Origin of the sequence: Bifidobacterium aerophilum, from assembly GCF_010667685.1 — a bacterium.
Taxonomy (GTDB): domain Bacteria; phylum Actinomycetota; class Actinomycetes; order Actinomycetales; family Bifidobacteriaceae; genus Bifidobacterium; species Bifidobacterium aerophilum.
In genome coordinates this window covers 1-50,014 of record NZ_WHZW01000014.1, presented here as the reverse complement: position 1 = coordinate 50,014, position 50,014 = coordinate 1, and the positions used below count along the sequence as shown (strand labels likewise).

The window sequence follows — 50,014 nt, the reverse complement described above, 5'->3', positions numbered from 1 at the left end:
CCGCGACGCCCACATGGGCGTCGAAACGAACGGCGGGACACCCGCACCCGATAAGGAAGGACAAACGACAGTGGCATGGAAAGGCAACCGATCACGCCGAATCAGAAAGTCCGTGACATTCAGCGAGAGCGAGTGGCGGTGGGTCGATGATTCGCGCAAGGTCGAGAACCGTATGCGCGTCGAGGCCGGGTTGCCGGCGATCGGCTGGATGGCGTGGGCGCGGCGGCGCATCATGACCGCGCAGGCCGTTGAGGTGCATGTGCCGGCGAACATCAATGCGGTATCGGCTCAGCTGGCTCGCATCGGCAACAATGTCAACCAGATCGCGCACGCGGTCAACATCAGGCAGAGGGCAAACCATGACGATCTCATGCAGGTGCAGCAGCAGCTCGAACGGATCGAGGGCATCGTGGCCGGCATGGCGCGCAACGCGACCGACGAGTCGGAGGGACTGCCGTGGCGTATGTGAAGGTCGGACAGATCAAGGTCACGCTGGACAAGGCCGTCGCCTACATCACGAACCCCGGCAAGACGATGGACTACCGGCTTGTATCCACGAACACCGGCAACGAGGTAAACGACTCGAAGGGCATCGCCGACACGTTCATCCGCAATATCGAACACACCAAAGGAGGCGCGAAAAGGAACGGCGCGGTGCTTGCACACCACATCATCCAATCGTTCTCGCCCGACGACGAACTGACGCCCGAGGAAGCGCACAGTCTCGGCGTGAGGTTCGTGCGCGAGCTGACCGGCGGCTGCCATGACTACGTGATCGCCACGCACGTCGACAAAGGACATCTGCACAACCACATCCTTGTATGCCCGACGAACAACCTGACGCACCGCAACATGCGCGTGCAACGAAACACGCTCGCGTATTGGCGCGGGATCAGCGACCAACTGTGCCGGGAAAACGGATTGAACGTCATCGACCAGCGCCGAGCACGACCCGCACCGCAACTGAACGAACTGTACCTGACCGCCAAGGGCGTCAGCCGCAAGGACAATCTCCGCGCGATCATCGACCAAGCGTGTGCGAAGGCGAAGACGTTCGACCGTTTCATCGAGAAGATGAACGACTATGGGATCGAGGTCACGGTACGTGGCCGGCATCTCGCGTTCACCGAGATCGAGACCGGACGCAAGACGCGAGACGACAAGCTGGGTGTGAACTACAACGAACTGTCGATCATGAGCAAGCTCGACCGGCACACGCTTAACGTTGTCTCGTTCAACCAGGCGATGATCGCGGAACGTGGCGGCGGCAAGATCAAGGTCTGGCTGCCGAACACACAACGACAACTGCTGCTGACTATCCCCGTCGACCGTCTCGTACGCGACGGCAAGACATGGCGAGCCTACCTGCCAGACGACGCCAGACAGGTACTCACCGACCCGAACGGCGCATATGCGAAGACCGTTCCGTGCGACGACCTCTATCAATGGTTCTCACGTCCGGGAATTCGCATCGCCGACTACGTGCAGCGCCACATCGACCCCACGGCACACCGCAACCTGCACGGACGTCTGAAAGAAGAAGCGATCGCATGCGATCGGCTCGCGGAAAGCCTGGACGAGCTGCACGCGCTCGGCCAGGTGCTCGACGCCGGCACGACACGCATGGACATGATCGATGACCTCACCGTGAAAGTCGAACAAGGAGCGGCAAGGATGCAATCGCTCATCGTCGCCATCGCCGACGCCACCGGCCGCAACGACATCGTGGCCGTCAACCAACTCGAAACCCAACTCGATGAAGAACGCGCAGCCACAGACCGCAATGCGAGGGACGTGCTCGCGCTGCAACGCATCCTCGAACGCGACCAGCAGAAGAACGCTGACAAACAACAACGCCAACGTCAGGAAAACGTCCGTCCAAAACCGCGAAAAAACGCGGGAAGGTGAAACCGAGGCCGCCTATTCGGCCGGCCTCTTTCACCTTAACAGGAAGGAGAGCCTATGGCGGCGGAAGAACAGGCGCAGGACTACGCGATACGAGTGTTCGAAGGTGGTGCGCGCATCAGCGTCGAAGCCGGCAAATTCTTGGGGTCGAAACTGTTCCAACTGTTCGGACTCGGTATCAAGGCGGCCTCGAACGTCGTACATGACATCAGGCACAGCGGACAAGTCAGCGCCAAAACGTTGCAGAAGGACACCACGTCGCTCAAGGTCAAGGAAATCGGCGTCGAACAGAAGAACAGCATCGTCCGCGAACTCAAGAAGCAAGGCATCGCATTCCATATCGAGCGAGATAAAGCCACAGGTAAAATCTACCTGCACTTCTCCGGCAACGACGCGGACGAAGTCCGCCACGCCGTCGACAAGATCGTCGCCCGACTCAACCAGGAAACCGAACGACGCGAGCAGCAGTCCAAGACTGAGCCGACGCAGCCGGAACAAGCGGAACGTGGTCACGAGCCGACGTCGCAAACCCAAGAGATACCTGCCACACAGCAGCGAGAACAGCCGGCGACCGAGGAAATGCCGACCGTCGAACAATGGGACCGGGATTCGCCCGACAATCCCGGCTTCGATTTCACGACTGTCGACATCGATCCCGATGCCGCGATCATCTCCGCAGCTTTGGCGGAACGCGGCATCCGGTTCCGACAGGAACGAATTGACGAGCATGCGCAACGGTTCACCTACCCGGTAAGTCAAGCCACCAAAGTGGCGCAGATGATCGAAGACCTCATCGACCGCACTCCGAACCTCGATTGGAGCCGCGTCAATACGCCCAACGAAGCCGATCGACGGATACGGGAAAGCCGTGAGCCAGACCGCGACGACGGCGTCGACAAGACGGAACCGACACGTCGCAAAACCAAGGCCGAGACCATACAGAACATCAAGCAACGTGCACAGCAGCGCGTCGAACAGTCCAAAGGCGCACCGAAGCAAACGCATTCGCGCACCCGATGAACCCGAGCAAAGGAACAATCATGGCACAGGCACCAGTCCCAACACAGGACAACGCGCAATGGATCAAAACCAATCTCATCGACAAAGACCCGACGCAAAGCGCCGCCGTCGAACAACTCGCAGGTCAATGGGTCAACCACGGCATGCCCCGCGACGGCAAACTACGCGACGCGACGACAGCCATCGTCAACCAAGCGGTAACCGCACATGCACAGGCATGGCCGGCCGACGCACAATCCTTCACTCAACAGGAGATCAGCCGTGCCGTGGACCTCGTAATCGACGACATCGCCGAACAAGCGCAATTCCTCCAGACTGAACAATCCCTCAACATGGAGCAACAGCCACAGTCCGCAGCCCAAGAAGTTCCGTCGCAACGTCCGGCAGCCGAAACGCAGCCGGACGCATCACAGCCGCAGACGGCCGGAGAGCATGCAACCGAACCGGTAGCGCAAGCCAATCCTAAGAAGGAACGGTGGCCACGTGTCAACTTCCCCAACGGCTTCGTCCACCCGTTCCAACGAACCGGCAAAGACGGGCGCATATGGGAGATGATGCGCGTATCCATCCCCAACGGCGTCACGCTCAACGGCATCGACATCGGCGGCTGGCAAATGGACCGTTTCATGGACCGATACGCCAAAGAAGACAAACTCAACGGCCGTCCCGTCACCGTCAGCTTCAAACCGAACACACCCATCGAACTCTGGCGCGGCGCAGGCGAGACACGTCAAACCATGAGCATCGAAAACCCGTGGGAACTATGCAAGGCGGTCAAAACGCAACGTGAGGCATACGCCGCAGCAAAGGCCGCAGAACGCGAACAACATCAGCCGCAACAACGGATGTCGGAATTACGGGAACGATCTCACGAAGAGTCCGTTCCCGAGCCGGAAACCGACGGCGATCGAGACCATCCCGAACCGGCACAAACCCCAACCGGTATTTCGGCCATCCCGGATCACAGCGATTTCAACGACGGCGTTCCCCGAACATTCGGCGGATACCGGTTCGAGCCTCTGACCGGGGACCCGGTCACCATGCATGACCCATACGCGGTGAAACGGGGAGAAAGCAAGATGGGCGTGCTTGACGGCATCAAACAACGCGCGGAACAGCGTACGGCCGTCCAACCCGCAGCATCCGTGCCGACGCAGGTTCGCGGTAAGACGCGATGACATGGCATGACGGCCCGCGCTCTTCTCGAATGGAGGATGCGGGCCGCCGGCCGTTTGCAACATTCACAAAGGAGTAAAGGACATGGTGCGAAGAAGCCGCAAGACATCCGTGTTGACCGCCGGGGCCGAACAGCTCGCGTTCGACCTGTTCGGCGAGTCCGAAGTGCTCGACACGCAGGGCAACACGGTCGCGCAAACTGTGGTAAACGTTTTCCCAAGTGCTGCGGAGCAGCAAAAGCAAACGAACCAATCCGATGATGGAAGGACCGATCATGGACAAGAAGACATTCACGTCGCTGGACGAACTGGACGTGCCGCGACTGCCGTACAAGGTGATCGTGGAGAGCGGGGTCCACGGGGTGCAGCGCATGCGGCTGATCTGGCTCAAGGAACACTATCCGCAGCAGACACGCGAGATGATGGTGAACAACGAGCTGGAGCAGCATCTCAAGGACACGGAACGCCGGTTCCGGGAGACGAAGGCGCGGATCATGGACGAGCTGATGGAACAGCGGCACCTGCTGACCCGTTCGGACGTCATGGAAGCGCACCCGGAGATCACGGACCAGGATCGATACTTCGGGATGAAACAGTGCGAGGCCGACGCGGAGAGGATGGCCATCGAGCAAGTCGTGGAGAGCTTCTAGCAGCACTCGACCTGCAACGCGCCCGCTCGCCGCGCGAACGGGCCACTGCGAACATTCGCGCCATCCGAACCCTGGCCGAACTACGCGACAGCGGCATGACTCCGGACGAAGCCCAGATCGAGGCACTGCGCGGCTTCTCGGGCTGGGGCGGATGCGCGGACGTGTTCTCGGCGAAACCGCAATGGAGCGACCTCAACGACGAACTGTCCGACCTGCTGACCGAGGACGAGTATGCGATGGCTCGCGGCAGCACGCTTACCGCGTTCTACACGCCCGCACCGGTGGTCGATGCGATGTGGAACAAACTGCGATCGCATCTCGGCGACACGAACGAAACCGTCAACGTGCTGGAGCCGGGCTGCGGTACCGGCAACTCCCTTTCGGTGCCGCCAGACCGCAAACGGCGGCGACGACATCCCCAAACGACTGGCCGCAGCCGAAGCGAAACTCGCCTCGGCCAGCAGCCTGCTCGGCAAACCGTTCGACCGCGAAACGGAATACCAGGCAAAGAAAGCGGAACTCGCCAAACTCATAGCCGACGAGAAACGAAAGGACAGGACCAAGGAGCCATCCGTCGACGGGCAGCGAACGGAAACCGCCGGATCACAGTCGGAAGCCGTCACGACGGAACCGGCGCAAGCGCAGGTGCCGGAACCCGCCGTGGCGGCGCTGACGGTCGGCGACGCCGAGACAATGTCCGAACTGCGTCCCTTCGACCTCGACCTATTCCCGCGCGGCACGGTCGAAGCGTGGTGGAGCAACAGCCGAATAGACCATAACCGGATACCGGAAGGCTACCGCCGGTACTCGGTGCGAGTCGGCGCAACGGACGGTGCCAATGCCACGATCGAACGCAGCGTGTGGGCCGGGTACGCCGGCGACATCCTCACGCGCCAAGACCTCGACCCGCTGCTCAACGGCAACGGCGGCCTTCTTGAGATCACCGCGCGACATGAAAGCGCCCGAGAACCACTATACGTCCCCTACGTCCGTGCAGCCGCAACAGACAACGAACCAGAAAGAGCACCCATCATGCAAAGCAACGACCACCGATCCGAAAACATGAACGTCACCGCCACGACGCCACCGACCGAGGCTGTGTCCGCCGACACCCAGCAGGAACAGTCGGCCAACAAGTTCGACTACCAGCTGCTGTCGCGGCTTCAAGCCGACTGCGAGTATTACATCGAGCATCCGCACGACAAGCATCTGTGGGCGGGCGGCGTGCAGGAGCAGATCGACAAGATGCGCGAACTCTACGACAAGGTTCCGGCCAAACCCGAATGGCTCAGCAGCAAGGACATCGACCGCTACGAGCAGCGCATGACCGCAGCGTCCCTCGCCGCCAGGACCGAAGACGTTTCCCGCTCGCCGGCCGCGGACGAGTACGCCGACGATCCCGAAGTACAGGCCGAACAACAGCGCAAGACCGTGCTGACGCAGGCCATGCTCGGCACGAACGGCGTTGACGAGCCGACGCCGCAGGCCATCGACCTGCTGCACCGCATCGTCAACGAGGTCGGCGAACACGGCGCATGGCAGAACACCGCACTGGGAGAATACCGCATCATTCCCTCGGACGAGGCGCGACAGACACTGATGGACGAAGGCATGAGCGAACATCGCATCGCCGAGGCCGCATACTACGGCGGATGGAACCAGCAGCGCGACCAGTATGTGAGGTTCAACCAAGACGGCGATCTCGTCGGCTTGGACCAGGCGCAGGCAGACCGGCTCGTATGGGCGAACCGTGGCGAAATCCTCGCCCACGCGAAAGAGGACGGTATGCTGTCCGGCCAGACCGTAAGCGAAATCGACCACACTTTTAACCAGACGGACAAGCCGGAAGCCCGGACCCGTACCGGGGTGCTCGACGCGATCAAGCAGCGGGCCGACGAACGCGCCAACGCGCACACCGCGACGGATGCCCGCAACCGGGGCATCGGCCATTCGCGCTGATCGGAGGAACATGACATCACAGGACACCGAGATACGGCTGATCGGCCGTCTCACACACGACGCGAGCTTCCGCACGGTCGATGACGACAGCCGCATCGCCTATCTCGACCTCCAGGTGGAGCTGCCGCCCGAGGACACGATGATCGTGCACGCGCAGGCACGCGGACCCATCGCGGACTACCTGCATGCGCATGACTGCCGGCAAGGCGATCACATGATCGTATTCGGCATGCTGAAAACCACGCGGAAAGGCGACGAATACGTGGCCGTCCGCGTCGCGGCGGCCGATACCTCCAAAGACTGGCGTCCGTCATGAAACTCAGCGACCCGAACCTGATAACAGGCATGAACGTCAGCGCGGCCACCGATCCGGCACGACGCCAGACCGTCCTAGACGCGGACTGCCTCGACGCCATCGTGTTCGACCCGTACACGCCGCACGGCCGCATCATCGCGGCCATGTGCGGCGGTACGGGCATGATGGCCGCCTCTCGCGGCGATCTCATGCTGCTGATCCCCATCAAGGAGCCAGCAGAAGACACGACTCCGGACGTTCGCGATGCAGAGCATCGACTGGGCGAGGAACGCCTGCTCAGGGAGAAAACCCCTACACAACCCGAGCCGGAGGCAATAGACCCGGCGCAATCCCAGCAGCCGCCAACCATCCCGCCCCGACGAGGACGCCGACGCAGGCCGATGTCACGAACCGAAGTGATAGACGGCATACGCTCACGCGCACGGCAACGAATCGAAACGCAACTCCAGCAGACGGATGTCGGCGAAGCGGCCGCGCTTGCCGCCACGCAGGAGAGACGGACACGAGACGCCGCCTTCAGCCGGGGCGGCGGAAAGGAATCATGAATGCTTGAAATCAAGGAACATGCCCGTACCATCATCCTCACCCTATTGGGGTTGGCGGTACTGTTCATGGTCGGAGACAAGATATCCTGGCAGATACGCACCGACCTTGCGGCCGGCATGTCCTGGATGGACGTATCCGACCGGTTCTGGCTTGACCTGACCGCCGACCCGCTGCACGTCAGCCTGCACAAAGCCGACATGCTCGCCGGCCTTGGCACCGTCGGACTGGGCCTGTTCGCGTGGATGTACCGCGTATCCACGCGACTCAACACACGACCCGGCGAAGAGCACGGTTCGGCGCGATGGGGGACCCACAGGGACATCGCGGGCTTCGAGGATCCGATACGCTCGCACAACATCTTCTTCACCATGACCGAACGCATCAGCATCAACACGCGCAAGACGCTGCGCAACCTCAACGTCCTGCTGTTCGGCTCGTCCGGCTCGGGCAAGACTCGTTACTACGTCAAACCCAACATTTTGAACGCCGACATGAACTTCGCATGCACCGACCCGAAAGGGGAACTCGACCGCGACACCGCAGCGCTCATGGAGCAACGTGGATACAAGGTGAACCGGCTCGACCTGATCCACCTCAAACGCTCTGACGGCTTCAACCCCATGCGCTACCTCGATCCGGACGAACCCGAACCGTCGATCCTGCGCCTGACAGAAAACATCATCGCCAACACCACCGGCGACAAGAAGGATTCGGACGGCTTCTGGGAACGCGCCGAAAAGGCGCTGCTCACCGCGCTCATCACCTGGGTGTACTACACCGAGGAAGGGCAGAGTACGGACGAACGAGGCCGCATCGTCGACAACAGGTGCCTCAACAAGGTCACCGACATGGTGGGGCAGATGAACGCCAGCGAGCAGAACGAGGACAAGGAATTCATCGTCGACGCGTACTTCGCCGAAGCGGCCATCGAGGCGGAGAACTGCCGGCAGCATCCCGAGGAATACGACGAGGACACGTGCCGCATGCTCGACGGTCTGCGTTTCGCATGCACCCAGTACCGCACGTTCCTGCAAGGTGCCGGCGAGACGAAGAAGAGCATCATCATCTCGCTGGGCGTGCGTCTCGCGCCCATGCAGGTCGGCAACCTGCGCGACATCCTCGACCACGACGACTTCGATCTCGAACGGCTCGATGAAGGCAGACGTATCGTCTACCTCGAACTGTCCGACACGGAAAGCACGTTCAGCTTCCTCGCGGCCGTGTTCTACCAGTCCCTGTTCGAGACCCTGGTGCGCAAGGCCGACCGTGCCGGCGGACAGCTCCAGCGAGACGTGCATTGCATGCTCGATGAGTTCGCGAACATCGGCAAAATCCCTAATTTCGTGAGATTGATCGCCACGTTCCGCTCCCGAAGGATCAGCGCCAGCATCATCCTTCAGACCCTCAGCCAGGGCAAGAGCCTGTACAAGGACGACTGGGAGACGATCATGGGCAACTGCGATTCGCAGCTCTTTTTGGGAGGCAACGAGCAGTCCACCACCGAATACGTGTCCAAGCGCATCGGCAATGCCACCATCGACGTCGTGGAGACCAGCGAAAGCAAGGGCAGTTCGGGATCGTGGACGAAAAGCGTGCGCAAGAACGAGCGCGCCCTGCTGACCCCGGACGAACTTGGCCAGCTCGACGGCGACAAATGCGTGCTCATGATCCGAGGCGTGCGCCCTTTCCTCAGCCGCAAGATCAACCCGAACGCCAAGTTGCCCGGCAAGAACGGATGAAATAATTGGTCGGCCGAGTCTAAATAACCCGTGTACGGAGTCTGTTAATTAGACTCGGCCGACCAATTTACAGCATGCTGCCGTCGTTGCCCGGATCGGTCTTCGGTGTCGACTGCTGAGGCGTGCTCGGCTTCGACTGTTGGGGCACGGACTGCTGCTGAGGCGCGGTCTGCTGCTGAGGAACGCTCGGAGTGGATGGCGTACTATGCGAGGGCGTATAGCTCGGCGTCCATGACGGCGTGCTCGGCTGGGACTGCGCGGCTTTCTCCTGTTCCTTCTGTTCCTGCTCGGCCCGCCGCTTTTCCTCGGCCTCCTTGTCGGCCTTCGTCTTCGCGGCGATGCTGTCGTTGACCGTCTTGGACGCCTTGGCGATCGCCGCCGCGTCACGGGCGTCGATGGCCTTCCGCAGCGTCGTGCGAACGGAATCGTCGGATACCTTGCCCTTGGACGATTCCAGTAGTTTCCGGGCCGTGGCGATGATCTTGTCGAGTTTTGACGCCTCCACGTCGTCCATAGCTTTGCCGAGAGAACTTGTCATGCGCCGGTATTCCTTGGCCGCTTTCCGGTTGATCCGTTCGTTTGCCGTGGCTTTCTCGGCCGAGTCCGTGGGACAAGCCTCAATCGCGGTCTCCGAATCGGATGCTTCGACCAATGCGGACAGATCATCCAGCAGCGTCGTATCGGCCAACGAGTCGGCTTTCGTCGCATCAGTCAAGGAAACCGCGTCATCGAGCATCGCACGGTATTCCTTCCGCGCCGCCTTGGCCGCGTCGGCGGCGGCCGAGCAGCGAGACACGGCCTGTGCAGTCACGGTCTGCCGTCTGGCTGATTCCCTTGCCTGCTGCAAATGCCAGACCACCACGCCGCCGGCGACCAATAAGACGACAAGCAGCATGGCACCTGCCGTCATCGCGAGCATCCTCGCATTCACGCGGGGAACGGAAGACGCGGCATCGTCCTCATCGGCGTCGTCGTGATCGGTCATGTTTCCTTCAGAAAGCGAATGCTCGTTATCGAACCGATCGAATGATGCGATGGTGGCCGTCAGGTCCGTGTCGACGTCGTTCGCATGCCGGTCCGGTTCCGCATCGTCCGAAGCCGGTCCGCCGGACATCGGCCGCACGCCGTCGTCGTCGGACTGGTCCTTCACGTCGATCAACGGCGGATGGGCACGATACAGCAGACCGCGACGCTTGGTCGCCGACGGTTCCGGCGGAGGAGCAGCCTGTTTCGGATCGGCGGCCATGAGCCGCGCCCATTCAGACAGTTCCGGCCACGCATGCGGATGATCGGCGATCTGGTCGAGCATGGCCCAGTGCTCGGTGTCGACCGCAAACTCGTACAGTTCCTGCTCATCGAGAGCGGGATTCAGTCGCAACGTCATCGTTTCACTCCCGACGGCATGCTCACCGTGCCGGAATAGGCAACGATCGAATCGGCCATCCAACCGTCATCACGGGACATGAACCCGACAGCCCACGTCGCATCATCGGTCAGTACAAGGCAAGACGCAGTATCGGAGCCGGCATTGGCAAGCCAAGCGCTCTTGACCGAAGAGGAACGCGACCCCGGTTCCACGTCCAAGCCGTCGGCGTCGGGCGAGAACAATGCTCCCAGTAGCCCCCGGTCGCCGGACACATACGCCTTCACCGCTTCCACGGCCGTCGTGCCGCACAGGTCATCAGGCAATGCAGCAGCATCGCCTGCGGCTTTGCCGCCGCCTACGATCGTATTGGAACGGTCGGCCGGACGCGTTTCAGTCGTGGCGTTCGTCTTCTCCTGCACGGCATCGTGCGGCTCGAACCGTTGCGACGACCATATGGTCGACGCGACGAGCAATCCGCCGACGAGCGCGACACCGATCGCGGTCATCACAATGGTTCGCTTCGATATGTTCACGATATGTTCCTCCCCTTGATATGGCGTCGTTAATGGACGAACGAGATGCCGCCGGCCGCCGCGTCAAGTTGCGCCTTAGTGAACGTGCGTACGCTGATTACGCCGAGACCAACCGCATTCGACTCGCTGATCAGCATGCCGCCGTCCTTGTCGATCCGTTCGACCACGGCGACGTGCCCATATGTGCCGTCCGCGTACAACACGCCGGGCTGGAACACGATCACGTCGCCGACCCGTGCGTTCGAGTCCACCTCGAACCCTGCGGCGTCCGCATCGGTCTTCCAGTCCTTCGCGTTGCCCCAGCCGCCGATCGGACGGCCGATCTGAGCGCGGCGCGAAGCCGCCCACCACGTGCACTGTCCGTACGGGTAGCGGGTGTCCGATTCGGTGCCGGTCGCAGCCATGTCCGCGACCAGATCGTCCTTCATGACGAGCTTTGGATCGAGACTGCCGACCGTCGTGCCGACCGACGACGAACATTCGCCGCTGGATGTGGAGGTCGGCCGCCAGATGACGGACATGCCGCCGGGAGCGGAATCGTAGACCGCGACCTCCTGACCGGTCTGATCGCCGGTCCGAGGACCGTCGATGCCGCCGTCCTCGTCATGACGTGCGCCGACGTATTTGCCATCGCCGGCATAGAATTCCATATGCGCGTCGCTCCAGATGATGTCGCCCGCCTGCAACGCGCCGGGCGAATAATCCAGCTTCTCGAAACCAAGATCAGGCAGTGCCGCAGCGGCGCTTGTCGTGTTCCATGCACTGTCCGGCACCGCATAGCCGGCGGCCTTGAGCGCATAGTAGACCAGTGACGAGCAGTCATAGTCCGGGCCGTCGCGATGCGTCTGACTGTATCCATGCGAATCATCGTCCGCGATCGACTTCGCCCACGCCAGATACGCCGCCGTCTGTCCGCTGGTGCAGGCGGCCGACGATGACGAACCGCCGATGAACAGGGACAGTATCGCGGCGATGACGCTCACCGTAATCAGGATCGCACCGAGCAGCGGTGCCGACAACGCCGCCGTGGCCGATGCCACAGCGGACCCAACCGCACCGGCCACGGCCCGCACGGCAGTCCTTGCGGCGGCGGATACCACGGAAGCGGCACGGTTGACAGCCCGACCGGCAGCACGTCCGGCCCGCCCTGCCGAGCGTCGTGCTGCTCGCGTTACGTGACGTGTTCCGCGGTATCCCGCCTTGACGCCCCTGACGGTGGCTTTTCCTGCCGTGCGAACGGTTCGTCCGCCGCCTCTACGAGCGAGATCGGACGTTCTGCCTTGCGCCCAACGTTCGATCGCATCCTCGTCGTACCCGTCGGCCGCATACTGTGCGGACGTATGATTCACCAGGCCGGCGGCCTTGCGCCCGCCGTATCCGCCGGCACGAGCCAGACCGCGCCGCACCATGCCCTTGCGCCCGTTGCGCACATCCTCGGCGGCGATGGACTCAACGCCATCGACCGTATCCGAGACGTTCACATGTCTGTGATTCGCGTCGATTCGTGCTTTCTCGCGTTCCCTGCGCAATTTGCGACGCTTGCGACGACGATGACCCGCCGCCACCGACGAAACGGCCGACGAGACCCTGTTCGGCACCAAAGGGGAGTCCCCGGTCTGCCGAGCCGGCTCGTCCGTGTCCGAACCTGGCCGAACTCCGTCGGACGTATCTGCCGATAATGCAGGTCGGGCCATGTCCGCAACCGACGACAGAGGACGGGCGATCGTCGGGGGAACCGTCGTATCCGACACGGCCGGCGGACGATGAACCGCATGCGAGGTATCGGCCGGCGACCGCCGACCACTGTCTCGCAGCCTGGCGGAAGCGCCCAGTTGTTCGCTGGCGGTGACGTGGTAGGAGGTCGCGTTGTGCAGCACGTTCACCGTTTCGACCGGTTTCGCCCTACGCATTCGACTCTCCGAACTTCGTGGTGAACAGACGGTACAATTCGCTCGACTCGGGGATGCGACCGTTGAACGGGATGTACGCGCCGCCCGACTTGACCATGCCCTGTCCCGGTTCCACGCCGGTGAAATACTCGCGCTGCTCGCCGGACAGGTTCAGCAGATCGCACAACGTGTCCGCGTCGGTGGGCTGCTGGTTCATCAACAGGAGGAAGTCGGAGTTGGCGAGCATCAGACGTGCGTCGTTGTTCAGCAGCAGTTCCTCGATGTTCTGGGTGATGCCGGTGATCGACAGACCCCATTTGCGGGCGCGCTTGTACATGCGCAGGAAGTATTCGGCCGCGAACCGGTTGGAGAACAGCATGTGGAATTCGTCGACCCACAGCCAGGTGCGCCGGCCGGACGCGCGGTTGCACACGACCCGGTTCCATATCTGATCCAGGACGACCATCATGCCGAACGTCTTCAGTTCAGCGCCCAGTTCCATCACGTCGTAGACGACGAAACGGTTGTCGACATCCGCGTTCGTTGGATGGCTGAACGCGTTCAGCGAACCGGTCGCATAGATCTCCAACGCCTGAGCCGCTTGCTTGGCCGCATCCTCCGGCATCCCGGCCAGCTCCTGCTGCAAGTCCAGCAGCGTGGGCATGCGGTCGCTTCTGTGGTCGCGCAGGCGCTGGTACAGGTTCATCAGGCACCGATCCACGAGGGCGCGCGTCACCGTGTCCATGCCGCTGCCGCCGCCGATCAGCGCGTCGAGCATGTTGAGCATGCCCGAGCATTTGGATCGGATCGGATCGCCTTCCTCGTCGTCCTCGAACGCGATGTCCATCGCGTTGATGTGCTGGCCGCTCGCCTCGCCGATCAGCAAGCGTTCGCCGCCCAACGCGCGGCATAGCGCGGCAAACTCGCGTTCCGGGTCGATCACGATCAGATCGTCCTGCGGGCGTGTGAGCAAGGTCTGCAATATCTCGTTCTTCGCCGCCTGCGACTTGCCCGAACCGGACGTGCCGAGGTTGAAGCCGTTGCCGTTGATGTTGCGCGTGCGGTCCACGACCACGGCGTTGCCGCTTCGCGCGTTCACGCCGTGGAACACGCCACCCGGCTGGAACAGCTCCTGCGTGGTGAACGGGATCAGGATCGCCGCGCCGGAAGTGGTCAGGGTACGGCTCATCGGCAGCGTGTTCACGCCCAGCGGCAAGGCCGCGTTCAAACCGTCGACCTGCATGTACGTCATCGTCTCCGCGACGCACGACTGGGCGTCCACCACGGCGACGACGTCCTGCACGAGCTGGTCCAGACGTTCCTGCGACGGCGAGGACACGTCCACCACGATGATCGAGTCGATCAGCCGTTCGCCGTTGTGCTTCAGATCATCGCGCAGGTCGGCGGCCTCGTCCATGCTTTCGGCCAGATCATGAGGCAGGTAGTCCTCCGGCTGATGACGCTTCACGTTCTTGGCGCGTTCGTCGGCCGCCTGCATCTCCATCTCCGCGATCTTCGTGTTCACCAGCTTCAAACCCTCGGCCTTGTTGCGCGGACGAAGATGCACGCTCACGGTGATGTCGGCCTTGATGTCCGTCAGTCCGGCGAGCAGCTGATCCGACAGATAATCCGGGAAATCGCATATCCACAGCGTACGATGCCACACGCTCGCGTCGCCCGCGTCCAAACGAAGCTGACGTCGGTCGTGCACGTCGATCGCATGCGGCGTGATGTAGTCCTTCGTGTCCATGCCGCGTGACGCGTCGAACGCGTCATCATCGAACGAGAACCGCGTGCCGCGTCGCAGCATCGAATGCAACACGCGCAGCCGCTCCCTGCGGCCGAGCTTTCTTGCTTCGCATCCGTTGACCGAACGCAGCTGGCTCGTCGCCGCCAGCGTGGCGCGGTTGAGCAGCATGCACGCATGCTGTCGGTCCGTGTCCTCCAACGTGAACGTCAGGTATTTGTCGGTCATGCTGCATGTCGTGCCGCCGCTCATCAGTTCGCGCACGTTGCGGTTGAAATCGACGCGCAGAGGATCGAACCCGTCGCCTCGTTCGTGCATGGTGATGCTGCGTGTCACCTCGGCCGGATCGAGCGTGCGCGTAACCACGGTGATCTCAAGGCTCATGCCGTCCGACAGGCTGTTGAGGAAACGGCCCCACCGGTTCACGATGTCCATCTGCTGTTCCTGCGTGGCGATCGCATAGTTGATGTCGCCCAGACTCATGGTCGCCGAATACCGGTTGCCGCCCAAGTACGCGATGCCGTTGGGCAGCATCGCGTCATAGGCGATCAGGTCCTTCGCCGTACGCGGCGCACGGGCCTCGGTCTGCCGTTTCTTTCCGTTGCGGGGGCGATCCGGCTTCGCGACATCCGCGATCCCGCTCTTCTTGGTCCTGTTACGCATGTCTTGCCGTCTTTCTCCTAGCCGTGCGTTCGTGTTCGTTCATGGACGGTTTGCCGATCTTCGTCTTGGTCGGCCGACCGTCGCGCAGGTACACCGACTGTCCCATCGCGTGCCGCAGCACATACATCGCGTATCGTTCCGGTTTCAGGCCCTTCGGCCGCCACCATCCCCATGCGGCGAACGGCACGCACACCATAAACAGCAGGTAGGTGCCGAGATCGGGTTGTTTGAGCAGCCAGAAAAACACGAACGCCTCGCCGCCACCGAACGCGAGCATCAATGCGGCGGCGAGCATCTGCCGCCAGCTGAGGTTGAGCATGACCTTCGCCTCGACGTTCGATACTTCCTTGTAGACGCGCATCTGCAACGCCACGATTAATCCTCCTTGCCTAGTCGCCGGTGACGGCGCGCGTCACACGCTGAGAGATGCTGATGACGAACAGCAGCATGATGCCCGCCATCATGAGGCTGCCGAAATTGCCCATCGTCCACGACACCAGATCGTCGCTGGCGTCCGGTACGTGAACCGCGCTCGTGACGACCGTCTGGTACAGGGCGAGGCAGATGAACAGGGTCACGCCGTTGATGCACGCCCGCGCATAGCTCTTGAAATAGCCGACGCCGATCGATCGTGTTTCCTCGTTCACCAGCAGGGCGATCGGAAGCGACTGGAACGCGGTCAGCGCGTAAATCTCGATGAACCGGACGTACAGCACGACCGTGGCGATCACGCTCGCGATCTGTCCGATGACCCACGGAATCAGCAGGATCACCATCAGGGCGATCTGTCCCATCATGCCGGCGTCCTTGACCTGGTCCCGCATCGCGTCGCCGAGACCGGTTCCCGCACTCCCCCCGGTGAAGCTCAGTCTTCCGCTCACGCCGCGGATCAGGAACGAGGTGATGCCGTTGAACGCACGGATGAACAGGTCGGCGTTCTGGGCGGCCACCATCACCAGACAGATTTTGAACATCGTGCCGGCGATGATCTTCACGCCCAGTTCCCGATCGGACTCGATCTTGGTCGAATTGCGTGCCAGCTCCATGACGAACACGACCGACAGGAGCACGCTCGTCAGTGGTTTGACCGCCGCCGAGTGAATGCCCACGGCTAGCGAATACAATGCCGGATTCCACGTATCCGGGGCCTGACTGAGCATGCTGGCGGCGGTGGCCGTCACTCCGCCGCCGCCAAGCGTGTTCAGCATGTTGACAACGAAGTCATCCATGCGAGTGTCCAGACGATCACAACGAGATCGATCCGAACAAGGTGACCGCCGCGATGACCAGGCCGCCGCCGACGATCTGCCACATGCCGGACTTCATGTCGGGTCCGTTCTGGTCCTTCAGCGCGCCGCCGAACGTGATCGCACCCCACACCAGCCACAGGCCACCGCCGATCTGTCCGAACTTCACGAACAACTGCAACACCTGGTTCAACAAATCCATGTCGAACTCCTTGTCTCTATCCGAAACCGATAAGGAACCGGCCCCGCACGGAACGGGGCATGATTCCAGCGTCGGGCAGAAACCCTTGGTTTTGGACGGACACTTTCGCGCATATGAAAGCCCCCGGCATCATGCCGGGGGCTTGAACGGACGGGCACGGTCGCGGGTCAGGATTCCCGCGGTTCGGCCAGTCCAGGAGACAGCAGCGGATGCACCTCGCCACGGATACGGGACACGTCGAAATGCTTCAGGTCGTAGTCGCGTTGCAGGTCAAGCCAATACTCGGGCGTCGTGCCCAACACGTACGCCAATCGGATCGCCATCGGCAACGTGATACGCCGCTTCCCCTGGATGATCTCGCCGATCCCGTACGGCGGCACGTTCATCGCCTGGGCCAGACGATACTTCGTGATGTGGTTCGGGGTCAGGAACCTGGTCTGCAACACCTCTCCCGGCGTTCCCGGCTTGTAATCGTCGGTGCTTCTCACAGATGCCTCCTTTCCGGCATATCCCAAGCCAATATGATAACGCGCGTCATTAAATAATGACGCGCGTTATGAACGTCGGACGATATTCACATTACCGTCCAGCCGGCAACGCCGGTCAGTCGGACACCTCGACCCAACGGTCCGCATGCTGGGCGTAACGCTTGCGCAGCAGCACGCAACCCGTACCCGAGATCACAAGGATCGCCGCAAGGGAAGCGACAGTGGCCGCATCCGAACCGGTGGAGGCAAGACCCGTGGAAACGTTGGAGAGCTTCGCCTGAGCGTCCTTTGCCGCCTGCTGCGCCTTCTGCTCGGCAACGGTGGCATCCTTCGACGCCTGTTCGGCCTCGGCCTTCTTCTTGGCCTCTTCCTCTGCCTTCTTCGCGGCGTCGGCCTCCGCCTGCTTGGCCGCAGCCAGTTCCCTGTCGGCCGTACGCTTGTCGGCCAGCTTGACCTCATACTCCGACTTGGCGGACTCATACGCCAGACGCGCGTCATCCACCGCCTTGTCGGCCGTCGCAAGCGCCGACTGCGCGGTCTCAAGATCGGCCTGGGCCTTGTCTAGCGCGGCTTGGGCGTTCTCGTAGCGATCGATGGTCGCGTTCGCCGTCTTCAGATCGGCCTCCGCGACCGTCTTAGCGTCCCTTGCGGCGTCTGCCTGCTCTTCGGCCTGCTTGATGGCCTTGTCGGCGGCATCGACGCGGGACTGAGCCTCGGCAACCCTCGCGGCGGCATCGGACCCGGCCTTCACCGCCGTTTCCTTCTCCGCTTCAGCGGCCAGCTTCGCGGCCTTCGCGGTTTCAAGAGCCTTGTCCGCCGACGCGCGATCGGCGGTAGCCTGATCGATGCGCGACTGCGCGGCCTTCGCGGCATCCTGCGCCGTCCGCTTGTCCGTCTCGGCCTGTTTGACGGCCTGTTCGGCGGCGGCGACGCGACCGTTCGCGGCATTCAATGCGGCTTCCGCATTGTCGGCCTTCTCAGAGGCGGCATCGAACGCGTCCTCGACGGCCTTGGATGCGTCCTTCGCGGACTGGTACGCTTCGTTCTTCGCCTTCTGATCGGCGCGGGCCTTCTCCAGCGCCTTCGCAAGGTCCTTGTTCGCGGCCACGGCGTCGTCGTACGCCTTCTGCGCGGCCTCGACGGCCTTGCGCTTCTCATCTGCGGTACGGGCAGCGGCGGCGGCCGTCTCGGCGGCCTTGGCTGCCTGTTCCTTGAGCGAGGCGAGATTCTTCGACGCAGTGTCTACCGCGTTGGAAGCCTTGGATGCGGCGGCCAGCGCGTCCTGATACGCCTGTCCGGCCGATTCGAGACCGGTCTTGTACGCGGCGATGTCCGCGCGCATCTCTTCCGTGGTCATGACGCGACCGTCGTCCTCGACCGCGAAGCCGTCATCGCCGATATGCGACCAGATCGTGCCGGCGAATTCCTGCGCGTACGCGTCCTTCAACGTGGTGCCGCCATAGTCGATCGACGCGTTCTCGCTGACGCCGAAGCCGGTGATCTCCGCGTCCTTATCCATAAGATTGAGGTAGTGACCCGCCTTCTCGTAGAGGTCCGGGTCCACCAGCCACACCTGATACGGCGACAGGTCCTTCAGATACGGACGATCCTTGACCGCCTCATCCCACACGGTCTTTTCCTCCGTGTACCAGCCGACATACGGATCGCTCGCGCCCCATGCGAGGTTTTCACTCACCCCGTAGCCCTTGTGCTGTTCGGAATGCGCGAGGAACTGCTCGGCATACCCGGTATTGACCTGAGCCATCGCCATGAGCGTGTCCGACACCGACAATTCCGGCAGGCCGGCCTCTCTGCGCAGGCGATTGCCTTCCTCGATGTAGTCCAATGCCTTGAGCATGTTGTCCAGCGTGGTGGCGTCACCGTCCTTGCCGACATGCACGTATTCGAGATACCGGCTCACCGTCGGATCAGTCAACGCGCGGTACGCGAGGCTGTCCTTGCCGGCACGGTCCGCGAAATACGCGAGAGACCCCTGAGACAGCTTCTCCGCGGCCTCGTCCGCAGCCGTCTTCGCGGCATCGGCCTTCGCCTGAAGATCGGCCGCCGTCTGCTGCTTGTCGGACAGATCGGCGTCACCGTCCTTGACCGCCTTGTCTGCCGCATCCTGAGCGGCTTTCGCGTCGTCGGCGGTCTTGTCGGCCGCCGTCTGCGCGTCCTTCGCGGCCTGGAGCGCAGCCGCCAGAGCGTCCAGATCGAAGCCGCCGGACTCAAGGTCGGCGACCACCTTGTCGGCGGCGTCCTTCGCGCTCTTCGCGTCCGACTCCGCCTTCGTCGCGTCGGCCAGCTTCGCTTCGGTGTCCGACTTGGCCTGATCGGCGGTCGCCTTGTCGGCTGCGGCCGTCTTCGCATCGGCTTCCGCCTTGCTCTTATCCTGTTGTGCCGCGGCCTTGTCGTCATCGGCCTTCGCCACGGCCTTGTCAGCCTTGCGCTTGTCGGCTTCGGCCTGCGCTTTCGCTGCCGCGGCGGACTCTACCTTGCCGGCGGCGTCATCGGCGTCTTTATCGGCGGCATCGATCTTCGACTGAGCAGTCTTGGCCGCTGCGTCCGCGGCGTCCTTATCCCGCTGTGCAGCTGTCTTATCCTGTTGGGCTGCGGCCTTGTCTGCCTCGGCCTGCTGCTGCGCCTTCGCCGCGGCGTCAAGCTGCTGAGCCGCCTCATTGATGCGGTCCTGAGCGTCCTGCGCCGCCTGTTGGGCCTGTTCGATCTTGGCCGGCGCATCCGCCACATCCTGCGCCGCCTGGTCGCGGGCCGCCGTGGCGTCCGAAACCTGCTTGGCGGCCTGCTGCTGCGCTTCGACGGCCTGCTGCTTCGCCTTGTCCGCCTCGTCCAGCTTCTTTTGCGCGTCGTCCAATGCGGCAGACGCGGCATCGGCCTTCGCCTGCGCCTCCGTCGTGCCGGTTGGCGTAGCGGCGATCGTCTTCTTGGCGGCCTGCAATGCCTTCTGGGCCTGTGAGATGGCCGTCGTGGCCTGTTCGTCAGGCGTGATCGCGGTTTCGTCGGCCATCGCCGCCTGCGGCGCGAGCAGGGTGGCCCCCGCAACCGTCGCGGCGATGACGGCGACGCTCTTCTTCGAGTTCTTGTTCATGATGATTCTCCCTCCCCGGCAAGAACCGGAACATGGCGATTTGTGGTCCGACGGCATTGCCGGATTCACACCCCCATAATACCGACAACGGGGTAAATGGGGTGGGTTCCGACGTCGTCCGATCCCAATAATAATGTTCCCCATTAATAATGTCAATTATTATTAATGGGGAACATGCTTTCGGTGTGTCGTGGAGGTTTTCAGCGATGGGAGTGGAACGACCGGGCCGGAAGCCCCCGCGATTTCCTCCTCCGTGATACGGTCACACCGAGCGAGCCGACCCCGAACGCCGACAGCGCGCTCATGGCCGTGACCTGCTTGGGATGAGAGTCGCCCTCGGCCTGGTCGGGATAGGGAACCTCGCCGGGCATCGCCGCTCGATGGCCGGTGACCAGAAGGCGCTGCGTGTTGAGCATGATCGGCGTGCATGTCACCAGCGTGACCAGGTCACGGCCCTCCTGGATGGCGAGCGTTTTCGTGTCGTCCGGGTCGACGACCTTGATGTCGTCGACCTCATACGCCAGGGTCTCGCCGTCGCCCAGCTCGATGTAGAACGGGTCTCCCCGTTTCAGTTCGTCCAGGCGGGTGAACAGTTCCTTGTCGGCCAGGCCACGATGGCCCGTGATGACCGCGTGCGACGACGAGCCGCCGACCGGCATGCTCGTGCCGTGCAGGTGTCCCAATCCGTTCGACAGCGCATACTCGCCGGCGCCGTGACGGATCGGCAGCTCCAGTCCGATGCGGGGAATCGACAGGGTGCCCATGATCCCGTCACCCCAATCCAGTGTTTTCTGGTACGCGGAATCGTCGGCGAAATCGAAGTCGCCGGCCCCGGTCCCGTCCGTCGCCAGAGGTGCGCCGATCACCTGCGGCGCGGAGGCGAGATCGGCGTTGTACGCTTGGGCCGCCTTCACCATGCCTTTCAGCCTGTCGGTTTCGGCAGAGGCCGTGGCCTGGGCGGCAAAGGCCTCCGCACGCGCTTCATTCGCGTTCGCGGCCTGGCTGACGGCGACCCACCCGAATACGCCGAACGCGAGCAGCGCGGACAGGACGGCGACCACGGTCAACGCCTGGGAGACGCGCCGCGCGCGTGCCATCAGCCTGCGTCCTTGCGTGCGCTGGCTTCGGGGCATGCGCGGGTCGCGGCCGGCCATCAGGTCAGCCCAATTCATGTCGTCGTACCGGATCATCGTCCCGTCATCCCTTTCGTTCGTTCGGCATACCGGTCGAGGCTCAGCTTCGGCGCTTACGCCGGAGCATCAGGGAGGCGAGGCAAACGAGCAGTCCCGCGATGCCGCCGCCGAGCGACAGCATGAGACCCGAGCCGCCGGTGGACGGCATGGTCGTGGAGACCGGCGTCCAGATCGCGTACAGGGTCATGCCATCGGCGGGGATCGTGACGTCGGCGGTCGGCGCGTATGCGGTTCCGGTTCCGTCAGGCTTCGTGTTCCATTGTTTGAAGATGTACGAGTCGCGCGTGAACCCGTTCTGCCGGACCTGTACCGTTTTGCCGATCTGATCGGTCTGGTCCGCGACAGTACCGGAGGTAGCGCCGTTGCCGTCGTAACGGATGGTCGCGTTCAACGTCTTCCACTGCGCGTACAGCGTGGTGTTCGACGAGAACGCGTGCTTGTCGCCCGGCTTGTAGCTTGTGCCGGTGCCGTCGGCCTTCGTGTTCCAGCCTTGGAATTCGTGGCTGTTCCAGGTGAATCCGTTCTGGCTGATGGCGATGGGCACGTTGCGGCCGGTTGTCTGGCTGGCGGTCGTGCCCGAGGTCGCGCCGTTGCCGTCGTAGCGGATGGTGATCGGGTCGGCCGTCCATTGAGCGTACAATGCGAGGCTCGTTCGTTTGGCGTCCTTCATATCGTCGAGGGTTGCGGCCTTGCCCATGTTGACGACGTCTCCCGGCTGATACCAGGTGCCGGACCCGTTGGCCTTCGTGTTCCAGCCCGTGAACGTGTATCCCGTTCTCGCGTATGGGGATTTGCGCATGGTGTACAGCCAGTCGGCTTCCAGGTCGTTGTTCTGCATGTGCGGGCCGTCGGTGCCCACGCTGCCGGATGTCGCGCCGTTGCCGTCGAAGCGGATCAGGGGGATGTAGATCGCGCCGATGAACTTGGAGACGAGGGCACGGCAGTCGACGGAATTGACGTTGCCGCCGCTGTTCGTGCAGGTGATCGGGTTGTATACTGGGCCGGCGAACGAGGACCCCGGGGCGATGTTCTTGCCTGCGGCCGCGGTGGGCGTCTTGATCGTCAGTTTCGTCCAGCTCCACCCGTTGTTCGAAGAGTAGGTTTCACCCCGATTGAAGTTCGAAGGAATGTGCCATCCGACGAACTCGTAGTCGGCGTTTCCGCTGAACTTGTCATGGTTCTCGCCCCATTTGCCGGAGCTGCTGGGCCATCGGCTCCACATGCTGACGTTCTGCACCTGGGTGGCTGTGGGTGCCGTGACGGTGTGAGCCTTGGTCGAATCGTAGTTGTTTCCCCCGCCTTCGATGTTGGAGTTATTAATGTTGCCGCTACTGGTCACGTTCCCCGGTACGGAGAAGTAATAGTAGGCCTGTGCGTGCACGGTCATGGATGCCGCGGCCTGGGCCGCCGGCACTCCGGCCATCAGGCAGATGGCAGCGGCGCCCAAGGCGGCTAGCGCCGAGGTGAGTCGCTTGCCCGAATGCGTTTTCATGTGCTTTTCCTTTCCAAAAAACGAAGAGCGTGGCGGCGGCTTGGGGCCGGCCGCCACGCTCTCGAACGGTGTTCAGATCAGGTCAGGCGGTGATCTGCGGCAGGTTGGTGCCGGGCATGTCGATGTGGCGCATCTTGACGGCGGTGATGCCGGCGGCGGTGGCGATCATCATGACGGCCATGCCTCCGATGAGGATGATCGCCATGCTCATGCCGCCGGTCTGCGGCAGCTGGCTCATGTTGTCCACGTTCTTGACGACCGCGACGGGCGTGGTTCCCTTGCCGTTCGCATCCGTGACCTTGGCGGTCAGGCCGGCCTGGTCGACGCCGGTGATCGAGGTCTTGCCCTCGTCGTCGATGGTCACGCGGAACGACGGCTTGACGAACGTGAAGTAGCCGTCCGGAACCTGGGTTTCGGTGATGAGGTAGGTTCCCGCACCGAGGCTGTCGTAGGAGATGACGCCCTGGTTGTCGGTCGTGCGTTCCTGGGCTTCGGCCTGGGTGTCCACGTAGGTCCACTGCTTGGTGGTCGCGTTCCAGTTGAGCCACTTGCCCAGCGTCTCGTTCTTGATGATGAACTTCGCGCCCGCGACGACGATCTGGTTCGTGTCGGTGGAGGCGGCGCTGATCTTCTTCAGGTCGACGTCGTAGGTCGGGACGGTCACCTTGTCCTCGCCCGGGGTCGGCGGGTCGACGGTGGGGGGAACGGTGTCCGGCAGCCAGTTGATGGTGACCTTGACGGTGTTGGATGCCGCGTTGGCCTTGGACGCGTCGGTGACCTTGGCCTTGTAGGTGACGGTCACCTGCTGGTTCTCGTAGTTGTCGATCAGTGCCGCGGTGGAGGTGGTCGTGAAACCGGCTCCGGTGGCGGACGCGCCGATGGTGCCGAACTGCTTGGTCACGTCGGTGCCCTTGTTCTTGCCTTCGGTGATCGACGCGGCGAACGTGCCGGCCACGTACTGCATGCCGTCCATCGAATCGTCGAGGGTGATGGTGTCCGCGGACAGCTTGTTCGGCAGGGTGATCTTGATGCGGAACTCTCGGGTTTCGCCGTTGGTGGCGGCGGCGCTTTCCTTCCAGGTGCCGTCGACGCTCTTGATCTCCTTCTCGGGGGTGGCGACCTGGCCCTTGATGTAGGTGGTGCCGAGCGTGTTGCCGGTCTTCATGCTGGTCTTGCCGCTGATCGTGGTCGACACGAGGATCGGCAGGCCGGCGGAGTCGGTGATGAGGTAGTAGCCTTCCGGCAGTGCGACGGTCAGATTGGCGCCGTTCGTGGTCAGGCCGGACTTGACCGGGGTCTTGCCGGCGATGTTGTCCTGGAGGTTCGCGGCGATCTTGCGGGAGACGACGCTGCCGGTGGTCTGGCGCAGCATCTGGGAGGCCGCGTCCTGCCCGGCGGTCGTGTCGACCTTGACGCCCGCGTTGTCGAGGGCGGTCTTGATCCAGGTGTTCGTGGCCGTGTCGACGCTCTTCGCGCTCACGCTCTTGACGGTGTTGCCGTCGAGAACCACGTCCGGATAGGTGGCGAGCTTGTAGATGTTGAACGTGTGGCCGGCCAGGGTGGTGCCCGCGCCGGCGTTGATGGTCAGGTTGCCGTCGGCCGCCATCGCGGTCGGGGCGAGGGACAGTCCGGTCAGCAGCGTTGCCGCCGCGAGCGAGAGCGCGGCTGCGCGCTTCATGTTCTGGCCTTCGTGGTTCTTCCTCATTGTGTGTTCCTTTCGGTGGGATTCGGCCGACACCCGCGTGCCGGCCGTTTTGGTCCCCGTGCGGAAGCGCGGGGAAATCTGTGTGTGCCGTGTCCTTATTCGGCCGGCGTGTGCTGATGGTCGTGCTGCTGCGCGTCGAGCATCTGCTGCTGGAGGATCGTCTGCTGTACGGCCGTCGTGTATTGGCGTTGAGCGATGTCCATCGCCTCGGCGTGGCGGGTGGCTGCGCGGTCGGCGAACACGAGCTGTTCGATCCGTTCGGCGAGCTGCATGAGGCGCGTCTTTTCGAGGATCGATACCGTGAGCGTGTTGCGGCCGCCGGCATGGTTGACGAACGTGAGCCGTGCGCTGAGCGCGTTCACGAGATTTGCCACGGCGAATGCGAGCAGTATGAGGCCGAGCAGAAGGTTGTCCGGCAGGCAGCCGAAGCCGACGCCGGTCAATACGAGGCCGATCAGGAACGGTCCCATGTTGAATCGCGTGTCGGTGTCGACGCTGGAGATGTTCGCGACGGGTATCGTTTTGGCCTGCTCTCCCAGCGGGATCAGGCCGAGCAGCGTGTTGGGGCTGACGTACCTCACGCGCGTGGATGATGCGTCGATCTTGGTCTTGAGCCAGAACATGACCGGGCTGGGGCTGAACGAGTCGGTCACGACGCCGGTCTCCCCCGGCGCTGCCGTGAATCCGTTTGCATCGCCCATAGGCTCTCCTTTCCTGGTTGGAATCCTTGACTTTTCAAGCATCCGTCCGTGCAAACGGTTTTTGGACGGACATTTTTTGCAGGGTTCCCGCGGGGTGGCGCGTCCGGGGAGGGAGAGAGACGCATCATCCCGCGGGAAGCGTTGTCATGCGCGGGACGCGCGGCGCGGTTCCCCGTGTCGGGGACGGCGACGGTTCGATCGCATGTGTGAGGCTGCCGTCAGCAGCAGTGCAAGGCCGGTCGCGAGCAATGTGCCGCCCATGATCACCGGCAGGCGGAAGGCGGAGCCGGTGGATGGCAGATTGTCGAGCTGTGCGCCGTCCGCGCCGGCGCCGCCGGCCTTGGCGGCGTCGAGTTTCGCGTGGACGGTGTACGCGCGTTTGTTCAATCCGTCGGCGCTGGTGACGGTGATCCTTGCGGTCGCCTTGTCTCGGCTTGTGGTCACGCTCATGCCGGACTGCTTGTCGAACTGCGGGACGACGGTCCAATGGTCGAGGTTGCCGACCGTGACCGTGTACTCCGTCTCCTGCGGCTTGAAACCTTCGACCGGCTCGTTGTTGACCAGGATGCCGGACAGCATGGCCGTCGTTGTCGTTTCGGTGATGTAGGTGACCGTGTACGTGTGCTGGGCGAACGTGGCACCGTCCGGCGCGAGCACGCTGAGCGTGTACCGGTAGTTCATCGGCGAGATTTTCTCGGTGGACACGCTCACGGTCTGGCCGGCGTATGATGCGTACGCGAACGAACCGCCCTCTTCGATGCGGTATGAATCGCCGTTCTCGGTGTGGTAAGCGCCCTTGGCGTCGGTCCACCCGTGGCTGACGAGATTCGTTTCGGCGCGGTTCTGGGTCTGCGTCATCCCGTCGCTGTCGGCCGGTTTGCCGGGCTGGAAGGCCTCGTCGGCGGTGGGCGTGTCATGGTCGCGCACGACCGTGACCTGGTAGACGCGCGACTGGTCTCCGGCGACGCTGATCCAGCGCTGCGTGGTCGACCAGCCCGACTGGATCACGTCGGCCGCCTTCACGTTCACCCCGTCGGGCGCTTCGGGCAGCACGTACACGCCCTTCGCGTCGGCCGGGACGTGCAGCGTGTAGGAGAGCACGTCGGGGTTCCAGCCCTCGATCAGCGTGCCTTTGCCCGTGGTCCCGTCGTAGTTCACGTAGATGCCCTTGAGACGCGCGGCCGTGTTCGACGGCTGCGACTGAGGTTTGGCGAACGCGACGCGAACCGTGTACGTGACGCCGTTCAGCGTGATCTTCAGCACGCGGGTCGACCCGTCGAGGCTCGGCGCGATGGGTTTGCCTTCGGTCACCTTGTCCGTGTCGGATGCGGACGCGTAGCCGAGCGAATAGCTGCCGGTGGCCGAGTCTGCCGGCAGGGTGAGTGTGTAATCGGTCTTCGACGGGTCGAATCCTTCGACCGGATGCGATGTGGTCGATCCGTCGGCGTTACGTTGCAGCACGTTCAGCGCGCTGACCCTGCCCTCGGTGCGCGTCGATGTGAAGTCCACGCTCCACCGCTGCTCGATGCCGTCCACGCTGATCGTGCCGGACAGGTGACCGGTCAGGCTGTGGATCACGGTGGCTTCGCCGACCGTGGTCTTCACGTCCTTGTCCCAATCGATCTTCATGTCCTGCCCGTTCAATGACATCACGTCGACGGTGGGCTTGTCCGACCGGTCGAGGGAACCGGTGAGGTTCGCATGCCATGTGCCGTCGTCGGCGCGCCGGAACTCGATCTGCCGGCCGTCGAATACGGCTTCGGCGCTTTTCCCCCGTTCGTAGCTCACCGGCATGGACACTCGGGTCCGTTCGTACTCGTTCGCGTACGCGATGCTGCCGGAATAGGCGATCACGCCGAGCCGGGACTGTGTGGCGTTCGTGCCGGAACGGTCGGCCTTCAATGTGTATTCGCGGTCCTTCTGGCCTTCCATGCCGGCTATGACGGTAAGCGAATCGGGCGCGTCGCCCTTCGTGTCCGCGGGCATGCTTCCCGTCCACACGCCGTCCATTTCCGTCAGTCGCAACGGTTCCCCGCCGTCGCGCGTGACGGTGCGTGTCTGCAACGCGGGACGCAGCGCGTCCAGGGTGATCGAATACGCGTGGTCCCCGGCGTCGTCCGAGAATGTGCCTTCCATGCTCGCCGTGGCGGTCAGGGTGCCGTTGTCGTTCGACACCTTCCATTTGACCGGCAGCGGCGACGTGGACGAACCATCGTCAAGGCTCACCTCGGTCAGGCTCGGGGCTAGGCCCTTGTCCCAGTCGACGCGCCATGACGTCTCCCACCGCTGTTTCGCTTCGTTCCAGGTGAATCCGTGGCCGTCGGCGTTCGCGGCATGGCCGTCGTCGTACGAGTATGCGACCGTCAGCACGGTCGGCTTGTCGTCCTGGTCACGTTGGCCGACGAACGTCATGGTGCCCTCTCGGTGGATCACGCCGAGCGTGTCCGTCGCGGTCGCGTACTCCGCCGACTGTTTCGCGTCATATTTGAGCGAATACTGGTCGGGCACCCCGTCCGGGTCGACGATCACGTCGAACAGGTCATCCGTCTTCGGCAGGTCCTTCTTCGCGTCGACGCCAACACGGCCCACCCAACCCGAATCGGTCTCGCCCAACGATACCTTCCGGCCCGCCACCGTCAGCACGCGCACCGTGGCATCCGTGCGCGCGTCCGTGCCGGTATCCGACTGAATGCGGGCCACGCCCTTTTCCGAACCGCCGTCCGCGACGGCGATCATCGCGGGCTGCACGCCGGCTAGGGCAGCCGTCGCCGCCGTCATCGCGGCGATCTTCCTCCAGGAATCCTTCAACTGTACATCCTCGCTTTCCTTTCGCATGGGCCGTCCACGCGAACACACACCCCACTGTGCGGCGGCAACGCCTGTTTTTGGACGGACACTTGCGCGACAGACGGAAACGTTGGAACACCAACCGACACGCCGGGCGCAACGGACAATAAAAACGGGATGTCGCACACCCGGAAAACCAGGTGCGCGACATCCCGCATTCACGAAAACACGAAATCCTGAATTATTGAAATCACGACTCCACGAAAGCAATGAATCCCGAAACAAGGAACTCCGCCCCCTGTTTTCATGAAATCAGGAAACCGCGAAAACAGGAAACAGGGCGTCCCAAGTCAAACCGCGTGTTCCGTGAGCCACAGCTCCAATGCTTCGGCCAGGCATTCCTCCTTGCGCCGTCCCTCGTCGGCCACCCGCATGTAGAAGCGGCGACGCAGATCGGCCGGCACGCGCAGCGACACCATCACCTTGTCCGAACCGGGTGAGGAAGGCGCGGGGGCTTTCACTCCCACGGCGCGTTTGGCCGGAGCGAACGCGGCATCATCCAGATTGCGCATCACTCGCCCCTTCCGTCCAGCACGCGCAGCAGCTCGTCAAGCACGTCCGCATACTCGTAGCATTTGACCGGCATATGACCCATCGCCTTCGCGAGCGGCTGACGCTTGCGCACCACCGCGTCGAAGCACGGCGTGCCCTGACGGTCCAAGGCGGCGACCGTATCGCGGTAGGCCGTGGTGTTCGTCTCGGCGCGCGTCAGCAGCACCGCCGCCGGCTTGCCGGCCGGCACGTCCGCCAACGTCGCCCACGCCTGCTGCAAGTCCAACGGGCTGGGACTGGCCGGCACGATCACGAAGTCCGCGCACTCGATGGCCGTGCGCAGCAGCGGCCCCTGCGGCGGCGCATCCACCACGCACACGTCCGACACGCCCGCATCCTGATTGCGACGCACCCGCTTGAGCGTGCTGGCGTTCGCCGCCTCCACCGTAACGCCGATCGTCTCGCCGTTCTCGTCGGCCAGATCGGCCCACAGGCTCGCGCTGCCCTGCGGGTCCGCATCCAAAACCGTCACCGGCCGCTCGCAGCGCCGCGCGTACGCGGCCGCCAGAAACACCGCGCTCGTCGTCTTCGCCACGCCGCCCTTCGCGTTCGCCAATGTGATAATCATCGTCAACTCCTTGAATACTTGATTGATTGTTTTCCCGATTGCTTGAAATAAAGAAACATTGAAATCACACATCCGAGATCAGGCACACGGCGCAGATCGCGAGACCGACCAGACAGAAGGCCAGCAGCGCGAGTCCGTCCGCCCTGTCCGCCTTCCTTTTCTCTTCCGTCGTTCTGGGCATGTCCGCGCATTCGCTCGTGTGCCAGGTACCGTTGCCGTCCGAATCGCACTCGGGACGGTCCGGGTCGTCGTCGGCCATACGGTAGTGGACAAGCCGGCCGAGCGTGTCCACGTACGTGCCGTTGCCGTCTCCGTTCTCTTCTAGATTCGTGCCCTCGCCGTAGCCGTGGCCGTCTTCGTCGCGGACGTGCCGACGTATGACGTACCGGTAGCGGGAACGCGACGGCAAGTGTACGGACACGTAGGCCGCCGTCGGCAAGGACAAGGGCAGTTCCGGCGTAGCCGACGGCAGCGCCAACGTCGCCGAGAGCATCAATCCGATCATGATGCACACTCCTTGAATTCTGTATTGAATGGAATCGTTAAATCTGGAAATCTGGAAATCATGAAATCCGGGAATCCATATATCCGTAGGTGAATCCGGCCGTGCAAGAGGAACACGGCCGGGAGTCCGCCGGTGTCGCAGGCGAAAGCGGAGACGGACTCAGAACAGCGGTTGCTGGGCAGGGGAGGTCGCGATCTTGGGTCGGCGGCGGGCGAGTCCGACGCGATGCTTGGGAGTCGCGGCCGCGTGGCGGCGTTCCTTGCGTCGTTCGCTTTCCTCTTCGCGTGCCGTGTCGAACGCCTCGGGGTGCAGTTCCAGCCATGCGATCAGGCGGCGGATGCGTTCCGAGTCGCTGCCGGCCGTCTTGTCGCGGCAGGCCACGCCGTCGCGTTCCGCGATCCGGGCCATCGCGCCGCGCATGCTCTTCGACATGCCGCCCGACAACCCCGTACGGCTGTGCAACACGATCGCCTTCGCCAGGCATTCCAAGCGGAACGGGCACTGTTCGCAGATACGAGCGCCGGCACGCAGCAGGTCGCGCCGTTCGGCCGCGTCCACGTCCTCGTCATCGAAACCCCACATGCGGTCGGCCCACGGTTCCGGGAACCGTTCGCACAGCGGCGTCTCGTCGTCGTATATGCTCATGATCCCACCTCCCGCACTTCTCGTGTCCAGTTGCCCGCGAAGCACGAGCCGCCGTGCGCTGCGGCGTAGGCCGCCAGATCACGCCGGTTGCGTTCCGAGCGTGCCGGGTCGACCGTGCGCGGTCGATGGTCGGGCGGCACCGGCGTAGGCCGGGACTGGGGAGCGGCGGGCGACTGCGATCGGACGTCCGCCGACTGGCCGTCGCGGGAACAGCGGCGGCCGGCGCTGCGATCGTCCACGGCCATGTCGTTGCGCAGCGAGTCGAACGCCCTGGCGAACCTGCGGCCGGAGTCCACATGCTTAGCGTGCCAGTCGTGCAAGGTCGCGTACGCCAGCACGTCCAGCATCAGCGACTCGGGCGACGGCACGCCATCGCCGGACAGACGACGCGCCAGAGCGGCCACCGCCTGACGATCGGCGGCGTTTGCCGGCCTGGTGGTCAGTCCCTCGTGACGACGCAGCGACTCCAGCGAGGCCAGCACGCGGCCGGCCACGGCGTCCGCATCCACGATGGCGGCATCGAGGGCATCGGCATCGTCGAACGATTCGACCCATTCGACAGGACCGTCGGCACCGGCATCGAACCCGGGATCGGCATACGAGCCGTCGGGATCGATCGGCGTCTCGCCCGGTTGCGGAATTCCATCCTCGATCGGGGTCGCCCCGCTTGCGGGGAGATGCCCCGTAGGGGCAGAGGGGTTATGTATGTTACTTGTATTATTGGGTGACATTTTGTCCGGTTTTTTGGACAAAATGTCCGAAACCCCCGAGTTATCCACATCATTTGAGGTCGGGCACGGGGTGACATTTTGTCCGGAACGCACGTCTTCACGGGGTGACATTTTGTCCGGAAGCGGTTCCGATCCATTCGGGCCGGCCTCGTCCGACGTCTCGTCAACGGCGGCGCGACGGGCTGCGGCCTTCCTCGCGTGACGCACGCAGGACACGATGCCGCGTTCGGACGTCTCCTCGACGTCCTCCGCCTCGATGCCGGAGTCCTTCAGGATCACGTTCCACACGACGCTGCGCCGGTCCGCCCGCACCTGCTTGCCGGTCTTGGGATTGAACGCGCTGAACCCCTGCTGGCCGAGTTCGAGGTATCCCTTGTCGACCAGCTCCTTGATCGCGCGCTGCACGGTGCGCTCGTCGATGCCGCAATCGGCCGCTATCGTGGCGATCGACGGCCACGATGCGGTGCCGTCATCGAAATGCGCGCGGAAAGCAAGATAGGCAAGCACGGTCTTCGTGGAGTTGCGCACGTCGTGGACGTGCTTCTGCACCCATACCATCGTGTAGGTGGTCATGCGATCACCGTCCCTTCTTGAAGAACGCGGCGTTCCTCTTCGGCGCGGGGCCGATGAAGTACTCCTGCTCCACGATCCCGGCCGGCGTATGCTCGCGCATCACGACACGCCCGTCATGATCGGCATCGGCGGCCATGCCCAGCAGCACCTTCCGGGACTCCGGGTCAAGGCCCTCCACCGACCTGGCCCATTCCACCGTCTCGCGGCTCATAGGTCACCTCCGATCACGTCTGAAACAACACTCGATGAAAATGATTCATCGGTTCCGCGATGTTTTGGACGGACATTCACGCCCAGCCGTCGCGGCACATCGATGAAACCGAACAGGTAATCCACGGACACGTCCAAAACGGCCGCGACCTGTCGGACGTCACGCGCCTTCCACGCGACACGGAAGGCGAACCGGGAATTGATCCCGTCCTTGTCGATTCCGATCATCTCGCCGAGCTGGCGGTGCGTGGTCCCTTCCTCGGACAACAGCTGGTCGATCCGCGCGTTCATCAACGCGAACTCACGCCGGAAATCATCACGCGGCCTGACCATCATCGCCTCCAAACCCATCGAGGAAACCGAACGAACTGATTTTCGGTTGATCGCCGTCGGTTTTTGGACGGACGTTCTCATCAAGCCGGGACGGCACGTCAGACAAGCCCAGCAGATAATCGACCGACACGTCCAGAAGCATCGCGCAGCGTTTGACGTCGCGTACCTTCCATGCCGTGCGGTACGTGAACCGGGATGTGACCTCGCTTGCGTGAAGGCCGATCATCGCGGCGAACCCGCCATGACTCGTGCCTTCCTCCTTCAGCAGCTGGTCGAGCCGTTGGTTGAACAGGGAGAACTCCCTACGGAAATCGTCACGCGGGTCGACCATCATCGCCTCCGGTTCCCACGGTCGCCGAGAACGTGTCCCAGCAGTTTCTTTCGTTCGCCGGCTACACGGGACTGGGGGATGCCCAGCATCGCGCTCACGTACAAATCCTGGCTGCCGTCCGCCGGCGCGGAGAGCAGCAGTCGACGCGCGTCGGCGTCCAACCGAAGATCACGCATCATGACATCCCCTCCAGCGGGTACGACCGATGATGACTCATGCCGTCACCTCCCGGCTTTCGGCGGCGAGCTGGTCGAGCGCGTCCATCGTGCTGTGCCAGCGGCGACGACTGAGCCTCAATCGACGTTCCTCATCGCTCATATGGCTAAGACACCACCGGTCGATACACCGTTCAACGCGCTTATACCCGATCACCCGCGGTTCCAGGCCGGCATCCCGGAAAATATCGACAGGACGGTCGCCGTCGAGATACCGGCGCATGCATTCCGTCTGAAACGCGAACGTGTAGTAGATGCGCGTCGGTGAGACATGCTCGACCGCGGGCAAGGCAGCGAGCCGTTCCATCTCCTCCACGGAGAACTCGCTGTTCCTACATCCCTTCTTCGACATGGGACCCCTCCTTTCCGCAGGAAGCGTGCAGCTTCGCGAGCAGGCGTTCCTCGGCCACATCGCGCAGCGTGGATACTCGGCACAACGACCACACGCACAGCACGAACCCGCACGCCAACAGACCGAGCATCAGGATGGACAACACCGCCAACACCATCTCCATGCTCATCGCGCACCTCCAGCCAGCTGCGGCATGCAGCCGCGAGCGGACAATGCGGCGAGATCGGCGGCCGCGTCACGTTCCCGATCGGCCCAACGATCCACGATCGACGCGGCCAGCAGCGTCAACGCGGACACCAGCGCGCCCCACACGCCCAGCGCCAGATCGAACCAGCCGATCGTCAGCAGCAGCACGAATGCCATGACGAAAGACGCCAAAGCGACCACGGCCGCAGCGATCCCGATGCGCCGGTAATGATCCCGACGCGAAACCCAATACTCCACCTCGCCCATCAGCGCACCTCCATGTGCAAGCCATTCGACGGGTGCATCATCATGCACCGATCCCGCCGAGACGAAACGTGAACAAAACGTGACGAAAATGTCCGTCCAAAACGCGAGAACTGCTGCGTAGCCTTGAGACAGGACGCAGGAATCACGCAGAAAAGCCTGTTAAAGTCAACCATGTGTGATGACACTCCTACACAATGCATGAGCCGCAAACCCCGGTGATCCTGGACAGAACAGCAGGGCGAACGACTCGGGAAACGTTGTCGCACAGCCGGTATCCGACGGCAATCGGATACCGGCATTTTCTTGTATTGAGAGGCAAACAGAGATGTCCGAATCAGCTAGACCGACCACCCCCTCCCGAACCGGCATCACGGAAAGACTCAAGAATCTCATCCGCCGACCGACAGTCGACTGCGGAACAACGCACGAACGGATCGGCATCCGACCGGTGGCAAACGAGATCGAGGCACAAGAAGTCTGGCTGCTGCTCGCCGAACAGATCGCGCATCCAGCAAACCGCCCCCGTCCACAAGTCATCAGGTATGACGACGGCACGCTCAGGCCGACGCTTATAGGGGCGTGGTCCAAAAACGGCCTCATAGGCGCAGCCTTCGTCGAGCCAGACGAAATAGCAGCCCAGGACTTCGCGAGGTTCGGAGACCACGATGCCGCACAGATTATCCGCAGTCACGTAGCCATCCTTGAGGGGATCGCGGTCATTCCCGAGCGTAGGCGCGAAGGCGTCGGACTGAAGATCAAGCTGTTCTGCGACGCTTGGGCGGCACAGCACCACGCTAAGGTCATCCTCGGCATCCCCACCAATATGGCGGCGAGACGCCTCAACGAGAAAGCCGGCCACACGGTCCTTGAGGCGAACGTCGGACTCGTCATGCAGATCACGGACAAGTACAACACGCCCATCTCGCATCCCGTCGCGATGTGCCGAACCCAGGACGACGGCTTCTCCGCATGGGCTTGGCGCATACTCAGCAAGACGACAGGGGCGGCCATTCACATCGGAGAGTACGGGCCGATTCCCGTAAAAGGTGGTGCCGACGAGCAATCTGGACAGGTCCGCTGGCTGGACAGCACCGGAGCCACTGGCCTCGATGTTCTGCGGGGCATCATCTGCCGATTGATTCACTCCCTCGTGTGAATCAATCATGGTCACATACGGTTCGTTGACGGAATCTGAATGGCCGGCGGCGTCGATCGCCGCGAACGCCTCGGACAGAAGACCGAACACGCCGCAGAACACGTAATCCGCGCTGGCATCCAGCACATCCGCCGTCAACCCCTTCGGCTTGTTGTCGCCGGTCAAGGGGGCGCCGACGTAACGGTACGCACGCCAAGGACCCTCGAAACCGGCACCGCCGGCAGGACGAACCGCGCAACCCACATACCAGCCATCCATCGGCGGGATCGGCTCACCGGAACGCCACGAGCAATCCACCAGCGGCTGAACATCAGCGATACGCATCAGACCAACACCTCCTCGCGGGCATCAAGACCCAGAACGAAATCAGACGACAAGCCATAACGGTCATGAAGAAACAGCAAGTCTTTCTGCTGCCACGCCGTCTCGCCATTGATCTTTTTCCAGATCGATGACGGCGACTGGCCCATGATGCTCGCAAACTCGCGATAAGAAAGACCCTGGTTCATCAACCATTCCTTCATCCGAATACTTCCTTTCGCGTCTGTTTCTTTCTTCATAACTAATACCATAATGTTTCTTTTGACGAAATGCAAATCGTGTCGCTATACTGTTCATTAGTTATTAAGAAAGCGCCGAATTCAAGGAGAAAGCAATGACGGCCACAATGTCTATGCCTGAGACCAAGAACATGGACCAAGAGGTCAGCTATGCCGAGTCTGTAATTTCTAGGAATGTGAAGTTGCTGCTGGCAGCGCAGGGTAAGTCTCAAAGCTCTTTGGCTACTGCTATGGGTATTCGTGGTGCCACTATGACCAATAAAATCAAGGGGCGTATTGCGTGGTCAGTGGCAGATTTGGTGAGGGCAGCAGACTTCCTTGGGACTTCTGCCAATGCTCTGATGGATGACACGATGCTTAAACAGCTTCAGGGAATGGGTAACAAAAAAGCCTCGGAAAATTCCGAGGCTTCAAATAAGCTCCTGCGGCTGGGCTTGAACCAGCGACCGTCCGATTAACAGTCGGATGCTCTGCCAACTGAGCTACGCAGGAATGTTCATTTATGTGAGCACACGCAAGATGCGCACGAGTTAAAGATTTTATCCGTTACCGCGATCGACGCAAATCGTACGACATATCGGCGTGTCGGAGAAACGTCCGATAGGGCTCACATGCTGATCTTGGTCAGCGGCATGGCCGAGTCGATCGCGAAATCGGGGGCGGACGGCGCCACGCCGGCCTCGACCAGGTTCACGCCGAGCATGGCGACCATCGCGCCGTTGTCGGTGCACAGCTTGATCTGCGGGATGCGCACCTCGACGCCGCAACGTTCGCCGTATTCGAGCAGTTTGGCGCGCAATTGCGAGTTCGCGGAGAATCCGCCGCCCACGATCAGCGACTTCGACCCGTACTGTTCGCAACCGCGCATGGCCTTTTTCGCGAGCACGCTCGCCACCGAGTCCGCAAGCGACGCGCACACGTCGTCCACGGGGATCTCGCGCCCGGCCGCCTGCTGTTCCTCGATCCAACGGGCCACGGCGGTCTTGACGCCCGAGAAGCTGAAATCGTACGGGTGCGCCGCGCCGGCCTTGCCCTGCGTGAGTCCCTGCGGCACGCGAATGGCCTTCGGATCGCCGTGCTGCGCGTGTCGATCGATATGCGGGCCGCCAGGATACGGGAAGCCGAGCAGTCGCGCCACCTTGTCGAAGCACTCCCCCGCCGCGTCGTCAAGCGTGGTGCCGACCACGTCGATGTGCCGCGCCACGTCCTCGACGTGCAGCAGCGACGTGTGACCGCCCGAGACGATGAGCGCGAGCGTGTCCGGCGGAAACGCGCCGAACTGCAGCTGGGTGACGGCGATGTGCCCGATCACATGGTTGATGCCGTAGATCGGCTTGCCGGCCGCCCATGCGAGCGCCTTCGCGCCGGAGACGCCGACCGCGAGGCACCCGGCAAGGCCGGGGCCGGCGGATACGGCGATCGCGTCCACGTCCGACAGTTCCAGCCCGGCGTCGGCGAGCGCCTGCGAGACGCACGGCACGAACGCCTCGGCATGCGCTCGCGATGCGATTTCGGGGATGACGCCGCCGTATCGCGCGTGTTCGTTCATGGACGAGGCGACGACGTTGGAGCGCAGGGTGCGGCCCTGCACGATGGCCGCGGCGGTTTCGTCGCAGGTCGATTCGATGCCCAGTACGATCGGTTCGCTCATTTCGTCTCCTCGTGGTTCCCGTGTTCCGTATGTTCGGCGCCATAATGGCTCGTATGCGCGCCGTCCGCGCTTTGGAAGCCGACGACGTGCGGCTCCAGATCCAGCGCCATGACGTGTGCGTCGATGCCTTCCGGCTGGTAGTACCGCTTGCGCAGGCCGATGTTCTCGAAGCCGAACCGGCGGTACAGCGCGATGGCCGGCTCGTTGACGACGCCGACTTCCAGCAGGATGCGTCGTGCGCCCTGTTCTCGCGCACATTCGATCAGCCATGCCATCATTGCGGCCGCGATGCCTTGCCGCTGATGGGCCTTGCCGACGCCGACGTCCATGATCTCCGCGTCGTCGCCGTCGTACCAGAAGCCGGCGAATCCGCGCACGTCGGCCGGTCGTACCGTATCGCCATTCCGTTTGTCCGCGACGTCGAACACGTATGTGCGGGCCGGTGCGTCAAGCTCCTGCCTGACCGACGCTTCGCTCCACGCGTGGCTGCCGAACAGTTCGATTTCGAGCGCACGAATGGCGGCAACGGCCGTCCCGCGATCGATCTCATCCAAGGAAATCAGCATCAGGCGGCCCTCTTCGCGCCTTCATGGCCGAGCACGTGCTTGAGAGGCGCGGGGATCTCCGCGTCCGGCCGGCGCAGGTACAGCGGTTCGACGGGCACTTCCCGGTCACCGCGCAGTCCGCGTGTCAACGCGCACGACGCGAACAACGCCACGCCGGATTTGCCGGCGTCCAGCACGGACCCGTCGACCACATGTCCGAGCGTATCGCCGAATCCCTTCCATGAGTCCGCGTATTTGGCGGCACCGTGACCGGCGATGTCCACGACGTATCGCACGCCGTCATACGCGGAACGTGCGGCAAGTTCCGCATTCACGCGTTCCACGATCCGTTCGGGATAGTCGATGTCCATGCCGATCCAGCGGTTGGCGTCGGCCTCGGCGTCGGGCATATTGGTCGTGCCGTGGATGAGCGTGAAGTACAGCTGCTTGCGACGCGCATCGTTTACGCACAGAGTGACATGCCGATCGATTTCGGCGTATTCCGCCTGTGCGGCCGCGTCGTCGCGATCCCGTGACATGTCGTTCGATACCAGCCTTGGCACGTCCGCCAGAAAGTCGACGCCGGCGAACGCATCACGGTCACTCATGACGGCGGCCAGCATCTCGTGCTGCGGTTCGAGCACGTTCTGCCCGATGAGTCTCGCGCCGGTCGCGAACGCGATGGCCTTGGCGGCGACGATGCCGGCACGCAGTCCGGTGAACGGCGCGGGACCGAGTCCGACGACGATCGTCTCGATGTCGGACGACGTGAATCCGGCCTCGCCGACCGCGCGGGCGATGTTGGCCTGCAGGCGTTCGACGTGGGTGCGCGAGTCGGTTTCGACGATCGGCTCGCGTCCCACGATGCCCACGGTCGAACCGTACGACGTGTCGATCACCAGCGTGCAACCCATGCGTGTCTCTCCTTGAACTTGACCGATCCCGAACGATGCGTCCGAAAAACCTGTAGCGAGTCTACAACAAGGAGTCCCGCGCGTCTTCCTTCACTCGATGGTCCACGAATCCCATCGCGCGCCGACCGGCGCCAGCGTGACCACGCGCGTGCCGTCGCTGGTCAGTTCGCCGATAGCGCCGTCGGCCCCGGTCGTTCCTCCGTCGGACGGCACCGGACGGTCGATGTGGATCTCCAACCGTTCCGGCGCGAGCGCCGCGGCCATCTGCTCACCCCACTCCATGAGGATCACCGTGTTTTCTCCCGGGTCCTCAAGCTCCTCGTCGAGGCCGAGCGATTCCAGTTCGTCGAGCAGCCGGCCGATCGCGTCCTGTCCGGGCGCATAGTCGTTGCCGCCGAGCCGATATGCGTCGACGTGCACGAGATGCGCGGGCGAACCGTCGGCGAACCGTCCGTCGAGTTCGCGGGCGATGGTGAACGTCGGGGAGACGATCGGCTCGCCGATGCCCAGACCACGGCCGAACCCTTGCGCGAACGTGGTCTTGCCGGCGCCGAGCGGACCGGACAGCAGCAGCACGTCGCCGCCGCGCACGGAGCCTGCGATTCGCTCCCCCAAAGAGCGCATGTCCTCGTCGGTCGGCACGCTGATGGTGATAGCGTCGCTCATGATTCCCTTCCCTTCCTGCTGATCGCGATGATGCACCGTTCAAGCGCATACACGGGGTCGCCGCCGTTCGTCTTGCTTTGTTCGTCGGCCCATGCGAGGAGCCGGATGCATCGGCTCATGCCGTCGGACGTCCATCCGGACAGCTGGCGTTGCGCGTTTTTGAGCACCCATGGGTTCATTTTGGCCTCGGCCTGCGAGATCACGCCCGAACGCACGGCGGAGGCCTTGGCCATGGAGCGCAGTTTCATGGCGAGCGCGCCGATGAGCGCGATCGGATCGGTGCCCTGTTCGACGGCGGAACGCATGCGCACGATCGCCTCGGCGGTTCGCCCGGCGACGGCCGTGTCGGCGACTTCGAAGCCGGTGACCTGCGGATTGCCGGTCAGATACTGGTTGACACGCTCGATGCCGATCGGATCGTCGTCGAAATCGAAGCACAGCTGGTCGCACATGGCCGCCAGTTCGCCGGTTTTGTCGCCGAGCACGGCGACGAGCTGCTGCGCCGCGGCGGGGTCGACGCGGCGATGGTGCCGTTCGAACCGGCCGATCGTGAAGTTGAGTTTGGCGTCCGCTTTCTTGAGATCGGCCACGGATTCCTTGCGGGCGCCCGCCCGTTCGAGCTGGTCGACGACGCGTTTGCCTTTCATGCCGCCCTCATGCTGGCAGATGACGATGCTGGCGGTGTTCGGCTCGTCGCAGGCTTGCCGGCAGTAGGCGACCATCGCGTCGGCGAGTTTGTCGTCGGCGTTCTGCAGGTTGGTCACGGTGACGATCGCGACGTCGGCGAGCAGCGACGGGCTGACGGCTTCGTCGAATTCGTACCGGTCGGTCTGTGTGGCGTCGAGTTCGATCTCCTCCGCGTCGGGCCGCTTCCGGCGCGCCTGGTCACGCAGGTCGCGCACCGTTTGCCCGTTCAGGTACGGGTCTCCGCCGAACACGATGGTGAACGGCGCGTTCTTCGATGTCCGTGCAGCCATGCCTTCACGCTCCTTCGTTGTCTAGGCCAACATAGCAAAGCCGCACAACAGACATGACGATCGCCCCGGAACACGCGGTTTCGGGGCGATCGTCATGCAAGTGATGATGAAGGATGCTCGCGATCAGGCCATAGGCGTCTCCTGGCCGCGCGAGATGCGCAGGGTGGCGAACTGGTACGGGCCGAAGTGGAGCCGTGCGCCGTCGGCGGCATGCGTCGCGCCCGTCAGGGCGACCGGCAGGTCGGCGGCGGGAGCGCCCTGTTCCAGTACGTCGGTTTCGCGGACCGTGGCGTTTGCCCCCAGCACGTCGCTCACATGCAGCACGGCGTCGGCATGGCCGCCAGCGGATTCGTAGACGCGTGCGACGAGGTCGCCGGAACCGTCGTCGGCCGGCTTGATCCAGTCGATCACGGCCATACCGTCGGTCACGTCAAGGGAGACGAGCGGCGCGATCGCTGGCACGTCGTGCAGGGTCGGCGCGTTGATGGCGCACGCGGCGTCGACGGTGCGTTCGATCGTCGCGTCCGGAATGACGGACCAATCGTATTCGTGACGGCCGATGTCGGTGCGCGGGTCGGGGAAGGTGGGCGCGGACAGCAGCGACAGGCGGAACATCGTGCCGTTCGCCGTGCCCTGAGACGCGTCGCCGATGATCGGAGCGGCGTCGGATCCGTAGATCGACCCGTTGACGACGGCCGCCGCGTATCCGGCCTCGCGCAGGATGGCGAAACGGTTCGTGCTGCTTTCGAACTTGGCTTCGTCGGACGCGCTGTTCTTGACGATCGGACGTTCGACCAGACCGTACTGGCAGTCGTATACGGCGCGGTCGGCGACGACGGACAGCGGTACGTCGACCTTGAGGAAGCGTTCGCGGGCCTTCCAGTCGACATCGGTGTGGAAGTCGAGCTGCTTGGCGCCGGAACGCAACGTGATCGTCGTCGTAATCGTCGTGTCGCCTTCGACGGTGCGCACGGTGACGGTCGCGGCGTCCGCCCCGTCGACGCAGGCGTCGACGATTTCGCCGTGCATGCCGTTCGCCATGAGCAGAGATTCGCGTTCGATCTCCCAGGCGTCCCATACGGCCGGCTCGTCCTTCATCAGTTCGTAGCAGCCGAGACGGGCACCGGCGGGCACGAGTTCACGGCCGTTCGCCTCGTCGACCAGCGACGAGACGGTGCCGTCAGGTTCGACGACGACGCTGACGAGTCCGTTGGCGAGTTCCGCGCCGCCGTCGGCACGCCTGTTCAGCGTGGCCGGCGCGTCGGCGACGGGCTGCGCGGCACGCACCTGCCATGAGCCGCCGTCGGCACGGTACTGGCTGATGCGCGCGGCCGGCAGCACATCGGCGTCCGGGTCGCTTGCACGCAGCACGGCGCAGATGTCCTCGGCGATCTCGCCCAGACGCTTGAGGTCGCGGCGGTAGTTGTCGCGCGCCTCGCGGTGCACCCATGCGATCGCGGAACCGGGCAGGATGTCGTGGAACTGGTCGAGCAGCAGCGTCTTCCAGATGCGGTCCATCTCCTCGCGCGGATACTCATAGTCCGGGTCGGCGAGGATCGCGGCGGCACCGAGATATTCGACCGTACGCAGGAGGGACTCCTCCATGCGGCATCCGCGCTTCATGTCCTGCTGGGCGGTGAGCGTGCCGCGATGCAGTTCGAGGTACAGTTCGCCCTTGTATGCGGGCATTTCCGGACCGGCGTTCTCCTCGAGCTGCGCGTGCGCCTTGTCGAAGAACTCGTTGGGGCCTTCGACGGTCACGCGCGAGACGCCTTCAAGGTTCTCGTAGCGATGCAGGTGCTCCATCATGTCGCGCGTGGGGCCGCCGCCGCCGTCGCCGAATCCGAAGAGCAGCAGCGAGCGGTCGGCGAGATCCTTGTCCTGGAAGTTCTTCTCGGCGTAGTCAAGCTCCTGGACCTTGCACCATGCGGCATAGGTGTCCGCGGGCGGGAAGTGCGTGAAGATGCGCGATCCGTCGATGCCCTCCCACATGAACGAGTGGTGCGGGAACTTCGTGGTGTCGTTCCACGAGATCTTCTGCGTGAGGAACCATTCATAGCCTGCGCGACGGGCGATCTGCGGCCATGCCCCCGTGTAGCCGAAGCTGTCCGGCAGCCAGATGCCGCGGGGTTCGACGCCCAGATGCTCCTTGAAGTAGCGGCGGCCGAACGTGATCTGGCGGATCAGCGACTCGCCGGTCGGCAGCATGCCGTCCGCTTCGACCCACATGCCGCCGACCGGGATGAACCGGCCTTCGGCGATGCGCTGCTTCATGCGCGCGAAGATGTCCGGGTGCTCGGCCTCGAGCCACTCGTACTGCTGGGCGGAGCTCATCGCGTACTTGAAATCGGGGTCGGCGTCCATGAGGGCGAGCACGTTGGATACGGTGCGGGCCACCTTGCGATGGGTCTCGCGCACCGGCCACAGCCATGCGGAGTCGATGTGCGCGTGACCGACGGCGCTCACGTTCATGGCGGACGCGTTCGCCGGCTTGGCGAGCACGCCGGCGAGACGCTCGCGCGCGGCGACGACGGAATCGGGATGCTGCTCGTCGAACGTGTTGATCGAACGCTGCAGGGCCTTGGCGAGCTGCCAGTAGCGCGGCGAGGACTTGTCGGCGAATTCCATGAGCTGGGAGACGACGTCGAGGTCGACGAAGTAGTCCTCGTAGCGCTGGTCGAATTCGGTCAGGTCGGCGGAACGGAACACGTACGGCTCGTCGGGCTTGCCGGTGGCCTTCTCGCCGAGTTCGGTCTCGATGAACGGCGGCACGCCGAGCAGCAGCGGGTTGCTGGCGGCCTCGAGGTAGACGGTGAACGTGCCGTCTTCGGCGATCGGGACCTGTGACTTGCCGTCCGCGGTCATGAACGGCACCCAGGTGTTGAGCGGGTGCACGGCCTTGATCGCCGTGCCGTCGGCGCGGTAGACGAGGCCTTCGATATGGCCGCCGCATGAGTGCGGATACCATCCGAGGTCGAGGACCAGTTCGAGCGGTTTGCCGTTCGGGTAGCCTTCCGGCACACGGCCGGTGAGGCGGAACCAGACGGTGCCCCAGGTGGTTCCCCATTCGCTGCCGATCGAGAACGGCTTGAAGTCGATCTCGCCGCGGCGCTCCTTGGCGAAGAACTCGTCGACGGGCATCGGCTCGCCGGGAATGTCGAAGGCTTCGACATTCAGCTTCGCTATGCTCGGGTGGATGTGCGGCTGTACGCGCTGACGAACGACGCGCTTGCATCGTTCGAGCTGCTGTTCGGGTTTGAGGAACATCGTCGTCTCTTTTCGCTCCCTTGTCTGCCGGTTCGCCGGCTTCCGTCGTCACGGTGACGTATTGGTTCACGCCGTTAACTAAAGCGCTTTAGTGACCATGATGGGACCTGCCGGACGAAAAGTCAAACCGCGCGTGTTCCAGACGATCCGCCCTCCTCGCGCGGCGCGCGCCGACGCACGACGATACGCGCCGACGCACGCCCGGCGCCGGGGCCGGATATGCAAAAAGCGCCGCCCCTTGCGGAGCGGCGCTTGCGAAACAGTGGAGTCGCGGGGAATTGAACCCCGGTGCATCATGCGCGAGACGCTTACTGCCGCTTGGATTATGCGGCCTTGCCCGTGTCGCTTGCCCACATTTTGCCCACATTTTCCAGCAGCAGCGCGTTCATCGCCTCGCCGACCGCGTCGAGGTCGTCGTCGAAAAGATCCGCATACACGTCCAATGTCATGGCGGCGCTCGTATGGCCGAGCTGGCGTTGCACGGCCTTGACGTTCGCGCCGCTTTTGATCATGAGGCTCGCGGCCGTGTGCCGCAGGTCGTGCACGGTCATCTCGCCTTTGATGCCGGCGCGTTTGCGCGCCCAGTAGAACCACGACGATTCGTCGTTCGGTCCCTTTTTGCGCCGCAGCCAGCCTCCACCCCGCGCCTCGAACAGGATCACGTCGTCCGATCGGGTGCCGCACAGGGCGCGCAGCTCCCTGTCGAGCAGCGCAGGATACACGACCTTGCGCCATTTGTCCGACTTCGGGGTATCCACCACGATCTCTCCTTTGACCTCGGTCGCGTTCCGCCGCACCCACAGGCGATGGTGTTCGAGGTCCACGTCGCCGACGCGCAGGCCGACGAGCTCGCCCCATCTGATGCCGGTCAGGCCGAGCGTGAGCACGATGGTCCGGCGCCATCCGGCCGCGTCCGCCAGGCGTACGAGCTCCGCCATGGTCAAATACCGGTGTTCCTTCCTGCGTTTCTTCGGCAGTTCGAGGCCGTCGCATGGGGTCGCCGGGATGAGCCGGTCACGCACGGCCTGCCGGCATAATGCGGACAGGATGCCTTCGGCTCTCAGAACGACGGTCGCGCTCACGGGCGGCGTCTCCCACTCATCCTCCGCGCCGGCTTTTCGCACGCCTGCGGTCAGCAGGCTCACCCATTCCTGTATCTCGCCGTGCGTCAGGGACGCGACCTCACGGTTCCCCCACTTCGGCTCGACCCGATGATCCCATTCGCGTTCGAGGCTGTCGATGTAGCTGGCCTTGCACCGGGTCTTCTTCGCGGCGATCCACGCCGGCCACAACGTGCCGACGGTGGTCCTGCCTGCGGTCGGATCAATATAGCGCCCTTCGGCCTTGGCGATGGTCACATGCTCGGCCGCCCATGTCTCCGCGTCGATCTTGCGTCTGAACCCGCGCCTGTCGGTCTGCGTGCCGTCGGGCTTCCTGTAGCGCACACGGTAGCGTACGCCGTTCGCGGTCTGGTATCTGGTGATGTTCGCCATTTTGGGTGCGCTTCGCCCGTGCCGTCGTCGATGACGGTATGATGAGGGCGAAGCGGCCTCCTTTCTTCTTTCTCTGGGCTTGCTTTCGATTGCCGGTTATGGGTGTTGGCGCATCCGCCGGCCTCTCCCCTCTCGCACGGCAATGCGGGAGGGGATTTTTCTGTTTTAGGCGTCCTGCGGGTCGATGGTGACGGTGCCGATCTGTGTATCGAGCATTTCGGCGGCGTCCCGCACCTGTTCCTCGACTTGGTCGAGTCGGCGGGCCTGGATGAACAGGCCGGGGATTTCGGGGACTTCGACGGCCCACCAGCCGCCGCTGCAGGTGCAGACGGCGGTGGCGTTGGCGATAGGGGTCATTCTGTTTCTTTCTGTTTGCGTGGGCGGCCGCCTTTGCCGGGACGCTGGGCGTTCCATTGGTCGATGGTTTCGGGGAGCCATCCTCGTGTGGTTCCGGTGAGCGCGTCGGGTTCGGGGAGCCTGTAGCGGGCGAGGGCGCCTTTGGTGACGTCGAGTCGCTGGGCGATCTCGGTGAGGCTGAGGTATCGGATGGTCATCGCCGGCCGTCCTTGTGGTCGAGGCCGGCCGTGAGGCCGAGGATGCCTGTGGCGACGGCCATGACGGCGAGTGTCCACGGCGTGAATCCGGCGATGGCGCCGCAGGCGGTGGCGATGCCCATGAGCAGGCTGGAGATTCCTTTGAGGTTGTGTTTCATGGTGGTTTGCGGGATGATGGGGAGGCCGGGAGATTCTGGATAGTATGAGTATCTGGAATCCCCCGGTTGCTACTTCTTGTGTCGTGGCCGTTTATGTCTGTCGTGCTTGTCGATGATGAAGTCGATCAGTTGCAGCAGCAGGCTGATGGCCGCGATGACGAGCGAAGCGATCTCCCATTTCAATCTTTCCGCGTCACCTCCTCTCTTGAGTTGTCCTGTCGGGAACCTCCCGACATAAATATAATAACACAGTATGTAGATTATGGCAAGTCGGGCAACCCACGACACGCCACCCCATCCCGCAGCAAACGCTGGAAGTCCCGGATCACCTGCACGGTGCGGTCGAGTTCGGCGGCGATGAGGAACGCGTCGCCGTCGTACATGCGTTCCGCGTCCGCATAGTCGTCCACACGGACCATGAGCCGCGCCGTCTCAAGCCGGCAGCGCATCTCCTGTTTCGCGGTGTAATGCCCGTCGCCATCATCCCCGTACCAGCGATGCACGAGCTCATGCACCAACGTGCACCGTTTCTTGGTCAGGTCGATGCGCCGGTCGATCAGGATCGTATCCGTCTCCAAGCAGTACACGCCGTCCATTTTGTCGGGCAGGAGATCGCTCATCACGGTCAGGCCGGGCGCGGTCTCGTACAGGGCCATGCGCATCCGCCCATACGATTGGAACGGGTCGACCGGCAGGCGGATCGCGCTTACCTCCATCATCCGATGGCTTTTGGCCTGCATGGTAACCCCTTTATGTCGCATTTGGTAGGATTCGACGCATGGACGACGTTTTCGACATCCCCGCCAAGCCGTGGACGGGTTCGACGATCAAGGCGATGCGCGACGAGATCGTGCGCGGCGGCGACTCGGTGCCTGGACTCGACTATGCGACGGTGTACGCCTGGTATTCGCAGGTACTCGTGAACCTCGTGGAACGGTTGAACGCCATCGACTACACGACGCTTATCGGCGGCCAGCCGGATATCTCCTTCCGGGTCAAGACGGTGGACACGCTGCGCGACAAGCTGATCCGGCAGGACAGCACTCCCCTGTTCCGCGTGCATGACATCATCGGGGCGCGCATCACCGCGGACATGACGCTCAGCCAGCAGAATCAGGTCGTGGATGCGGTGGGCGCATTGTTCCCGAACCATCAGGTGTCGGACATGCGCGAGCATCCGCATTCCGGCTATCGGGCGGTGCACGTTATCGTCCGGCTGCCGCGCGGCATCTTCGCCGAAGTGCAGGTGCGCACCATGCTGCAGGATGCTTGGGCGAACTGCTATGAGGCGATGGGCGACCGGTACGGCCGGCTGATCCGCTACGGCGGCTACCCCGAATCCAGGAACGTCAAAGATCTTGTCGTCACCATGCAGCAGCTGTCCAACGCGGCCATGACGCTGGAGGAGCATCCGGATGACCGCTGGATGGCTCAGGTCGCGGAGTTGATAGTGTCGCTGCTGCGCAGTTCGGCCGACTACTACCGGACCTTGGATCCCCGGCAGCTCGACCGTTTTCGGGCATTGTCTGACGATGCGATCAAACTGATAGGACAACGACGGGAGGCTGCTGATGGTGGGCATGGTGATCCGGTACAACCGGAGGACGGGCGACAGGATCGTCCGTGAGTATCCCGGTCCGAATGGGTATATGGACGCGGTGAACGATCCGGACTTCCGCAAGGACATGGGCAAGCATCTCGGTGACTGGGAGCTGGCCGTGATCGGCTCCCAATCGTTCGACGCGATCCGCGTGACGCATTCCCGGTATTTCACCGGCAAGGACGTCACCCCAGCGGCGGCGTGACCCATCGCCGCACATCGACTGTTCGTGGCCCCGGTCTTCGCGACCGGGGCTTTCTTGTTGTCGTCATGTGATTGCGGGATCATCGTCGATCTCCTTCCGACCATTTTGTTGAGGTCAGCAAAATGGTCATGTCAACTGCCGAGAAATCTTCGGCGGTTCAGTTGTCCGGTTTTTCCGGATGACTGGTTTAACCGTGTCGGTTTCGACACGTTTATGCGGTTTGGTCGTCTTCGTGCTCGTACTTGTGCTCGTCCATGTTGGCGGCGAAACCAACGCCCTCGCGCAGGAAGCGACGCGTCTGATCCAGCTTCTCCTGCTCGCGCCGCGCGACCGGATCGACCGCAGGAGCGGGGGCGGGTTTGTGTTCTTCGATGACGACGGGTTCGTTCCAGATCGGTTTATCCGGCTGACGATCAAGACGGCTGGCAAGTTCGTCTATTAACTGCTTGTCGGTAGCGGCATGCAGGGCCGACCTCACTGCCGCAACACCTCGCTCGTCATCACGTAGATAATCGAACGCAACAAGCGCCTCGACCGGATCTTTGTGATAAGCGCGCGCAATCAAAATAACGTTCTCAGCAGAAAAACCGAGATCGTTGTTGTACTGACGCCATGCAGTGGTCTTTATGATGCCTGATTTTTGAGCAACTTCAGCGATGGTGTCTTCGTTAATTGTGGACTCTAGCCATTCGTATTTGTTCATGGTTGCATTATGCAACACTTTCGGTTGCAAGTCAAGACACGCCGAAGCGGTTGCGTGTTGACATCTTCGGTTGCAAAGTGTTATTACTAGTTGCACAACGAAACCACGGAGTGCAAAACGAAAGGAGGTTGCCGGATGACTCTGGCAATGACATTCAAACCCGATTTCCTCGAGCGCAGCCGAAGGATGAGCGGACTCAAGACCGACGCGGCCTTCGCCGGCGCGATCGGAGTCAGCGAAAGCGTGCTCAGCAAGGCCAAGCGCACGAACATCGCGACCCCTGCGATGATCGTCGGCTTCTACCGATCGTTCGGATTCACGCCCGGCGAAGTCGCGGAAGTCACCGACGTCCCCGACAAGGACGTCAAGCAAGCCGAAATGGAGGCGAGCGCATGAGCGTCTACGAGTGCGGTCACCTCGCCGGCACCGGCTACCACGACGTGAACCACTGCCTGCTCATGCAGGAAGTCAGGAAGGCCGAAAACCTCAACAATCCGGCCCGTCTCGTCCGCATCGGACGCAGCCACGGACTCACACCCAGCCAAACCATGAAACTCGCCAAGGAGGCATGACATGAAATCGAAACCGATCCGCCGGTTCACGTACGGCGGCACGGACAGTGCCAGCATCGACAGGCACGGCACCGCCAGCAGCTGGCGCATCTGGTTCGACAACGCGGACGAGGCCGTCATCATCGACGGTCTGACGAAAACCCAGTTGTTGGAGTTGGCCCGGCAGATCAACCGGACCGTCAAAGAAACCAAGGAGGCGTGAGATGCGTGATTGGTCACCTATCGAGTCGGTCGATCCTGTCGATCTCGCTGAAGGACTTTTGGAAGCGGTAACTGCGGTGGACCCCACCCTCGCTCGTCCACGACACGTAGATCTGAATGTCGAACAGGGCGGGCATCTCGGAGTCCCCGTTCGACTCCTCCCACTCAAGACGCCGAGCAGCCGCTTCCCGAAGATAGTCGCCGAACAGCGTCGAATGGAAGTCGAGATGGCCGAAACCGGGCACTTTGAGCGGGGCACCGGTGCCGCCTATCAGGTCGCACTCATTGTGGAAAAACAGAACCACCGTGTCTTCGGCCTTGTACGGGCATTGGTTAACCACGGAACAGACCAGGCGTTCGCAGTCGAACTCAGCGTCCCAGAGGTAGACAATCTGGTCTTTGCTGACGTCGAGTGCGTGTTGGCTGATCGCATTCGCGTTTGCGCTTATCTGGTTCGCCTCGGCTGCGATTTTGTTGGCCGTGTTGGCGTCTCGCGCGGCTTCATGAGCCATGCCGTTGGCCTTCTTGGCGATCTGGTTCGCATGGCTCGTCTGCAGCAGCGCGATCAGGCCGCAGACTCCTCCTACGGTCGCCCATCCGCCGATGGCGTTCCATATGTCGGTGATGAAGCGGATCACGTCATTCATACCGCGGATTCTACGCGGATATGAGAATCGCCCGTGCTGCAACACGGGCGATCAAGAAAGAAAAAACCTTCAACGAAAGGATATCACGATGAGCAGTGAGACCGGTACGTTCGACGTGCCTCACGTTTTTTGAGCGCGTAGGGTGTGGTGGTGCCTCATCGGGAATGAGCGCGAACGGTATCGGTCCT

Annotated in this window: 56 protein-coding genes and 1 tRNA gene; 16 read left to right on the top strand and 41 right to left on the bottom strand. The window is 63.0% G+C overall.

Features of this window, described 5'->3' with window-relative positions:
- Positions 1-112 precede the first annotated feature (112 nt).
- The 9 genes from mobC (at position 113) to GFD25_RS07580 (ending at position 9,310) form a co-directional block, all read left to right on the top strand.
- A complete protein-coding gene (gene mobC / locus GFD25_RS07620) occupies positions 113-469 on the top strand; it encodes a plasmid mobilization relaxosome protein MobC (protein ID WP_338024638.1) in 357 nt (118 codons plus the stop codon).
- Positions 457-1,908 carry a relaxase/mobilization nuclease domain-containing protein gene (locus GFD25_RS07615; RefSeq protein ID WP_163231522.1) on the top strand — a complete coding sequence of 484 codons (1,452 nt, stop codon included), beginning with the start codon at positions 457-459 and terminating at the stop codon, positions 1,906-1,908. Before mobC ends, GFD25_RS07615 begins: the two co-directional genes overlap by 13 nt.
- 54 nt (positions 1,909-1,962) lie before the next feature.
- A complete protein-coding gene (locus GFD25_RS07610; RefSeq protein WP_163231520.1) occupies positions 1,963-2,925 on the top strand; it encodes a DUF3801 domain-containing protein in 963 nt (320 codons plus the stop codon).
- Between the two features lie 20 nt (positions 2,926-2,945).
- Positions 2,946-4,103 carry a hypothetical protein gene (locus tag GFD25_RS07605; RefSeq protein ID WP_163231518.1) on the top strand — a complete coding sequence of 386 codons (1,158 nt, stop codon included), beginning with the start codon at positions 2,946-2,948 and terminating at the stop codon, positions 4,101-4,103.
- 272 nt (positions 4,104-4,375) lie between these two features.
- Positions 4,376-4,750: a TnpV protein gene (locus GFD25_RS07600; RefSeq protein WP_163231516.1), complete on the top strand. Its 375-nt coding sequence runs from the start codon at positions 4,376-4,378 to the stop codon at positions 4,748-4,750.
- Positions 4,751-5,038: 288 nt separating this feature from the next.
- On the top strand, positions 5,039-6,709 hold the full coding sequence (locus tag GFD25_RS07595; protein WP_163231514.1) for an LPD11 domain-containing protein: 1,671 nt from the start codon (positions 5,039-5,041) through the stop codon (positions 6,707-6,709).
- Between the two features lie 10 nt (positions 6,710-6,719).
- Positions 6,720-7,025: a single stranded DNA-binding domain-containing protein gene (locus tag GFD25_RS07590; protein ID WP_163231512.1), complete on the top strand. Its 306-nt coding sequence runs from the start codon at positions 6,720-6,722 to the stop codon at positions 7,023-7,025.
- Positions 7,022-7,570, top strand: a complete 549-nt coding sequence (locus GFD25_RS07585) for a hypothetical protein (RefSeq protein WP_163231510.1) — start codon at positions 7,022-7,024, stop codon at positions 7,568-7,570. Before GFD25_RS07590 ends, GFD25_RS07585 begins: the two co-directional genes overlap by 4 nt.
- Positions 7,571-9,310, top strand: a complete 1,740-nt coding sequence (locus tag GFD25_RS07580) for a VirD4-like conjugal transfer protein, CD1115 family (protein WP_163231508.1) — start codon at positions 7,571-7,573, stop codon at positions 9,308-9,310.
- Positions 9,311-9,377: 67 nt separating this feature from the next.
- On the opposite strand, the gene GFD25_RS07575 is transcribed toward GFD25_RS07580, so the two are convergent.
- From GFD25_RS07575 to GFD25_RS07450, 26 genes are all read right to left on the bottom strand, one after another.
- Positions 9,378-10,694: a hypothetical protein gene (locus GFD25_RS07575; protein WP_163231506.1), complete on the bottom strand. Its 1,317-nt coding sequence runs from the start codon at positions 10,692-10,694 to the stop codon at positions 9,378-9,380.
- Positions 10,691-11,209 carry a hypothetical protein gene (locus GFD25_RS07570; RefSeq protein ID WP_163231504.1) on the bottom strand — a complete coding sequence of 173 codons (519 nt, stop codon included), beginning with the start codon at positions 11,207-11,209 and terminating at the stop codon, positions 10,691-10,693. The genes GFD25_RS07575 and GFD25_RS07570 overlap by 4 nt, the downstream gene beginning before the upstream one ends.
- A gap of 29 nt (positions 11,210-11,238) precedes the next feature.
- Entirely contained in the window at positions 11,239-12,690 is a 1,452-nt protein-coding gene (locus GFD25_RS12225) for a CHAP domain-containing protein (protein ID WP_338024637.1), read from the bottom strand.
- Between the two features lie 421 nt (positions 12,691-13,111).
- A complete protein-coding gene (locus GFD25_RS07560) occupies positions 13,112-15,508 on the bottom strand; it encodes a VirB4-like conjugal transfer ATPase, CD1110 family (RefSeq protein WP_163231503.1) in 2,397 nt (798 codons plus the stop codon).
- Positions 15,501-15,881 carry a PrgI family protein gene (locus tag GFD25_RS07555; protein WP_338024636.1) on the bottom strand — a complete coding sequence of 127 codons (381 nt, stop codon included), beginning with the start codon at positions 15,879-15,881 and terminating at the stop codon, positions 15,501-15,503. Before GFD25_RS07555 ends, GFD25_RS07560 begins: the two co-directional genes overlap by 8 nt.
- 16 nt (positions 15,882-15,897) lie before the next feature.
- Positions 15,898-16,737 (bottom strand): VirB6/TrbL-like conjugal transfer protein, CD1112 family, encoded by an 840-nt coding sequence (locus tag GFD25_RS07550; protein WP_163231501.1) that lies wholly within the window; start codon positions 16,735-16,737, stop codon positions 15,898-15,900.
- A 16-nt stretch (positions 16,738-16,753) separates the two neighbouring features.
- The gene (locus GFD25_RS07545) at positions 16,754-16,957 is read right to left on the bottom strand and encodes a hypothetical protein (protein WP_163231499.1); all 204 of its coding nucleotides are present in this window, start codon (positions 16,955-16,957) and stop codon (positions 16,754-16,756) included.
- A 167-nt stretch (positions 16,958-17,124) separates the two neighbouring features.
- Positions 17,125-17,445 (bottom strand): HigA family addiction module antitoxin, encoded by a 321-nt coding sequence (locus GFD25_RS07540; protein ID WP_163231497.1) that lies wholly within the window; start codon positions 17,443-17,445, stop codon positions 17,125-17,127.
- Between the two features lie 115 nt (positions 17,446-17,560).
- The gene (locus tag GFD25_RS07535; RefSeq protein ID WP_163231495.1) at positions 17,561-20,551 is read right to left on the bottom strand and encodes a CAP domain-containing protein; all 2,991 of its coding nucleotides are present in this window, start codon (positions 20,549-20,551) and stop codon (positions 17,561-17,563) included.
- Between the two features lie 200 nt (positions 20,552-20,751).
- Positions 20,752-21,723: a class C sortase gene (locus tag GFD25_RS07530; RefSeq protein WP_239512472.1), complete on the bottom strand. Its 972-nt coding sequence runs from the start codon at positions 21,721-21,723 to the stop codon at positions 20,752-20,754.
- 61 nt (positions 21,724-21,784) lie between these two features.
- Positions 21,785-23,236, bottom strand: a complete 1,452-nt coding sequence (locus GFD25_RS07525; RefSeq protein WP_163231491.1) for an InlB B-repeat-containing protein — start codon at positions 23,234-23,236, stop codon at positions 21,785-21,787.
- 82 nt (positions 23,237-23,318) lie between these two features.
- Positions 23,319-24,941, bottom strand: a complete 1,623-nt coding sequence (locus GFD25_RS07520; protein WP_163231489.1) for a SpaA isopeptide-forming pilin-related protein — start codon at positions 24,939-24,941, stop codon at positions 23,319-23,321.
- Positions 24,942-25,036: 95 nt separating this feature from the next.
- Positions 25,037-25,642: a hypothetical protein gene (locus GFD25_RS07515; RefSeq protein WP_239512471.1), complete on the bottom strand. Its 606-nt coding sequence runs from the start codon at positions 25,640-25,642 to the stop codon at positions 25,037-25,039.
- A 144-nt stretch (positions 25,643-25,786) separates the two neighbouring features.
- Complete coding sequence (locus GFD25_RS07510; RefSeq protein WP_163231487.1) at positions 25,787-28,450, bottom strand: hypothetical protein; 2,664 nt, start codon at positions 28,448-28,450, stop codon at positions 25,787-25,789.
- A 329-nt stretch (positions 28,451-28,779) separates the two neighbouring features.
- A complete protein-coding gene (locus tag GFD25_RS07505) occupies positions 28,780-29,001 on the bottom strand; it encodes a hypothetical protein (RefSeq protein WP_163231485.1) in 222 nt (73 codons plus the stop codon).
- A complete protein-coding gene (locus tag GFD25_RS07500; protein ID WP_163231483.1) occupies positions 29,001-29,609 on the bottom strand; it encodes a ParA family protein in 609 nt (202 codons plus the stop codon). Before GFD25_RS07500 ends, GFD25_RS07505 begins: the two co-directional genes overlap by 1 nt.
- Positions 29,610-29,673: 64 nt before the next feature.
- Positions 29,674-30,114, bottom strand: coding sequence for a hypothetical protein (locus GFD25_RS07495; RefSeq protein ID WP_163231481.1), 441 nt, complete (start codon positions 30,112-30,114; stop codon positions 29,674-29,676).
- A 159-nt stretch (positions 30,115-30,273) separates the two neighbouring features.
- On the bottom strand, positions 30,274-30,759 hold the full coding sequence (locus GFD25_RS07490; protein ID WP_163231479.1) for a WhiB family transcriptional regulator: 486 nt from the start codon (positions 30,757-30,759) through the stop codon (positions 30,274-30,276).
- Complete coding sequence (locus tag GFD25_RS07485) at positions 30,756-32,063, bottom strand: helix-turn-helix domain-containing protein (RefSeq protein WP_163231477.1); 1,308 nt, start codon at positions 32,061-32,063, stop codon at positions 30,756-30,758. Before GFD25_RS07485 ends, GFD25_RS07490 begins: the two co-directional genes overlap by 4 nt.
- A gap of 4 nt (positions 32,064-32,067) precedes the next feature.
- Positions 32,068-32,274, bottom strand: coding sequence for a hypothetical protein (locus GFD25_RS07480; protein WP_163231475.1), 207 nt, complete (start codon positions 32,272-32,274; stop codon positions 32,068-32,070).
- On the bottom strand, positions 32,271-32,624 hold the full coding sequence (locus GFD25_RS07475; RefSeq protein ID WP_163231473.1) for a hypothetical protein: 354 nt from the start codon (positions 32,622-32,624) through the stop codon (positions 32,271-32,273). The genes GFD25_RS07480 and GFD25_RS07475 overlap by 4 nt, the downstream gene beginning before the upstream one ends.
- Positions 32,590-32,940 (bottom strand): hypothetical protein, encoded by a 351-nt coding sequence (locus tag GFD25_RS07470; RefSeq protein ID WP_163231471.1) that lies wholly within the window; start codon positions 32,938-32,940, stop codon positions 32,590-32,592. Before GFD25_RS07470 ends, GFD25_RS07475 begins: the two co-directional genes overlap by 35 nt.
- Positions 32,937-33,116, bottom strand: a complete 180-nt coding sequence (locus GFD25_RS07465; RefSeq protein WP_163231469.1) for a hypothetical protein — start codon at positions 33,114-33,116, stop codon at positions 32,937-32,939. The genes GFD25_RS07470 and GFD25_RS07465 overlap by 4 nt, the downstream gene beginning before the upstream one ends.
- A gap of 34 nt (positions 33,117-33,150) precedes the next feature.
- Positions 33,151-33,504, bottom strand: a complete 354-nt coding sequence (locus tag GFD25_RS07460; protein WP_204314821.1) for an HTH domain-containing protein — start codon at positions 33,502-33,504, stop codon at positions 33,151-33,153.
- Positions 33,485-33,673, bottom strand: a complete 189-nt coding sequence (locus GFD25_RS07455) for a hypothetical protein (RefSeq protein WP_163231467.1) — start codon at positions 33,671-33,673, stop codon at positions 33,485-33,487. Before GFD25_RS07455 ends, GFD25_RS07460 begins: the two co-directional genes overlap by 20 nt.
- Positions 33,670-33,957: a hypothetical protein gene (locus GFD25_RS07450; RefSeq protein ID WP_163231465.1), complete on the bottom strand. Its 288-nt coding sequence runs from the start codon at positions 33,955-33,957 to the stop codon at positions 33,670-33,672. The genes GFD25_RS07455 and GFD25_RS07450 overlap by 4 nt, the downstream gene beginning before the upstream one ends.
- Before the next feature lie 325 nt (positions 33,958-34,282).
- On the opposite strand from GFD25_RS07450, the gene GFD25_RS12555 reads away from it, so the two are divergent.
- Positions 34,283-35,113, top strand: a complete 831-nt coding sequence (locus GFD25_RS12555) for a GNAT family N-acetyltransferase (RefSeq protein WP_420837549.1) — start codon at positions 34,283-34,285, stop codon at positions 35,111-35,113.
- 323 nt (positions 35,114-35,436) lie between these two features.
- On the opposite strand, the gene GFD25_RS07440 is transcribed toward GFD25_RS12555, so the two are convergent.
- Entirely contained in the window at positions 35,437-35,673 is a 237-nt protein-coding gene (locus GFD25_RS07440; protein WP_239512469.1) for a helix-turn-helix domain-containing protein, read from the bottom strand.
- Positions 35,674-35,768: 95 nt separating this feature from the next.
- Between GFD25_RS07440 and GFD25_RS07435 the strand changes: the two genes are divergently transcribed.
- A complete protein-coding gene (locus GFD25_RS07435) occupies positions 35,769-36,131 on the top strand; it encodes a helix-turn-helix domain-containing protein (protein WP_204314825.1) in 363 nt (120 codons plus the stop codon).
- Here GFD25_RS07435 and GFD25_RS07430 read toward each other — a convergent pair.
- The 12 genes from GFD25_RS07430 to GFD25_RS07375 form a co-directional block, all read right to left on the bottom strand.
- Positions 36,093-36,165, bottom strand: a tRNA-Asn gene (locus GFD25_RS07430). The two genes, GFD25_RS07435 and GFD25_RS07430, sit on opposite strands and share 39 nt — an antisense overlap.
- A 115-nt stretch (positions 36,166-36,280) precedes the next feature.
- On the bottom strand, positions 36,281-37,324 hold the full coding sequence (gene tsaD, locus GFD25_RS07425; RefSeq protein ID WP_163231461.1) for a tRNA (adenosine(37)-N6)-threonylcarbamoyltransferase complex transferase subunit TsaD: 1,044 nt from the start codon (positions 37,322-37,324) through the stop codon (positions 36,281-36,283).
- Positions 37,321-37,890 carry a ribosomal protein S18-alanine N-acetyltransferase gene (rimI, locus tag GFD25_RS07420; RefSeq protein WP_163231459.1) on the bottom strand — a complete coding sequence of 190 codons (570 nt, stop codon included), beginning with the start codon at positions 37,888-37,890 and terminating at the stop codon, positions 37,321-37,323. Before rimI ends, tsaD begins: the two co-directional genes overlap by 4 nt.
- A complete protein-coding gene (tsaB, locus tag GFD25_RS07415; RefSeq protein WP_163231457.1) occupies positions 37,890-38,783 on the bottom strand; it encodes a tRNA (adenosine(37)-N6)-threonylcarbamoyltransferase complex dimerization subunit type 1 TsaB in 894 nt (297 codons plus the stop codon). Before tsaB ends, rimI begins: the two co-directional genes overlap by 1 nt.
- Positions 38,784-38,873: 90 nt before the next feature.
- On the bottom strand, positions 38,874-39,449 hold the full coding sequence (tsaE, locus tag GFD25_RS07410; protein WP_163231455.1) for a tRNA (adenosine(37)-N6)-threonylcarbamoyltransferase complex ATPase subunit type 1 TsaE: 576 nt from the start codon (positions 39,447-39,449) through the stop codon (positions 38,874-38,876).
- A complete protein-coding gene (gene holA, locus GFD25_RS07405; protein ID WP_163231453.1) occupies positions 39,446-40,426 on the bottom strand; it encodes a DNA polymerase III subunit delta in 981 nt (326 codons plus the stop codon). The genes tsaE and holA overlap by 4 nt, the downstream gene beginning before the upstream one ends.
- A 123-nt stretch (positions 40,427-40,549) precedes the next feature.
- Positions 40,550-43,693, bottom strand: coding sequence for an alpha-mannosidase (locus GFD25_RS07400; protein ID WP_163231451.1), 3,144 nt, complete (start codon positions 43,691-43,693; stop codon positions 40,550-40,552).
- Positions 43,694-44,016: 323 nt separating this feature from the next.
- Positions 44,017-45,186, bottom strand: a complete 1,170-nt coding sequence (locus GFD25_RS07395) for a tyrosine-type recombinase/integrase (RefSeq protein ID WP_163231448.1) — start codon at positions 45,184-45,186, stop codon at positions 44,017-44,019.
- Between the two features lie 165 nt (positions 45,187-45,351).
- The gene (locus tag GFD25_RS07390; protein WP_163231445.1) at positions 45,352-45,543 is read right to left on the bottom strand and encodes a type II toxin-antitoxin system HicB family antitoxin; all 192 of its coding nucleotides are present in this window, start codon (positions 45,541-45,543) and stop codon (positions 45,352-45,354) included.
- Positions 45,540-45,740: a helix-turn-helix transcriptional regulator gene (locus GFD25_RS07385; protein ID WP_163231443.1), complete on the bottom strand. Its 201-nt coding sequence runs from the start codon at positions 45,738-45,740 to the stop codon at positions 45,540-45,542. Before GFD25_RS07385 ends, GFD25_RS07390 begins: the two co-directional genes overlap by 4 nt.
- On the bottom strand, positions 45,737-45,898 hold the full coding sequence (locus tag GFD25_RS07380; protein ID WP_163231441.1) for a hypothetical protein: 162 nt from the start codon (positions 45,896-45,898) through the stop codon (positions 45,737-45,739). Before GFD25_RS07380 ends, GFD25_RS07385 begins: the two co-directional genes overlap by 4 nt.
- Positions 45,899-46,158: 260 nt before the next feature.
- Positions 46,159-46,638, bottom strand: coding sequence for an ImmA/IrrE family metallo-endopeptidase (locus GFD25_RS07375; RefSeq protein ID WP_239512468.1), 480 nt, complete (start codon positions 46,636-46,638; stop codon positions 46,159-46,161).
- 38 nt (positions 46,639-46,676) lie between these two features.
- Between GFD25_RS07375 and GFD25_RS07370 the strand changes: the two genes are divergently transcribed.
- Both GFD25_RS07370 and GFD25_RS07365 read left to right on the top strand, forming a co-directional pair.
- Positions 46,677-47,525 carry a nucleotidyltransferase family protein gene (locus GFD25_RS07370; protein ID WP_163231438.1) on the top strand — a complete coding sequence of 283 codons (849 nt, stop codon included), beginning with the start codon at positions 46,677-46,679 and terminating at the stop codon, positions 47,523-47,525.
- Positions 47,526-47,547: 22 nt separating this feature from the next.
- On the top strand, positions 47,548-47,703 hold the full coding sequence (locus GFD25_RS07365; RefSeq protein WP_163231436.1) for a hypothetical protein: 156 nt from the start codon (positions 47,548-47,550) through the stop codon (positions 47,701-47,703).
- A 211-nt stretch (positions 47,704-47,914) separates the two neighbouring features.
- Here the strand turns inward: GFD25_RS07365 and GFD25_RS07360 are convergent, their stop codons facing one another.
- On the bottom strand, positions 47,915-48,406 hold the full coding sequence (locus GFD25_RS07360) for a hypothetical protein (protein WP_163231434.1): 492 nt from the start codon (positions 48,404-48,406) through the stop codon (positions 47,915-47,917).
- A gap of 135 nt (positions 48,407-48,541) precedes the next feature.
- Between GFD25_RS07360 and GFD25_RS07355 the strand changes: the two genes are divergently transcribed.
- Genes GFD25_RS07355 through GFD25_RS07345 form a run of 3 tightly spaced genes read left to right on the top strand, consistent with a single transcriptional unit; the run spans position 48,542 to position 49,180 of the window.
- Positions 48,542-48,802, top strand: a complete 261-nt coding sequence (locus GFD25_RS07355; protein WP_163231433.1) for a hypothetical protein — start codon at positions 48,542-48,544, stop codon at positions 48,800-48,802.
- The gene (locus GFD25_RS07350; RefSeq protein ID WP_163231431.1) at positions 48,799-48,978 is read left to right on the top strand and encodes a hypothetical protein; all 180 of its coding nucleotides are present in this window, start codon (positions 48,799-48,801) and stop codon (positions 48,976-48,978) included. Before GFD25_RS07355 ends, GFD25_RS07350 begins: the two co-directional genes overlap by 4 nt.
- Before the next feature lies 1 nt (position 48,979).
- The gene (locus GFD25_RS07345) at positions 48,980-49,180 is read left to right on the top strand and encodes a hypothetical protein (RefSeq protein WP_163231429.1); all 201 of its coding nucleotides are present in this window, start codon (positions 48,980-48,982) and stop codon (positions 49,178-49,180) included.
- Between the two features lie 13 nt (positions 49,181-49,193).
- On the opposite strand, the gene GFD25_RS07340 is transcribed toward GFD25_RS07345, so the two are convergent.
- Complete coding sequence (locus GFD25_RS07340) at positions 49,194-49,826, bottom strand: hypothetical protein (protein ID WP_163231427.1); 633 nt, start codon at positions 49,824-49,826, stop codon at positions 49,194-49,196.
- Positions 49,827-50,014: the final 188 nt, after the last annotated feature.

Bases quoted from the DNA above. Each gene is read 5' to 3' on its own strand.
- GFD25_RS07610 (WP_163231520.1), top strand. From the start codon at position 1,963: ATGGCGGCGGAAGAACAGGCGCAGGACTACGCGATACGAGTGTTCGAA.
- GFD25_RS07605 (WP_163231518.1), top strand. From the start codon at position 2,946: ATGGCACAGGCACCAGTCCCAACACAGGACAACGCGCAATGGATCAAA.
- GFD25_RS07600 (WP_163231516.1), top strand. From the start codon at position 4,376: ATGGACAAGAAGACATTCACGTCGCTGGACGAACTGGACGTGCCGCGA.
- GFD25_RS07595 (WP_163231514.1), top strand. From the start codon at position 5,039: ATGCGATGTGGAACAAACTGCGATCGCATCTCGGCGACACGAACGAAA.
- GFD25_RS07590 (WP_163231512.1), top strand. From the start codon at position 6,720: ATGACATCACAGGACACCGAGATACGGCTGATCGGCCGTCTCACACAC.
- GFD25_RS07585 (WP_163231510.1), top strand. From the start codon at position 7,022: ATGAAACTCAGCGACCCGAACCTGATAACAGGCATGAACGTCAGCGCG.
- GFD25_RS07580 (WP_163231508.1), top strand. From the start codon at position 7,571: ATGCTTGAAATCAAGGAACATGCCCGTACCATCATCCTCACCCTATTG.
- GFD25_RS07575 (WP_163231506.1), bottom strand. From the start codon at position 10,694: ATGACGTTGCGACTGAATCCCGCTCTCGATGAGCAGGAACTGTACGAG.
- GFD25_RS07560 (WP_163231503.1), bottom strand. From the start codon at position 15,508: ATGCGTAACAGGACCAAGAAGAGCGGGATCGCGGATGTCGCGAAGCCG.
- GFD25_RS07550 (WP_163231501.1), bottom strand. From the start codon at position 16,737: ATGGATGACTTCGTTGTCAACATGCTGAACACGCTTGGCGGCGGCGGA.
- GFD25_RS07545 (WP_163231499.1), bottom strand. From the start codon at position 16,957: ATGGATTTGTTGAACCAGGTGTTGCAGTTGTTCGTGAAGTTCGGACAG.
- GFD25_RS07535 (WP_163231495.1), bottom strand. From the start codon at position 20,551: ATGAACAAGAACTCGAAGAAGAGCGTCGCCGTCATCGCCGCGACGGTT.
- GFD25_RS07530 (WP_239512472.1), bottom strand. From the start codon at position 21,723: ATGAATTGGGCTGACCTGATGGCCGGCCGCGACCCGCGCATGCCCCGA.
- GFD25_RS07525 (WP_163231491.1), bottom strand. From the start codon at position 23,236: ATGAAAACGCATTCGGGCAAGCGACTCACCTCGGCGCTAGCCGCCTTG.
- GFD25_RS07520 (WP_163231489.1), bottom strand. From the start codon at position 24,941: ATGAGGAAGAACCACGAAGGCCAGAACATGAAGCGCGCAGCCGCGCTC.
- GFD25_RS07515 (WP_239512471.1), bottom strand. From the start codon at position 25,642: ATGGGCGATGCAAACGGATTCACGGCAGCGCCGGGGGAGACCGGCGTC.
- GFD25_RS07505 (WP_163231485.1), bottom strand. From the start codon at position 29,001: ATGCGCAATCTGGATGATGCCGCGTTCGCTCCGGCCAAACGCGCCGTG.
- GFD25_RS07500 (WP_163231483.1), bottom strand. From the start codon at position 29,609: ATGATTATCACATTGGCGAACGCGAAGGGCGGCGTGGCGAAGACGACG.
- GFD25_RS07495 (WP_163231481.1), bottom strand. From the start codon at position 30,114: ATGATCGGATTGATGCTCTCGGCGACGTTGGCGCTGCCGTCGGCTACG.
- GFD25_RS07490 (WP_163231479.1), bottom strand. From the start codon at position 30,759: ATGAGCATATACGACGACGAGACGCCGCTGTGCGAACGGTTCCCGGAA.
- GFD25_RS07485 (WP_163231477.1), bottom strand. From the start codon at position 32,063: ATGACCACCTACACGATGGTATGGGTGCAGAAGCACGTCCACGACGTG.
- GFD25_RS07480 (WP_163231475.1), bottom strand. From the start codon at position 32,274: ATGAGCCGCGAGACGGTGGAATGGGCCAGGTCGGTGGAGGGCCTTGAC.
- GFD25_RS07475 (WP_163231473.1), bottom strand. From the start codon at position 32,624: ATGGGTTTGGAGGCGATGATGGTCAGGCCGCGTGATGATTTCCGGCGT.
- GFD25_RS07470 (WP_163231471.1), bottom strand. From the start codon at position 32,940: ATGATGGTCGACCCGCGTGACGATTTCCGTAGGGAGTTCTCCCTGTTC.
- GFD25_RS07465 (WP_163231469.1), bottom strand. From the start codon at position 33,116: ATGATGCGTGATCTTCGGTTGGACGCCGACGCGCGTCGACTGCTGCTC.
- GFD25_RS07460 (WP_204314821.1), bottom strand. From the start codon at position 33,504: ATGTCGAAGAAGGGATGTAGGAACAGCGAGTTCTCCGTGGAGGAGATG.
- GFD25_RS07455 (WP_163231467.1), bottom strand. From the start codon at position 33,673: ATGAGCATGGAGATGGTGTTGGCGGTGTTGTCCATCCTGATGCTCGGT.
- GFD25_RS07450 (WP_163231465.1), bottom strand. From the start codon at position 33,957: ATGGGCGAGGTGGAGTATTGGGTTTCGCGTCGGGATCATTACCGGCGC.
- GFD25_RS12555 (WP_420837549.1), top strand. From the start codon at position 34,283: ATGTCCGAATCAGCTAGACCGACCACCCCCTCCCGAACCGGCATCACG.
- GFD25_RS07440 (WP_239512469.1), bottom strand. From the start codon at position 35,673: ATGAAGAAAGAAACAGACGCGAAAGGAAGTATTCGGATGAAGGAATGG.
- GFD25_RS07435 (WP_204314825.1), top strand. From the start codon at position 35,769: ATGACGGCCACAATGTCTATGCCTGAGACCAAGAACATGGACCAAGAG.
- tsaD (WP_163231461.1), bottom strand. From the start codon at position 37,324: ATGAGCGAACCGATCGTACTGGGCATCGAATCGACCTGCGACGAAACC.
- rimI (WP_163231459.1), bottom strand. From the start codon at position 37,890: ATGCTGATTTCCTTGGATGAGATCGATCGCGGGACGGCCGTTGCCGCC.
- tsaB (WP_163231457.1), bottom strand. From the start codon at position 38,783: ATGGGTTGCACGCTGGTGATCGACACGTCGTACGGTTCGACCGTGGGC.
- tsaE (WP_163231455.1), bottom strand. From the start codon at position 39,449: ATGAGCGACGCTATCACCATCAGCGTGCCGACCGACGAGGACATGCGC.
- holA (WP_163231453.1), bottom strand. From the start codon at position 40,426: ATGGCTGCACGGACATCGAAGAACGCGCCGTTCACCATCGTGTTCGGC.
- GFD25_RS07400 (WP_163231451.1), bottom strand. From the start codon at position 43,693: ATGTTCCTCAAACCCGAACAGCAGCTCGAACGATGCAAGCGCGTCGTT.
- GFD25_RS07395 (WP_163231448.1), bottom strand. From the start codon at position 45,186: ATGGCGAACATCACCAGATACCAGACCGCGAACGGCGTACGCTACCGT.
- GFD25_RS07390 (WP_163231445.1), bottom strand. From the start codon at position 45,543: ATGACCCCTATCGCCAACGCCACCGCCGTCTGCACCTGCAGCGGCGGC.
- GFD25_RS07385 (WP_163231443.1), bottom strand. From the start codon at position 45,740: ATGACCATCCGATACCTCAGCCTCACCGAGATCGCCCAGCGACTCGAC.
- GFD25_RS07380 (WP_163231441.1), bottom strand. From the start codon at position 45,898: ATGAAACACAACCTCAAAGGAATCTCCAGCCTGCTCATGGGCATCGCC.
- GFD25_RS07375 (WP_239512468.1), bottom strand. From the start codon at position 46,638: ATGCAGGCCAAAAGCCATCGGATGATGGAGGTAAGCGCGATCCGCCTG.
- GFD25_RS07370 (WP_163231438.1), top strand. From the start codon at position 46,677: ATGGACGACGTTTTCGACATCCCCGCCAAGCCGTGGACGGGTTCGACG.
- GFD25_RS07365 (WP_163231436.1), top strand. From the start codon at position 47,548: ATGGACGCGGTGAACGATCCGGACTTCCGCAAGGACATGGGCAAGCAT.
- GFD25_RS07360 (WP_163231434.1), bottom strand. From the start codon at position 48,406: ATGAACAAATACGAATGGCTAGAGTCCACAATTAACGAAGACACCATC.
- GFD25_RS07355 (WP_163231433.1), top strand. From the start codon at position 48,542: ATGACTCTGGCAATGACATTCAAACCCGATTTCCTCGAGCGCAGCCGA.
- GFD25_RS07350 (WP_163231431.1), top strand. From the start codon at position 48,799: ATGAGCGTCTACGAGTGCGGTCACCTCGCCGGCACCGGCTACCACGAC.
- GFD25_RS07345 (WP_163231429.1), top strand. From the start codon at position 48,980: ATGAAATCGAAACCGATCCGCCGGTTCACGTACGGCGGCACGGACAGT.
- GFD25_RS07340 (WP_163231427.1), bottom strand. From the start codon at position 49,826: ATGAATGACGTGATCCGCTTCATCACCGACATATGGAACGCCATCGGC.